This is a genomic window from Kribbella sp. NPDC051620 (assembly GCF_044453825.1).
GTDB lineage: Bacteria > Actinomycetota > Actinomycetes > Propionibacteriales > Kribbellaceae > Kribbella.
In genome coordinates this window covers 1-45,522 of the sequence record NZ_JBITDB010000013.1, presented here as the reverse complement: position 1 = coordinate 45,522, position 45,522 = coordinate 1, and the positions used below count along the sequence as shown (strand labels likewise).

Below are 45,522 nucleotides of genomic sequence, written 5' to 3'. Positions count from 1 at the left end.
TTGTTCTTTGCTCTTGTTCTTTGCTCTTGTTCTTTGCTCTTGTTCTTTGCTCTTGTTCTTTGCTCTTGTTCTTTGCTCTTGTTCTTTGCTCTTGTCCTTTGCTCTTGTCCTTTGCTCTTGTTCTTTGCTCTTTGCTCGTCAGGGGCCGGGCAGGTGGTGGGGGCCGGTGGTGTTGCGGACTACCAGTTCTGGGCGGAAGAGGAATTCTGTGTGGGGGGTGGTGTGGCCGCGGACTTCTTCCAGGAGGGCTTGTACTGCGGCTAGGCCCATGGCCTGGACGGGTTGGCGGACTGTCGTCATCGGGGGGTCGGTGAATTCCATCATGGGGGCGTCGTCGTAGCCGACTACTGAGATGTCGGTGGGGACTGACAAACCGCGTTCGCGGGCGGCTCGAATGACGCCCAGGGCCATCATGTCGGAGCCGCAGACCACAGCGGTGACGCCCACGTCGAGGAGGCGTTGGGCTGCGGCGTGGCCGCCTTCTACTCCGAACATGCTTAGTTGGACCAGGTCGGAAAGGTCTGCATCCGTCAAGCCGAGTTGGGCTTTCATGGCGGTGCGGTAGCCGGCGAGTTTGCGCTGGACGACGATGAAGCGTTCGGGGCCGGAGGCGAAGCCGATCCGGCGGTGGCCCAGGGCAACGAGGTGGGAGACGGCCAGGTCCATCGCGGCGTACTCGTCGGAGGAGACGAAGGGTGCCTCGACGCCGGGGAGCCAGCCGTTGACGAAGACGACGGGGAGGTTGCGGTCGACCAGGGACTGGTAGCGGGCGTGGTCGGCGCCGGTGTCGGCGTGCAGGCCGGAGACGAAGATGATGCCGGAGACGCCGCGTTCGAGCAGCATCTCGACGTACTCCTCCTCGGTCGCGCCCGACGGGGACTGGGTGCACAGCACCGGCGTGAAGCCGCGTTGGGACAGCGCCGACTCGATCACCTGGGCGAAGGCGGGGAAGATCGGGTTGATCAGCTCCGGCATCACCAGCCCGATCAAGCCGGCCGACCGGCGGCGGAGCCGCGTCGGGCGCTCGAAGCCGAGGACGTCGAGGGCGGTCAGTACTGCCTGTCTGGTCTCTTCCGCGACGCCTGGTTTGCCGTTCAGTACCCGGGACACCGTCGCCTCGCTGACGCCGGCCTTGACCGCGATGTCGGCCAGCCTCGCTCTACTGCTCACGGCGGCACCTTACCCACCGGTCACTGAACTTGCAGCAAGAACTTGCAAGAAATTGCAGGCAAACGGGACACGTCACACGCCGTACACCTTGTCAGGAGCCGCGGCTCAGGTGAGGATGGGCGCACCCCCGCCTGGGGGCCTTTACTCGGATCGTCCGGCACGTTCCTGCCGGTGAAGGAAGGTACACAGTCATGGCTACTGTCTCGTTCAAGGCGGCATCCCGGGTCTACCCCGGTTCTGAGAAGCCCGCCGTCGACAAGCTGAACCTCGAGATCGAGGACGGCGAGTTCATGGTCCTCGTCGGCCCGTCCGGTTGCGGCAAGTCCACCTCGCTGCGGATGCTCGCGGGCCTCGAAGAGGTCAACGAGGGCTCCATCTACATCGGCGACCGCGACGTCACCCACCGCCCGCCGAAAGAGCGGGACATCGCGATGGTGTTCCAGAACTACGCCCTGTACCCGCACATGTCGGTCGCGGACAACATGGGCTTCGCGCTGAAGATGCAGGGTGTCTCCAAGGAGGACCGCGCCAAGCGGGTCCAGGAGGCTGCCAAGCTGCTCGGCCTCGAGGAGTACCTCGACCGCAAGCCGAAGGCGCTGTCCGGTGGTCAGCGTCAGCGTGTCGCCATGGGCCGCGCCATCGTGCGTAACCCGCAGGTCTTCCTGATGGACGAGCCGCTGTCGAACCTCGACGCCAAGCTGCGTGTCCAGACCCGCACCCAGATCGCCGAGCTGCAGCAGCGCCTCGGCGTCACCACCGTCTACGTCACCCACGACCAGGTCGAGGCCATGACGATGGGCGACCGGGTCGCGGTGCTCAAGGACGGTCTGCTCCAGCAGGTCGACACCCCGCTGAACCTGTACGACAACCCGAAGAACCTCTTCGTGGCCGGCTTCATCGGCTCGCCCGCGATGAACCTGCTGACCGGCAACCTGGTCGACGGCGGCGTCCAGGTCGGCGACTACACGATCCCGGTCGAGCGCGCCATCCTGGCCAAGGCCGGCAGCGACAAGACCGTGTCGATCGGCGTCCGTCCGGAGGCCTTCAAGGTCTCCGACAACGGCCTGCCGGTGAAGGTCGCCGTGATCGAGGAGCTCGGCGCTGACGCGTTCCTCTACGGCACCGCCGAGCACGACGGCAACCACCAGCAGATCGTGGCCAAGATCGGCGCCCGGATGAACGTCGAGAAGGGCTCGCTGATCCACCTCGAGGCTCAGACTGACAAGCTGCACCTCTTCTCGTCTTCGACCGAAGAGCGTCTGACTGCCTGATCTACGACATGAGAACGGCCCTGGGGTTCCATACCCCAGGGCCGTTTTTCAGTCTTGATCGAGCCGTACCTCGTCGGTATGGCTGTGCAGCTTGTACGTCGAGGTCACAGCCCCACCCAGTACGACGCCCGGCGGAGTCAGGTTGCTCTCCTTGACCAGGTAATGCGGCCGCTGCTTGGTCTCGTAGTAGATCCGCCCGATGTACTCGCCGATCACCCCGAGCATCACCATCTGCAGCCCGCCGAGCCCGGTGATCGCCGCGATCAGCGTGACGTACCCCGGCATCTCCACGCCCTGCGTCGCCGCCACCACGATCACCCAGATCGCATAGAGCACGGCGACCGTCGTGAGCAGCATGCCGACATAGATCGCCGCCCGCAACGGCTTGTTGTTGAACGACAGCAGCCCGTCCAGCCCGTACTCGAACAGCTTGCGGAACGACCACCGGCTCCGCCCGCCACCCTCGCGCTGGACGTTCTCGTACTCGAAGATGATCGAGTCGAACCCGATCCAGGCGAACAGCCCCTTGGAGAACCGGTTGTTCTCCTCCAGCTTCAGCAGCCCGTCGACCGCGCGCCGCGAGATCAGCCGGAAGTCGCCGACGCCGTCCATCAGCTCGACGTCGGCCCAGCGATTGATCAGCCAGTAATACGTCCGGGCGAGCAGCGTCCGGGTCGCCGGGTCGCCGGCCCTGGTCCGGCGCGCGATCACCTGGTCGAAGCCCTTGGTGTGCAGCTCGAGCATCCGGCCGATCAGCTCCGGCGGATGCTGCAGATCCGCGTCCATCACGATCACCGCGTCGCCGCCGGCGTGTCGCAGACCGGCCAGCATGGCGGCCTCCTTGCCGAAGTTCCGGCTGAAGGACAGGTACCGGACGGCCGGGTCGGCGCGCGCGATCTCGATCACCGCGTCGAGCGTGCCGTCCTTGCTGCCGTCGTCGACGTAGATGATCTCGTACGGTTCGTGGGTCCCGGTCAGCTCCCGGCTGACCGCCTCGTGGAACCGGGCGATCACGTCGGCTTCGTCGAAACAGGGAACCACCAGCGTCAACCGCATTGCACTCCAGGAGAGATCCACGACCTGGCCAGGAGTGTAGCCTGGCGCGCGGTAGAGGGGAGCGCGATGCCGAAGGCAAGAATCCCGGCGCCGGAGGCCTGGGTCGCGGGAGCGGTCGCGGCTGTCGGTTTCATGGTCGCGGGGATGTTCCGCGGCACCTTCCCGTTCGGGGACGCCTCACGCAGTACCAATGACCTCGGTGTGCAGTACATTCCGTTCTTCGCGCACTTCTGGGATGTCCTGACGGGCAACGCCCAGGGCGACCTGTTGTTCAACTGGCAGAGCGGGTTCGGGGTCGGCTTCCTCGGCGACTACGGGGTCGATCTCGGCAGTCCGCTGTCGCTGCTGGTGGTGCTGTTCCCGCGGGACGACATCGACCTCGCGGTCTTCGTGATCACCACGCTCAAGCTTGCATTGGCGGCCGCTGCAATGGCGGCCCTGCTCCGGCGGATGCGGCCCGGGCCGTGGTGGCTCGCGGCGGTGCTCGGCGCGTCGTACGGGCTGTGTGGCTGGGCGATCGACGATGCGGCGTACGTGCCGATGTGGCTTGACGGACTCATCGCGCTGCCGATGCTCTGCCTGGTCGGCGAGTGGTCGCTCCAGCGCAAGCACCGGATCCTGAGCGTGCTCGTGGTCGGCGTGTTCTGGGTGTCCAACTTCTACACCGCCTACATGGCGACGATCGCGGCCAGCCTGATCCTGATCGTTCGCGTGCTGACCAGCGAGCTCGCCTGGGCCGACCGCCTGCGCGGCCTGCTCCGGCACGCCGTCACGATGGTTCTCGGCCTCGCCCTGTCGACGCCGGTCCTGATCCCGGTCTTCAAGACCAACGCGCTCGCGGCGCCCTCGCCGTCCGGCCATTTCGTCCCCGTCTCGCTGGAGAGCTTCTTCTCGCGACTCCTGCCGCTGACCGAAGGCGTCTCCCGCAGCGCCGGCCTGTACGTCGGTACTGCGGCCCTGCTGCTCGCCGCGACGCTGCCGTTCAACGGGTCCGTCCGTGCCGTCACCCGGATCGCCTGGACCCTGCTGGCTGTACTCGTCGGCGCCTCGTTCCTCTGGAAGCCGACGCACGACGTCTGGCACGGCTTCGACACCCCGAACGGAAGCCAGTACCGGGAGGGCTTCGTCCTCTGCGCGATCCTCGTCATCGCCGCCTGGCTGTCCGTCGCCGACCGCACGCCAAGCTGGATCGCGTTGCTCGGCGGCACGGCACTCGTCGTCACGCTGGCGATCTGCACGCAGCACAGCCCCTTGCTCACCAACGGCAGCATCATCGTGCTGAGCTGCTCGGGCGGCCTCCTCCTCGCCGTGCTGCTGGCAATCCGGTACTTCGGGCAGGTACGGCTGGTCGCTCCTATCGCCGCCGTGCTGGTGATCGGCGCGATCGGCGTCGAGCTGGCGTGGACGGCGATCGTGGTCGATCAAGAGCGCAACAAGGTGCTCACTGCCTCCGCGGAGCCGTGGGGAGCGCAGCAGACCGACCTGGCCGACAAGGTCAAGGCGGCGTCCGGCTGGCCGCAGTACCGGACCGATCCTGGCACGCCGCTGACACCGAACGATCCGATTCTGCTGGGTGGGCAAGGGCCTGGGTACTACAGCAGCCTGCTGCCCGCGAGCCTGAACCACACGCTGACCAACCTCGGCTTCGGCTGGCAGGGATACGGGCGCGCATCGGTGGAGCTGGACAATCCGGTCACCAACGCGATCTTCTCCATCGGCGCCCGGCTCGACGACGGCACGATCAAGCGGGCCGAGGTGCCGCCGCTCGTCACGGTCCGCCCGAAGCCGGCTGACAACGCGCCCGAGCCCGACAGCGTTTTCGCTTATCAGGAACGGCTTCTGGGCTCGAAGGTGTACGACGTGCCGAAGTATCGGGGTCGTCGGGTCGACAAGGGGCTGGTCACGTTGACCGCGACCTGCCGGCCTGGATCGACTGTGTATCTGAGCCTGCCGCGCACGGGTGGGCAGGCGCGGATCGGCGCCGACAGCGACTGGCGGAACCTTATCGCCACCAAGCGGCCGGGCAGCAACACGAGCAGCGCGGTGCTGGACGTGGGCAAGACACCGGCCAACGGGGTGGCCGTCATCGAGCTGAAGATCCTCGTCTCGCCGTACCCGCTGCCGGTGACCGGCGCGATCGGCTGCCTCGACGAGGCCAAGTTGGCCAAGGCCGTCGCGGCTCTTCGCGCGGGCGGCGCCACTGAGGTCAAGGCGGGCGGCCACTCGATCGACGCGACGCTGAAGCCCGGAAGTACAGGGCTTGCGGTGGTCGCGGTGCCGCGGACCGAAGGCTGGCGTTGCTCGGTCGACGGCGGCAAGGCTCAGGAGGCCGGGGAGTTCGGCGGGCTGGTTGCGGTGCAGCTGCCCGGCCCGAGCCAGAAGATCCACTGTGGCTTCCGGCCGCCAGGCCTCGATCTCGGCCTGGCGGCCGCCGGTGGGTCCCTCTTGATCACCGGTGGACTTGCGCTGTTCTCCCTGCTGCGAAGGCGGCGGCAGGGCGCTGGTTCAGGCCGCTAGTTGACGTCGCGGCGGCGGAAGACCAGCGCGCCGAGCGCGATCACGATGACGGCGCCGATGCTCAGGTACCAGGCGCCGTGCTCGAAGGACAGATGCTTCTCGACCGAGTTGCAGCTGTAGCTGCCGTCCTGGCCGGTGGTGCACTTCTCCACGTAGTACGACGTGCCGTGCAGCACGAAGGCGTCGAAGTTCAGCCGGATCAGCCACGGTTGCACCTGGGTCAGGAAGCCGCCGAACACGCCTTCGACCAGTACTACGTACGCCATCACAACCCCGATCGCGGCTGCCGTATGCCGCAGCAGCAGGCCGACGGCACCGCCGATCGCCGCACCGACCGCCGTCATCAGCACGACCCGGCCGGACGTCTCGGCCAGGTTGCCCCAGACCTTGCCCGTCGTGCCGGCCGTGATGCCGAGCTTGTCGATGATCAGGTACGTGCCCAGCACCAGGATGCCGGTCAGCACCACCGCCACTGGGGCCAGCCCGATCGCGGCCCCGGTCAGCTTGCTGGCGTAGACGCGCATCCGGCGGGGCTCGAAGGTGAGCCAGTTGCCGATCGCCCCGCTGCTGAACTCGGCGCCGACGAAACTGGCGCCGATCAGGAACGCCATCGCCACCAGCAGGTACGACAGGCCCTGCAACATGGTCGGCATCAGCTCGGAGAAGACGTTCTTCGGTTTGCCGTACTGCTCGATCGTCGGCGGTCCCGGGCAGAAGTCCTTCAACGCGGGCTTCGGCTCCGGCGCCGAGGCGTACGAGGCCTCGCAGTCCTTCTGGTACTGCTCGCCGTGCAGCTCCCAGTCCTTCTGCGCCTGCTCGAAGTAGACCTGGTTCTGCTGCTGCTCGGCGGCCGACAACGGCCGGGAGTCACGCCAGGTGGCGAACAGCAGGAACGCGGTGATGATCAGCACGGCGGCGACGCCGATGACGGCGAGCCGGCGCGACATCAGCCGACGGAGCTCGACTCCGGTGAGGCGGATCACTGGTCGCCTCCGAGGCCCTCGTCGGCGGTCAGTTCGAGGAAGACGGACTCCAGGTCGGCGCGGACCGGGACCAGCTCGGACACGTACAACTCCTGCTGAGCCAGTCGCCTGGTCACCTCGGCCGAGTGCTCGGCGCCGTCGACGAAGAGATAGTTGCCTTCAGCCCGTACTGTCAAGCCGGACGCGGTCAGGATCGAGGCGGCCTTGTCCAGCTGGTCGATACTGATCTTCACGGTGGACTTGCCGGTACCGCCGATCACCTCGGCCACGGTGCCGGAGGCAAGCAACCGGCCGTGGCCGATGATCGAGACGGTGTCCGCGACCTGCTCCACCTCGGCCAGGATGTGGCTGCTGACCAGGACCGTGCGACCCTGCTCCCCCAGCCCGCGCATGGTCTCGCGGATCTCCCGGATACCGGCCGGATCGAGGCCGTTGGTCGGCTCGTCGAAGATCAGCAGGTCGGGCTCCTTGAGCAACGTGGCGGCGATCGCCAGCCGCTGCTTCATCCCGAGCGAGTAGGTCTTGAACCGGTCCTTGCCGCGCTCGTTCAGCGAGGTCTCCTCCAGCACCTCGCCGACCCGCTTGCGCGGCGCGCCGATCGCGTCAGCGAGCAGCTCGAGGTTCTTCCGGCCGCTGAACGACGGGAAGAACTTCGGCGACTCGACGATCGCGCCGACCCGGCCGACGACGTCGGGCAGCCGGTCCGGTACCACCTGGTCGAACACGGTCATCGTGCCGGCGTCGGCCCGGACCAGCCCGAGCAGCATCCGGATCGAGGTCGTCTTGCCCGAGCCGTTCGGCCCGAGGAAACCGTGCACCCCGCCGATCGGCACCTCGAGATCGAGCCCCTGCACCGCGACCACCCGCTTGCCCCGCCTGGTCCGGTACGTCTTCCGCAGCGCCTGCGTGCGAATTGCCAGCTCAGGCATGCCGCCCCTCTCCCTCAGTACCCCCTCAGCGAGGGGGACGCTCATCCTTGCAGAGGATGACGTCCACCTCGCCGGGTTTGTTGCTCGGTTGCAGCTACTGCCGCTCGCCCATCCGATCGACGATCCGGATGGCGACCGAGCTGAAGCCCAGAAGCTGGCCACGGTTCTTGCCGCTGGTGATGATCTGGCGCTCACCGATGAAGTCGCCGGTGCGCGGGTCGATGATGATCTCGTGGCGTTCGTTGCCGTCGTCGCTGCCGTAGGCGATGCCGACCTTGCCGTCCAGGTTGACCGCGCGGTCCGACACCTCGAGGTGGTCGAGGTTCCCCAGCGCCCGATACAGCGCGGACCGTACGTCGGCCGGCACCTGTCCGGTCCGGAGCGCGTCCGCGGCGTACACGAGCAGCTCGGTCTCGCCACGACTGTTGCGGGGCGCGTCCTTCTTCAGCCGCTTGAACAGCGCCTTCGGGTCGGTCGGCAGGCCGGCGGCCCACTCCGGCGTCGGGTCCTGCCAACCGCCCGCCCTCGTGCAGGGCTGCTGTCCCGCGTCGAGGTAGAAGTCACCGCACCGGGCACGCAGCACCTCAGGCGGCGCTTTGTCATCGATGTTCTTGGTGACCTCGTCCATCTGCTGCTGCGTGCCCTGGGTCAGCTTCCGGTGGCCGGTCGTGCTTCTGCGCTGCATCCACTCCTGGGTACGGTCGGCCGGGATCCAGGTCTCGGTCAGCTGCTCTTCGAGGAAGGTGACGCCCTGGTTCGGGGCCGTCTCGACGAAGTTGGAGACCCAGGCGCGGCTGACCCGATAGCGGTACTTGCCGGGCGGGATCACCGGATCCTTGGCGACCACATGGTCGGCGGCGGAGTTGAGTTCGGCCTTCGCCTCGGCGCTTCCGCCGGGTGAGTTGGTGGTGACCAGGAAGCCGCCGACTACAAGGGTGGTGACGGCGGCGGCCGCTGTCAGCGCATATGCCCAGCGTCGGCGCTTGCGGCGTACGGGACGATCGATGGCCGCCAGAAACGTGGCCCGGGAGGCCTCCAGCCGGGCCTGGTCGGTCGGTATGTCCTCGTGCAGGGCACCGAGAGCACGGTCCAGCTCATCCTCGGACCACAGATCGATCAGCTTGTCGTCAGTCATGGTGAATCGCCTCCGGGGTGGCAGTCAGGTGAGCGGTGGCGGCATGCGTGCGCAGTTGCCGGCGGATGCGATGCAGGCGGGACCGTACGGTGCCAACGGGGATGTCGAGTGCTTCGGCGACCTCCACGGTGGTCAGCTGGGCCCACGAGGTCAGGAACAGGACATCGCGGTCGCCGTCGGACAGGTCCGCGATCGCTGGGGCGATCTGGCGAGCCAGCGCCTGAGCGTCCACACGGTCCGAGACGATTCCGTCGTGCGAAGGCTGGTACGGCGTACGGCCTGCATCTGCGCGGCTCGCCGCCCGGAGGCCCCGGACTTCCTGGCGGACGTGGCGCCGGGCCAGGTTGGTCGCGATGCCGTAGAGCCAACTGCGAACGGCGGCGGTGGCAGGGTCGTAGGTCTGGCGCTGTTTGAAGGCGGTGAGAAAGGTCTCGCTGACCAGGTCGTGGGCATGGTCGGGGCCGACCCGGCGGGCGAGGTACCGGTAGAGCGGCGCGGCATAGGCGTCGAAGAGCCCGCCGAACACCGCGCTCGCATCCCGGCCGTCCAGCTCGGGCCGGTCGCCGTCCGTTTCACCGCCGGTGCCGCTGCGCGGCCCGCCGCCCCCGTGTGTACCGATGTCAGCCTCCGGGCTGTCGTAACGGATCGCTTTCATGATTCTGGTTGCCCGGAGGGTCCTTGGGCGTTCACGCTGGTACAAGCTTCAATGGATACAGTCGACCACTGAGGAGAATGCTGTGAAAGCTCGACCCCCGCTGCCCCCGTTCACGGAGGAGACGGCGATCCAGAAGGTCCGGGCCGCGGAGAACGCCTGGAACAAGCAGGATCCGGCCGCCGTCTCGCTCGCGTACACGCCGGACACCTACTGGCGGAACCGGGACACCTTCGTGAACGGCCGGGACGAGGTGGTCGAGTTCCTGACCCAGAAGTGGGCGCGCGAGCTGGACTACCGGCTGATCAAGGAGCTGTGGGCGTTCACCGGCGACCGGATCGCGGTCCGGTTCGTCTACGAGAGCCATGACGCGGCCGGCCAGTGGTACCGGTCGCACGGCAACGAGAACTGGGAGTTCGACGAGAACGGGTTGATGCGGGTGCGGCGGGCCAGTATCAACGACCAGGCGATCGCCGAGAGCGAGCGGCTGTTCCACTGGGACGCGCCGGGAGTACGGCCTGACGACCACCCTGGGCTGACCGAACTGGGGCTGTAATTCCAGTTACCCCCTATGGGTATCCGCCGTGGACTTGCGCTGGATACCCACAGGGGGTACCTTTTTGCTGTCGACATACCCCGCAGGGGTAGCAGTTGGGAGAAGAGGACCGCGATGACCACCGAAGAGAACGCCGAGCACGTACACGGATACACCTCGGAGAAGTCCAGCCACCTGAAGCGGCTGCGCCGGATCGAGGGCCAGGTGCGCGGCCTGCAGCGGATGGTCGAGGAGGACAAGTACTGCATCGACATCCTCACCCAGGTCTCGGCAGCCACCAAGGCGCTGCAGTCCTTCTCCCTCGAGCTGCTCGACGAGCACCTGTCGCACTGCGTGGTCGAGGCCGCGCAGCGGGGCGGGGTGGAGGCGGAGGAGAAGGTCCGCGAGGCCTCCGACGCGATCGCCCGGCTCGTCCGCAGCTGACATCTTCTGAGAACCTCCAAGCTAGGAGCACCGCTATGACCACCACCACGTACTCCGTCAACGGGATGACCTGCGGCCACTGCAGCGCCGCCGTCACCGAGGAGCTCGGCAAGCTGCCGGGCGTCCAGGAGGTCAAGATCGACCTCAACGCGGGCGGTACCTCCGCCGTGCACGTGACGAGCGAGACCGCGCTGGACGACGCCGCCGTGCGCGAGGCGGTCGACGAGGCCGGCTACGAGCTGGCCGGCTCAGGCTCATGACGCGGGCTGTCGCGGTCCGGCTCGGCGCGTTCGCTGGTGCACTGGCGCTGGCGTTCGCCGCCGCCTTCGCGCTCGGCTCCGCGGTCGACCCGGTCGCGGCAGCCGACCCGGCACCGGCCGCAGACTCACACGACGGCGGGATGGCCGAGATGCCTGACGCCGGTCACGGCGACGCCGACGCACAGCCGCCGGGGCTCGCGGTCTCCCAGTCGGGTTACACGCTGGTACCTCAGAGCACGTTTTTCCAGCCTGGTAAGGCGCAGACACTGGCCTTCACGATCCAGGGGCCCGACGGCAAGCCGGTCACGCAATACACGCAGACGCATGAAAAGGATCTCCATCTGATCGTCGTCCGGCGGGATCTGTCCGGGTTCCATCACGTGCACCCGACGCGTTCTGCCGATGGGGTCTGGAGCATTCCGTTCACGTTCACCGCGGGTGGGCAGTGGCGGATCTTCACCGACTTCGAGCCGGCCGCGCTCGGCGAGAAGCTCACCTTGGGTGCCGACGTCAACGTTTCCGGGCCGTACGTCCCGGTGCCGATGAACAAGCCGGCGAGCGTCTACTCGGTCGACGGGTACGACATCACAATGACCGGTACGCCGGTGGCCGGCGAGGAATCCACGGTGACCTTCAGCGTCAGCAAGGGTGGCAAGCCGGTCAGCGACCTGCAGCCGTATCTGGGGGCGTTCGGCCACCTGGTCTCGTTGCGGGGCGGCGATCTCGCCTACCTGCACACACATCCGTCCACGACCGAGAGCGGCCCGGAGATCGGGTTCGGGACGACGTTCCCGACAGCCGGGACATACAGCCTGTTCCTCGACTTCCAGCACGCGGGCAAGGTACGGACCGCCGAATTCACCGTGGAGGTGCCGCGATGACCACCCCGGACAACTCCGTCGAGCTCCTCATCGGTGGCATGACGTGCGCGTCCTGCGCCAACCGGGTCGAGAAGAAGCTCAACCGGATGGAAGGTGTCACCGCGACGGTCAACTACGCCACCGAGAAGGCGAAAGTGACGTTTGCCTCGGGCATCAGTACTGACGACCTTGTTGCGACGGTCGAGGCGACCGGCTACACCGCTTCGTTGCCCACTCCCCCTGTCGCTGACGGTCCGGAGCCGGTTGATGAGCTGCGGCCGTTGCGGGAGCGGTTGATCGCGAGTATCGCGCTCGCCGTACCGGTGATTGCCTTGGGCATGATTCCGGCGCTGCAGTTCGACTTCTGGCAGTGGGCTTCGCTCACCCTGGCCGCGCCGGTGGTGACGTGGGCGGCCTGGCCGTTCCACAAGGCCGCTTGGACGAATCTGCGGCATGGGGCCGCGACGATGGACACGTTGATCTCGGTCGGCGTGCTGAGTTCTTTCATCTGGTCGCTGTATGCGTTGTTCCTGGGCGAGGCGGGGGCGCCGGGGATGAAGATGCCGTTCACGTTGATCCCGTCGCGGGGCAGCGGGGCGGAGGAGATCTATCTCGAGGTCGCGGCCGGGGTGACGACGTTCATCCTGGCTGGGCGGTACTTCGAGGCTCGCGCGAAGCGACGGTCGGGCGCTGCGCTGAAGGCCTTGCTGGAGTTGGGGGCCAAGGACGTCGCTGTCCTGCGGGATGGCGTCGAGGTCCGGATTCCGGCGGAGCAGCTTGCTGTGGGCAACGAGTTCGTGGTGCGGCCGGGTGAGAAGATCGCTACCGATGGGGTGATCGTCACCGGGTCGAGCGCGGTGGATGCTTCGATGCTGACCGGCGAGTCGGTGCCGGTCGAGGTCGGCGAGGGGGACGCTGTTGTCGGGGCGACGGTCAACGCCGGCGGGCGGCTCGTAGTACGGGCTACTCGGGTCGGGGCTGATACGCAACTGGCGCAGATGGCGCGGTTGGTGGAGGACGCTCAGAACGGGAAGGCGGCTGTTCAGCGGTTGGCCGACCGGATCTCCGGGGTGTTCGTGCCGATCGTGATCGGGCTTTCGCTGGCCACGTTGGGATTCTGGCTGGGGAACGGATCGCCGGTGGAGGTCGCGTTCACCGCGGCGGTCGCGGTACTGATCATTGCCTGCCCATGCGCGCTGGGGCTGGCGACGCCGACCGCGTTGATGGTCGGTACCGGGCGTGGGGCTCAGCTGGGCATCCTGATCAAGGGGCCTGAGGTGCTGGAGTCGACGCATCGGGTCGACACCGTCGTACTGGACAAGACGGGGACGGTGACGACCGGGCGGATGGCGCTGGTCGACGTGCTGCTGGCGGATGGTGAGGAGCGGGCGGAGGTACTGCGGTTGGCGGGGGCACTCGAGCACTCGAGTGAGCACCCGATTGCGCAGGCGATCGCGCGGGGGGCTGCCGATGAGGTGGGCAAGCTCGCGGCTGTCGAGGACTTCGGGAACGTGGAGGGGCTCGGCGTACAAGGGATCGTCGACGGGCACGCGGTGCTGGTCGGCCGGACGCGGCTGCTGGAGGAGTGGAGCCAGCACCTGCCTGAGGGTCTGGCGCATGCGAAGGAGCACGCCGAGGCCGAGGGCAGTACCGCCGTCGCGGTCGGCTGGGACGGCAAGGCACGCGCAGTCCTGGTAGTAGCCGACACCGTAAAACCGACCTCAGCCGAAGCAATCCGCCAGTTGAAAGCACTGGGCCTGCGACCAGTGCTGCTGACCGGCGACAACGAGGCAGTAGCCCAGAAGGTGGCCGCCGAGGTAGGCATCGACGAGGTCATCGCCGAGGTCCTCCCCGCCGACAAGGTCGACGCGATCAAGAAACTGCAAGCGGAAGGCCGCACGGTCGCGATGGTAGGAGACGGCGTCAACGACGCCGCCGCGCTAGCCCAGGCCGATCTCGGTCTCAGCATGGGGACTGGCACCGACGTGGCGATCGAGGCCAGCGATCTGACCTTGGTCCGAGGCGACCTGCGGTCGGCAGCCGACGCCATCCGGTTGTCTCGCACCACCCTCAGAACCATCAAAGGCAACCTCTTCTGGGCCTTCGCCTACAACATCGCCGGCCTCCCCCTGGCAGCCGCCGGCCTCCTCAACCCCATGCTCGCCGGCGCCGCCATGGCCTTCAGCTCAATCTTCGTAGTAACCAACAGCCTCCGCCTGAGGCGCTTCCAGCCGCTCACACCCTCGATCTGAGGAACCCCGCGTGAGCACCAGGTCTGTGGCCGTGGTGCTCACGCGGGGTGGGCGGCGGGTCAGCGGAGCCAGGCTGTTGTGTCTGAGGGCAATCTGCCCTCCTCTAGTGGGCTGCTTGTGAGGAGCACCTCGGTGTGAGCCGGGAGATCGATGAGGTCTGAGGTGAGGTTGGTGATGGAGGTCAGGGATTCTCGGGTGAAGGCTAGGACGCCTGAAGCCGAGTCGAGCCAGGTGAGAGTGCCGTCGCCCAGCGATTCGCGGCGGATGGCTAGGCCGTTGCGGTAGAGGGCGAGCATGGAGTTCTGGTCGGCTTGCTGGGATTCGACGGTGAGGTTTTTCCAGTCGGGGGGTTGAGGGAGCCAAGGGGTGCCTGAGCCGAAGCCGAAGGGGGGTTCTTTGCCGGACCAGGGGATGGGGACTCGGCAGCCGTCTCGGCCTCGGTCGGTGCCGTTGGAGCGGGTCCAGAGGGGGTCTTGTAGGAGGTGGTCGGGGAGGTCTTCTACCTCCGGGAGGCCTAGTTCTTCGCCTTGATAGACGTACAGGCTGCCGGGGAGGGCCATTGCCAGGAGGGCGGCGGCTCGGGCTCTGCGTTCGCCTAGGACCGGGTCGGTCTCCATGCCGTGTTTGCGGTCCTGGTGGGAGAAGGACGTGTCGGGGCGTCCGTACTTCGTGACCGGCCGCGTCACGTCGTGGTTCGAGAGCACCCAGGTGGGCGGCGCTCCGATCGGGACGTGGGTGGTCAGCGTCAGGTCGATGGAGGCGCGCAGTTCGGCCGCGTCCCAGGGGCGGGAGAGGAAGTCGAAGTTGAAGGCGGTCTGCATCTCGTCGGGGCGCAGGTACAGGGCGAAGCGTTCCTGGTCCGGCATCCACATCTCGCCGACCAGGAAGCGGCCCTCGTACTCGTCGGTGATCTGCCGCCAGCCGCGGTACACGTCGTGCACCTCGTCGTGATCGGTGTACGACTCCTCGACGCTGTCCAGGTCCTTGAAGAGCACCGCCGCGCTGTCGATCCGGATCCCGTCCACGCCACGGTCCAGCCAGAACCGCAGGATCGAGTGGAACTCCTCCACCACCTCCGGGTTGCGCCAGTTGAAGTCCGGCTGCTCGGGCGCGAAGAGATGCAGGTACCACTGGCCGTCGGGGACCTGGGTCCAGGCCGGGCCGTTGAAGATCGACTGCCAGTTGTTGGGCGGTACGCCGTCGGAAGCGCCGTCGCGGAACAGGAAGCGCTCCCGCTCCACCGACCCCGGCCCGGCCGCCAGTGCCTGGACGAACCAGTCCTGCTGGTCCGAGCCGTGGTTCGGCACGATGTCGATGATGGTCCGGATCCCCAGCGCGTGCGCCTCGTCGATGTACGCCTCGGCCTCCGCCAGCGTGCCGAAGCTCGGATCGATCGCGCGGTAGTCGGCGACGTCGTAGCCGCCGTCGGCCATCGGCGACGGGTACCACGGGTTCAGCCAGATCGCATCGACACCGAGCTCCGCCAGGTACGGCAGCCTGGCCCGCAGCCCGGCCAGATCGCCGATCCCGTCACCGTTGCCGTCGGCAAAGCTGCGCAGATAGACCTGGTAGATCGCTGCTCCGCGCCACCATGTGCCGTCATCTGTTAGAGGCATTGCTTCTCCTTGGGGGTTGGAGGGGATCAGCCTTTGAGGCTTCCGGCGGTGAGACCCGCCATGATGCTGCGCTGGAACACGAAGAAGACCAGGATCGTCGGCAGCGACGCGATCACCAGCGACGCGATCAGCACGTTCTGCGGCATCTGCGCGGACAGCGACGCGATCCCGACGCTGATCGACATCTTGTCCGTCTCCGGCAGGACCAGCAGTGGCCAGACGAAGTCCTTCCAGACCGTCACCACCGACAGGATCGAGACGACTCCGAGGATCGGCCGCGACACCGGCAGCACGATCGACCACAGGATCCGCATCGGCGACGCGCCGTCGATCTCGGCCGCCTCCAGCAGCTCGCGCGGGATCGAGTCGAAGAACCGCTTGAGCAGGAAGATGAAGAACCCGTTCGCTGCCGCCGGCAACCAGATCGCCCACGGGGTGTTGAGCAGGTTGAAGTGGAACAGCGGCACGTCCTTCGCGACCAGGTACGTCGGCAGCAGCAGCACCATCGGCGGGATCATCAACGTGGCCAGCATGAGCGCCAGGATCAGCTTGCCGAAGAAGGGTCGCAGCTTCGACAACGCGTACGCCGCGGTGACGTCGACCGCCAGCGTGAACAGCCAGGCGCCACCGGCGTACAGGGCGGTGTTCTTGAGGAAGATGCCGAGCTGGAGCTGGTTCCAGGCGTCCGCGTAGACGCCGAAGTCGAAGTGTTTGGGGAAGAAGCTCGGCGGGATCTGGGCGATCTCCTCCGGCGACTTCAGCGCACCGGTCACCATCCAGTAGAGCGGGAAGACGAAGGCGAGCGTGAAGCCGATCACGACGACGACCAGCACGGTCCAGTACGTCGCCTTGCCACGCACCGATCGCAATGCCAGCGGCGACACGAGACTCCGGGTCTCGTACCCGTGCCCCTTGTCCTTCTTCTTCCTGGTACGCCGGGGAGCCGGCGCCGGTGTGGTTGCCTCCAGCACCTGTCGTGGTTGCAGCGTGGTCGTCATCGGCCCCCCTCGTTGTCGCGTGAGACGCGCAGGTAGATCGTCGAGAAGACGATCAGCACCACCATCAGCATCAGGCCGAGCGCGCCGCCGCCGCCGAAGTCGCCGAAGTTGAAGGCGTACTGGTACATCAGGTAGGCCACCGTCACGGTCGCGTTCTCGGGGCCGCCACCGGTCAGCAGGTACGGCTCGATGAAGACCTGCATGGTCGCCACCACCTGGAGCAGCAGCATCACCAGCAGGATGAGTTTGGTCTGCGGGATCGTCACGTGCCAGACCCGCTTGAACAGCCCGGCGCCGTCGAGCTCCGCGGATTCGTACAGCTCACCGGGAATGCTCTGCAGCGCGGCGAGGTAGATCAGCGTGCCGGTGCCGAGGTTCATCCAGGTCGAGACCAGGACGAGTGAGATGAGCGCGGTACTGGAGGAGTCGAGCCAGCTCAGCGGCGGGATGCCGAAGACGTCGAGGATCTGGTTGAACAGACCCGCGCCCGGATCGTAGAACCACTTGAACAGCAGCACCCCGACCGCCGGCGGCAACATCACCGGCAGGTAGACGACGAACCGCAGGTAGGCCCGCGCGTGCTTGAGCTCGTTCAGCACCACCGCGAGCACGAAGGGGATCGCGTACCCGACGATCAGCGCGAGACCGCTGAAGGCGGCCGTGTTCAGCCACGCGGACCGGAAGGCCGGGTCCTCGATCACGGTCCGGAAGTTGTCGAAGCCGACCCACTTGGCGGGATCGACGAAGTTGTTCTCCTGGAAGCTCAGGACGACCTCGCGGATCATCGGGTACCAGGAGAAGAAGGCGAAACAGATCAGTGCCCCGCAGAGGAACCCGTACGCCGTGAGGTTCCTGCCCACCGCGCGGCGCGCCGCTCCCTGGGGAAGGGAACGGCGCACCGGCGGCTTCGCGGTCAGTACCGCCATCAGGTGTTCTTGGCGAGGATCTTGTTGGCCTTGCCCTCGGCGTCCGAGAGCAGCTTGCTGATGTCGGCGTCCTTACGAGTCAGCACCGCGGACATCGCGACGTCGAGTACCGCGTACAGCTCCTGCGCCTTCGGCGGCTCGAGCTTGTTGGTGATGTTCGCCTGCGCGTCGACGTACGGGGTGAAGTGGTCGACCGGCACGGTGGCGAACTGCTTGCGCAGAGCAACGATTTCCTTGCCCGGCGCGCTGTTGCCGTACAGGTCCGGGATCGGCAGCCCGACCGGGCGGCCCTGGGCCTTGGCCCGCTCGTAGTTGAACTGGCCCTGGCCCGGCGTCAGCTCGTGGAACTGCAGCCAGAGCAGGCCGGCCTTGATCTTCTCCGGCGTCGCCTTCGGGTTGAACATGTACCCGTCGCCACCGCTCAGCGACGAGTGACCCTCGGACTCCGGTACCGCCGTCACGCCGTAGTCGTCGAACTTGCCCTGGAAGTCGTTGTTGACCGACTGGACCACGTCCGGCGCGCCGATCATCATGCCGAGCTTGCCCGAGCCCATCATCCGCATCAGGTCTTCCCACTGCAGCAACTGCTTGGTGCCCATGCTGTTGTCGTCCCAGCGCATCTTCTTCAGGTTCTCCAGCACGGCCTTGCCCTCGTCGCTGTTGAACGCGGCGGTCTTGCCGTCGTCGCTCACCATCGATCCGCCACGGGCGTACAGCGAGGCGGCGAAGTGCCAACCGCCGGTGTTGCCCGCGCTGTACTCACCAAAGCCCGTGTAGCCCGCGCCGAGGCCGGCGATCTTCTTGGCCGCCTCCTGCACCTCGGACCAGGTCTTCGGCGGCGAGTCCGGGTTCAGGCCGGCCTGGGTGAAGAGCTTGCGGTTGTAGACCAGGCCCATGTTGTAGTTGTTGCGCGGCAGGCCGTAGCTCTTGTCGCCGTCCTTGAAGACGCTCTGGACATCGGGGCGGATGTCCTTGAGTTCCTTCACGTCACCGATGTACTGGCTGATGTCCGCGGCCTGCTTGGCCTTGATGATCTTCTGGACATCGGTGTAGTAGACGTAGAACACGTCCTCCTGGGTGCCGCCGGCCAGCTTCGCCTGGAAGGTGTCCGGGTTGATGCAGGGGAACGCGTCCTTGCTCTGGATGGTGATGTTCGGGTGCAGCTTCTGGAAGGCCGCCACGTCCTCGTCCCACCCGGCGCGTTCCTTCGGGTTGCTCTTCGGCGGCTGGCATCCCACGGTGATGGTCACGGGAGCGTTCGCGTCGCCCGATCCCTGGGCGGCCGGCTTGTTGTCGTCCCCGGATCCACAGGACGCGGCGGCTAGGCCGAGCCCTGCCACGAGCAACAGGCTGAGCGCCTTGCGGTGGCTCGTTGTCCTCATCGATGTGCCCTTCTACTGGCGAGGGCGTTTTCCGTCCCGCCCCTCGGATGTGGTCCGTACCGTAGGCAACACGACTGGATGTGCGCAATAGTTCGATCGCAAGTTGCAAAAACGTGACTCCTGGCCGGAACAACGCAAAACGGGGGCCTTGAGCAGGAATTCTGCTCAAGACCCCCGCAGGGTGTCTGTCGTTGTCAGACCTTGGCTGGCGCCCGCACCCGAGCCGTCGAGGCGCGTACCACCAGCTCGGGCTCGAACAGCAGCTCATCGGCCGGTACTGCGGCGCGCTCGATCAGCGCGACCAGCATGTCGACCGCGGCCCGGCCCATCGCGTCGATCGGCTGCCGGACCGTCGTCAGTGGCGGGTCGGTGCAGTTCATCATCGCGGAGTCGTCGTACCCGATCACCGAGACGTCGTCAGGTACGGACAGGCCGGCCCGGCGGACGGCCCGGATCGCACCGAGCGCCAGGATGTCGCTCGCGCAGACGATCCCGGTGACGCCCTGCTTCACCAGCCTGGTCGCGGCCGCGTGACCGCCCTCGAGCGAGAACATCGTGTGCTCGACCAACTCCGGATCAGCCTCCGGAGACTTCAGGAAAGCGTCCAGCTTGCGGCGCGAGGGGATGTGGTCGCGCGGGCCGAGCACCATCCCGATCTTCGTGTGCCCGAGCGCGCGCAGGTGCCCGATCGCCATCTCCGCGGCCACCACGTCATCCGATGACACCTGCGGGAAGCCGAGGTGGTCTACGGCGGCGTTGACCAGTACGGTCGGCAGCCGGCGCTCCTGGATCAGCTCGTAGTGTGCGTGCGGCGCATCCGCCTGGGCGTAGAAACCGCCGGCGAAGACGACGCCCGAGACCTGCTGCTGCAGGAGCAGGTCCACGTAGTCCGCCTCGGAGACGCCACCGACTGTCCTCGTGCACAGCAACGACGTGAACCCCTGCTGCGCCAGCGCCCCGCCGACCACCTCGGCGAAGGCCGGGAAGATCGGGTTCTGCAGCTCCGGCAGCACGAGGCCGACCAGGCGGGCCCGATCCCCCCGGAGCTGGGTCGGGCGCTCGTAGCCGAGCACGTCGAGCGCGGTCAGCACCGCCTCGCGGGTCGCCTCGGAGACCCCCGGTTTGCCGTTGAGTACCCGGCTCACGGTCGCCTCGCTGACCCCGACCTTCTTCGCCACCTCAGCAAGTCGTCGCGTCATAGCGCAAACACTACGCCACATTCCGCAAATTCTTGCGGCCACTTGCGTTCGTTACCCGATCCGTCAGGAACTGCCACACTGGTCGCGTGCCTCGTTTCGTAGCCACCCGCCCGGACACCGGCCTGCTCTCGCTCCCCTGGGACATCCCGCTGGAGGACTGGCCGGAGGACCAGCTGGTCGCGCTCCCCCGCGGTATCTCGCGTCACGTCGTCCGGTTCGTCCGGGTCAGCGGCACGGTCTACGCGATCAAAGAGGTGATGGAACACCTCGCGATGCACGAGTACCGGCTGCTGCGCGACCTCGAGCGGCTGGACTCACCCTCGGTCGAGCCCGTCGGCGTCATCACCGACCGGCTGGACAAGGACGGCGAGCCGCTCGACTCGATCCTGGTCACCAAGCATCTGCAGTTCTCGCTGCCGTACCGGGCACTGTTCTCCAGCACGCTGCGGCCGGACACCGTCAACCGGCTGATCGACGCACTGGTCGCGCTGATCGTCCGGCTCCATCTGCTGGGGTTCTTCTGGGGCGACTGTTCGCTGTCGAACACCCTGTTCCGGCGTGATGCCGGTGCGTTCGCGGCGTACCTGGTGGACGCGGAGACCGGCGAGCTGCACCAGGAGATCTCCGACGGGCAGCGCGCACACGACCTGTACACGGCCGAGATCAACCTGTTCGGCGAGCTGTCCGACCTGGAGGAGGGCGGTCTGCTCGACGAGTCGATCGACCCGCTGGAGACGATCCACTCGATCACCGCGCGGTACGAGGCGCTCTGGAAGGAACTGACCGCGCCGGAGGAGTTCCGCACCGACGAGATGCACCGGCTGGACTCGCGGATCCGGCGGCTGAACGAGCTCGGCTTCGACGTCGCCGAGATCGACATCATCACCGACTGGGACGGCAGCCAGGTCCGGATCCAGCCGAAGGTCGTGGACGCCGGCCACCACTCACGCCGGCTGCTGCGGCTGACCGGGCTGGACGTCGAGGAGAACCAGGCGCGCCGGCTGCTGAACGACCTCGACTCCTACGCGGCCTCGACCGACCAGCAGAACGAGGACGAGGAGATCGTCGCGCACGAGTGGCTGACCGACGTGTTCGAGCCGGTCGTCCGGTCGGTACCGCGGAACCTGAAGCGCAAGCTGGAGCCTGCCGAGGTGTTCCACGAGGTACTGGAGCACCGCTGGTTCCTGTCCGAGCAGGCCGGCCACGAGGTCGACACGATGGAAGCGGCCCGCTCGTACGTCGACGACGTCCTGGCCGCCAAGCCCGACGAGAAGCTCACCCTCCCCCCGGCCCCGCTGCCCGGCGCGACGCTGGATCCCGATCTCGACTGAATGCAACGTCTGACCTCCTGCCGGCGTGGTACGGGGTAGGAGGTGGGAGATGGCCGACGGGGAATCGCCGGATTTCGACGAGTGGGTCCGGTTGCGCGGGGCCGCACTGCTGCGGTTCGCGTACCTGATGACGCGCGACCACTCGCGGGCTGAGGAGGCGGTTCAGGACGCCCTCGTCTCGGCGTACTCGCGGTGGGCCCGGATCCAGCGCGTGGGTGATCCGGAGGCGTATCTGCGCCGGTCGGTCATCAACGCGGACATCGCCCGCTGGCGCAAGTTCTTCCGCCGCGAGACGCCGGTCGGCGAGGCGACGACCTTCGACACGGCGACCGCCGATCATGCCGGCCCGCACGCCGAGCAGGACGCGGTCTGGACGCTGTGCGCCGCCCTTCCGACCAAGCAACGCGCCGCCGTCGTCCTCCGGTACTACGAAGGCCTCCCGGACAGCGAGATCGCCGAGATCCTCGACTGCACCCCCGGCACGGTCCGCTCCCAGATCCACCGCGCCCTGGCGTCGCTCCGTACGACCCTGAGCACAACCGAGGAGGTCACGCAGTGACGACCGAAGACCCCACCGAGACCCTGCTGACCGAATCCCTGGACCGTCACGCCGCCGACGCCCCCGACGACCACGCCCTGCTGGCGACCGTCCACAGCCGCCTACGCCGCCGGCGTACCGGCCGAACCATCAGCGCCGCGATGCTGGCGGTCGTCGCGGTCGCCGCGACCATCACCGTGACCCAGTCCCTGAACCACAACGCCGGCCCAGCCGCGATCACGGAGGGTTTCCGCTGGGAGTCGTACAAGACGGTCCAGGTCCAGGTGCCGGAGAGCTGGACGCATTTCACCTCGAGCCCAGCCCCGTGCGGGTCCTCGACAGCGCCGACAGTCGGCAGACTCTCACCTTGGATCACCCCCAAGTGGTCCGGGTGCGCCGTCGCGGTCCTGCCGCTGAAGGAACGGCACGAGTACGTCTGGTTCGGCGACGTCCAGAAGCCCGGCGTGAAGAAGTACGACGGCGGCTGGACCGAGGAGACCCGCGAGGTCGGCGGCGTCCACGTCAGCGTGCTCACCAGCAACGACGCCCTCCGCGAGCGCATCCTCGACTCGGCGGCCCCGCTCATCAACGGCCCAGACGCGTACGGCTGCGGGCAGGACGGCTATCTCCCGAACGACGACGATTCGACCGAGCCGTTCGTGCTGGGCAAGATCGAGTCCGTCGACATCTGCGACTACTGGGGCGCACGCGATTCCAAGCAGTCGTCCCTGATCGCCGGCTCACGCCTCGTCGGCAAGGAGGCAACCCAGCTCGCTCAGCGGATCACCGATGAACTCAAGACCGCACCCACGACAACCGGCCAGAGCCCCTTGTTTTGCCTGCCCCTCGGCCGGAAAACCATCCGGCTGACCCTTCACGGTCCCGACGGCGACTGGTCCCTGCTCTTCCGCCCACTCGACTGCACCAACCAGTACTTCGCGAAGGTCGGGCCCGACCTCCGCCTGTTCTCCGCCGACCTCGCCGACCTGATCATCACCGGCGTCCACAATCCGGAACAGCCCAGCGACGTCATCCAGATCCCGGCCGGCTCCACGCCGCCGGCCCGCTGACCCCGCGGACAAGGCGGTGATCAGGGGGCAGGTGCAGCGACTGGGAGCCCCAGGTCGTCCGCGGCGGCGAGCAGGCGGCGGTCGTACGTGACGAAGGCCGTCAGGTCGTCAGCCAGAACTGCGTCTGCCGTGGCGAGGTGGATCGCGTCGAGCGAACGGATGGCGGCACCGTCGTAGGCAGCGGCGGTGGAGCGGACCAACTCGTCGATCTCGTAGATCGCGATCCGTCCGAGCACCCCAGGCACTGCCGGAAGCAGGGCCGGCTCGGTCCGCCGCAGGGCGCGCGGCAGCTCGACCTCGGCGAGCGCCGACGAGACCAGGAGCTCGTCCGGTCGGCTCGCGATCCAGTCGACGAGCGCGTCCGACTCCACCTCGCGACGGACGAGTTTCACCAGGGCCGCCGTGTCGAGGTAGATCATCAGTACCTCTCCTCGCCACGCAGTTCCTCGAGCAACTCGCCTGCTTGCCGGTCCGTGCGGATCTCGCCCCGCGGGTGCGGCATCGGGCCGGTACTACGCGGCAGTCTGAGCTTGCCGGTCTCCAGCAGGCGCGCGACTGGTGACGGTTTGGCGGGCACCAGTCGGGCGATCACCGCGCCTCGCTCGGTGATCTCGATCTCCTCGCCCTGCTTGACCCGAGCCAGCACCTTCGCCGTCTCCTGATTCAGCATCCGCACCGGGATCTCAGCCATGACAACACTGTAGTACATATTTGTCAGACACCTCCTCCGCAACGAATCGCCAAGTCGATTCAGCAGGGAAGGTATCCGGGCAGCCCCCCAGATCAGGGACTGTCCACAGGGCGATCAGCGCGGAGGCATCCTCAGGGCGCCGTCCAGGCGGATGACCTCGCCGTTCAGCAGTTGGTTGCTGACGATGTGGTCCACCAGGGCGGCGTACTCCGACGGGCGGCCTAGGCGGGCCGGGTGCGGGACCTGCTGTTCGAGGACCTTGCGGGCGTCTTCGGGGAGGCCGGCGAGCATGGGGGTTTCCATGGTGCCGGGGGCGATGGTGACGACGCGAATGCCCTTGTCTGCCAGGTCTCGGGCGGCGGTGAGGGTCAGGGAGACGATCGCGCCTTTGCTGGAGGCGTACGCCGCCTGGCCGATCTGGCCGTCATAGGCCGCGATCGAGGCGGTCATCACCACGACGCCGCGGTCACCGTCTTCGTCGGGCTCGAGGGCGGCGATCCGCTCGGCGGCCAGCCGGAGGACGTTGAAGGTGCCGATCAGGTTGACCTCGATCACCTGCCGGAAGGTTGCTAGAGGCAACGGGCCCTTGCGGCCGACGACGCGCCCGGGGGTGGCGATGCCGGCGCACGTGACGACGAGGCGCAACGGGCCCAGCGAGGCGGCAGCGTCGAGGGCGGTGGTGACGGCGGCCTCGTCGGTGACGTCGGTGGGAACGAAGACGACGCGGTCGCCCAGTTCGTCGGCGATCGCCTTGCCGGCCGAGGACGGCAGGTCGCAGATCACCACGCCGGACCCGGCCGCGGCGTACCGGCGTACGGTCGCCTCACCGAGCCCGGAACCACCGCCGGTGACGAGCACGACGTCGGACGGGGCAAGCTTCATCGAACACTCCTAGGTGGTGTCGGTCGCCGGTTACTCGAGTGCCGGCGGTGTCCAGGCGGGTGCAGCGCAAGGCAGAGGAAGCGCCTCGATGCGGGGTTCATCGTGGCGTTTCCTCTAACGCCGCGATGTGCCCGCCTGGGCGCCGCCGGTGCCGAGTAACCGGCGACCGACACCACCCAAGAGGTCGCGGGCAATCACCAGACGCTGGATCTGGTTGGTGCCTTCGAAGATCTGGGTCACCTTGGCCTCGCGCATGTAGCGCTCGGCCGGGAACTCGCGGGTGTAACCGTAGCCACCGAGCACCTGGACCGCGTCGGTGGTCACCTTCATCGCGGCGTCGGTGCAGACCAGCTTGGCGATCGCCGCCTGCTGGGTGAACGGCCGGCCGAGGTCGCGCCGGCGCGCAGCCTGGATGTACGTCGCACGCGCCGACTCGGTCGCCGCGGCCATGTCGGCCAGCAGGAACTGCATGCCCTGGAAGTCAGAGATCGGATGACCGAACTGCTCGCGGCCCTGCGAGTACGACGCGGCCAGGTCGAGCGCGGCTTGCGCAAGGCCGACCGCACACGCCGCGATACCGAGCCGGCCGGAGTCGAGCGCCGAGAGCGCGATCCGCATCCCGTCGCCCTCGTTGCCGATCAGATTGGCGGCCGGCACCCGGACGCCGTCGTAGTTGACCAGCGTGGTGGTCGATCCGGTCAGGCCCATCTTGCGCTCGGGAGCACCAAAGCTGAGGCCATCGGCCGGCGCGGGCACATGGAAGGCCGAGATGCCGCGCTTCGGGTCCGGCGACGTCCGCGCGAAGGTGGTGTAGAAGTCGGCGTGCGAACCATGCGTGATCCACGACTTGGTGCCGGTCAGCACGTAGTGGTCGCCGTCGCGGACTGCCTTCGTTGTCATCCCGCTGATGTCGGACCCGGCCTGCGGCTCCGACAGCGCATAGGCGCCGAGCAGTTCGCCGCCGACCATGTCGGGCAGCAGGAGCTCGCGCTGGTCCGCGGTACCGAAGGTGGCGATCGCGTAGCTGGTCATCGTGTGCACGGACAGTCCGACGCCGACCGACATCCAGGCCGCGGCGATCTCCTCGAGCATCTGCAGATAGACCTCGTACGGCTGCTCGGCGCCGCCGTACTGTTCCGGATAGGGCAGGCCCAGCAACCCGGCCTTGCCGAGCGCGTGGAACGCCTCCCGCGGGAAGGTCTCGGTCTCCTCGGCCTTGGCGGCGTACGGCGCGAGTTCGTGCTCGCAGAGGTCCCGGACCAGCCCCAGCAGCTCACCGGCCTCCTCGGTCGGGAGCAAGCGATCGACAGCCATCACGCACCCCTCTCAGTGGCTACCGAAATGATACTCCTATCGATACTGAAGACCAAAGTTCCGTATCGTTCTATGCTGTCTCGATATGACAACAGTCGTCCCGGGCCGTCGAACCCGCAGGCAGTCCGAACTGCTCGACCGGCTCCTGTCCCTGTTCCTCACCCAAGGCTTCAGCCGGTTCACCCTGGACGACCTGGCGGCCGAGCTGCGGTGCAGCAAGACGACCCTGTACGCGCTGGCGCCGAGCAAGGAGCAGCTTGCCGTCGAGGTGGTCAAGCACTACTTCAAGAATGCCACTGCCGAGGTCGAGTCCGCGGTGGCCAAGCAGACCCGCCCGGACCGCCGGATCGCCGCGTACCTGAACGCGGTCGCCGACGCGCTGCGGCCGGCCAGCCGGACCTTCCTGGACGACGTCGCGACGTTCGCGCCGGCCCGGTCGGTGTACGAGCGCAACACCCGGATCGCGGCCGACCGGGTCCGGTCGCTGATCGAGGACGGGATCGAGAACCGGGCCTTCCGGCAGGTCGACATCGGCTTCGCGGCCGAGATGGTCGCGCACACGATGCAGGCGATCCAGCGCGGCGACATCGCCCGGCGTACCGGCCTGAGCGACGCCGAGGCGTACCGCGAGCTCTCCTCGTTCGTCCTGCACTCGCTGCGGCACGACTGACGACAGGTTGATGCCAACGCCCCCGGCTGAACCGGTCACAGTGGAAAGCTGTCTTCCATGACATCGCTTTCCCTCCGCCGCGCCGTGGCGACGCTGGTCACCGGCGCACTCGCCCTGACCGCCGTCCCAGCCGCCAACGCCGTCTCCACCGCCCCCCAGCAGACGCCGCCCGGACCCCGTACCGCCGCCGCGATCTCCGCCGCCCTGACCAAGGACGCCGCCGTCCCCGGAACCGCCTGGATGACCAGGCCGGACGGCAAGGTCGTCGTCTCCTACGACTCGACCGTGATCGGCGGCAAGTACCAGTCGCTGACCAAGGTCACCCAGCGGTTCGGGGACCAGGTCGTGATGGAGAAGCTGCCCGGCAAGCTCCGCAAGTACGTCAACGGCGGTGGCGGGATCTACGGCGGTGACTGGACCTGCTCGGCCGGCTTCAACGTCCAGCGCAACGGCAAGTACTACCTGCTCACCGCCGGCCACTGCGGCAAGGACGCCGCCACCTGGTACAGCGACGAGGCTCAGCGCAACCTGGTCGGCACGGTCTACCGGCCCAGCTTCCCGGGCAACGACTACGCCGTGATCACCTACCGGGCCGGCCTCAAGCCCGGTGGCAGCGTGAGCCTCTACAACGGCCACTCCCAGGACATCGTCAGGGCGGCCAACCCAGGCCTCGGCCAGACGGTCTACCGCTCAGGTGTCACCAGCGGCCTGCACGGCGGCAAGGTCACCGGACTGAACGCCACAGTGATCTACGACGAGGGCGCGGTGGGCAACCTGATCCGCACCAACGTCTGCGCCGAGCCCGGCGACTCCGGCGGCCCGCTGTTCTACCGTACGTACGCCTACGGACTCACGTCCGGTGGTACCGGCGACTGCAGCTCGGGTGGCGTCACCTACTTCCAGCCGGTCATCGAGGCGATGAACGCGTACGGCGTGACCATCTACTGACTTCAGCGCTTGGCATCTTGGCTGCAGCCGGTAGCGTCGTTTGAATGCAACTGAAGCTGGGCCCGCTGCTCCGGTACGTCGACGAGACGCGCGCAACCGTCTGGGTGGAGACCACCTCGGCGGGCGAGGTCGAGGTACTGGGGCACCGGGCCCGGACCTGGTCGGTGCACGGGCATCACTACGCGCTGGTGCTGATCGAGGGGCTGGAGCCGGCCAGCTCTACGCCGTACGAGGTGCACCTTGACGGTGTGAAGGCGTGGCCGCTGGAGGAGAGTCCGTACGGGCCGAGCGTGATTCGCACACCGCGGGCAGACGGGACTTTCCGGCTGACCTTCGGGTCGTGCCGGCGGTCGGCGCCGTTCGACGAGCAGGGATTGAAGGATTTCGGGCCGGACGCGTTGGTCGCGCTGGCCGAGCGGATGTCCTCGGGGGATGCCGACTGGCCCGATGCAGTGCTGTTGCTCGGTGATCAGGTGTATGCCGATGACCCGTCGGACGCCGTACTGGCGAAGTTGCGGGCGGCGCACGGTGGCCGGCAGGGGTCCGAGGTGGCCGACGAGATCGGCAACTTCGAGGAGTACACCTGGCTGTACGACGACGCCTGGCTGAATCCGGTCGTCCGGTGGCTGTTCTCGACCGTGCCGTTGTGCATGCTGCTCGACGACCACGATCTGCGCGACGACTGGAACACCTCGCTGACTTGGCGGCGCTGGGTCACCGCGCAACCGTGGTGGCACGACCGGGTGATCGGCGCCTACGCGTCGTACTGGGTCTACCAGCACCTCGGCAACCTGTCGCCGGAGCAGCTCGAGAAGGATCCGACGTACGCCGCGATGCGTGGGCTGGACGACGAGGACGAACGCAGCTCCTACCTCGACGCGTTCGCCTGGGAAGCGGACGAGGACCCGGCCTCGACCCGCTGGAGCTTCTACCGCGACTTCGGCGCGCGCTCTCGTGGGGTCCGACTGGTCGCCGTCGATTCTCGTTGCTCAAGGCAACTGGAACCCGGTGAGCGGGCGATGGTCGACGCGCACGAGTGGGAGTGGGTCCGGCGGCACACGATCGGCGCGACGCAGCCGATCAACCATCTCCTGCTGGCGTCCACGCTGCCGTTCCTGCTCACGCCCGGCCTGCATCATCTGGAGGGCTGGGACGAGGCGATCTCGTCGGGCGCCTGGGGCCCGCTCGGCTCGCGGCTCGGCGAGAAGATCCGGCAGGGGATGGATCTGGAGCACTGGGCGTCGTTCCGGAACTCGTTCGACGACCTGACCGATCTGCTCGGGGAGCTGGTGCAGTCGGAGAATCCGCCCAACTCGGTGCTGATGCTGTCCGGTGACGTGCACTGCAGTTATCTGGCCGAGGCGTCGCTGACGGAGGTCGAACACCCCGGCACGGCGATTCGCCAGCTCACCATGTCGCCGTTCCGCAACCCGGTCGGTTGGCATATCAGGCTGGCCAACAAGTTGCTCGACAGCCGTGGCCTGACGCGGGTCCTGCACGGACTGTCGCGATCGGCCGGGGTCCGCGACGTCGCGGCCAGTTGGCGGACGGCGTACGGGCCGTGGTTCGAAAACGGCGTCATGACGGTGACCGTCTACGGCGAGGACGCGGCTGTCGACGTGGACCATGCGCGACTGGTGGACGGCCGCCAGTCGCTGACGAGCACGCTGCGTTACCGGATCGCGCCTGAGGGTATGCACGGGGTGCCGCGCAGGTAAACCCTTACGCTCCGAGTTGACGCGGGCACTTTATGACAGTTTCGGGTAGAACAGATCACGGTTGGATCAAGGACGCTCCCGCCCCGAGCGCGTCCTCACCCCACGAGGAGGCTGACCGTGAAGTTCGCCCGTATCACCGCAGTACTCGGCTCCGTAGGTCTGGCAGCGGCAGGATTGCTCGCCACCCAGGCGTCGGCAGCGCCCACCCCCGTCTCGACCTTGTCGGCGAGCGCCATCACCGCGACGCTGAGCAAGGACGCATCCATCCCCGGCACCGCCTGGAGCACCCAGCCGGACGGCCGGATCATCGTCTCGTACGACGACACCGTGACCGGCTCGAAGTTCGCGTCGCTGACCGGCGTCACCAAGCAGTTCGGCAGCCGGGTCACCCTGGAGAAGCTGCCCGGCAAGCTGACGAAGTACATCAGCGGTGGTGACGCGATCTACGGCGGCCAGTACCGCTGTTCGCTCGGCTTCAACGTCCGCAGCGGCAGCACGTACTACTTCCTGACCGCCGGCCACTGCGGCAACATCGCGTCCTCCTGGTACGCGAACTCCGCCAAGACGACGCTGCTCGGCACGACCTACGGGTCGAGCTTCCCGGGCAACGACTACGCGATCGTCAAGTACTCCACCTCGTACACCAACCACCCTGGCAACGTGAACCTCTACAACGGTTCGTACCAGGACATCACCACGGCCGGGAACGCCACGGTCGGCCAGGCGGTCAAGCGCAGCGGTAGCACCACGCACGTGCACAGCGGCTCCGTCACCGCGACCAACGCCACGGTGAACTACGCCGAGGGCACGGTCACCGGCCTGATCCGCACGAACGTCTGCGCTGAAGGCGGCGACTCCGGCGGCGCGCTGTTCGCCGGCACCACCGCCCTGGGCCTGACCTCCGGCGGCAGCGGCAACTGCTCCTCCGGCGGCACAACCTTCTTCCAGCCGGTCACCGAGGTCCTCAGCCGCTACGGCGTCAGCGTCTACTGAGCCACGGCTACAGCAAAGCCCCGGACCGCTGCGGTCCGGGGCTTTGTGGTGTCGTGGATCAGCCGCGGCGGCGGGAGATTTCGTAGAGGGCTACGCCGGTGGCTATGCCGGCGTTGAGGGACTCGGTGGCTGATGTCATGGGGATGGAGACGATCAGGTCGCAGTTTTCGCGGACGAGGCGGGCCAGGCCTTTGCCCTCGCTGCCGACTACCAGGACGATCGGTTCGGTGGCTGCCTCCAGGTCGGGGAGTTCTACCTCGCCGCCCATGTCCAGTCCGATGATCAGCAGGCCGGCGTCCTTGTAGGACTTGAGGGCCCGGTTGAGGTTGGTGGCTCTCGCTACCGGGATGCGGGCCGCGGCGCCGGCGGAGGTTTTCCAGGCGGAGGCAGTCATCGAGGCGGTACGACGCTCGGGAACCAGTACGCCGTGCGCGCCGAAGGCTGCTGCCGAGCGGGTGATGGCGCCCAGGTTGCGGGGGTCCGTGACGCCGTCGAGGGCGACGATCAGCGGGACCTGGCCGGCGTCGTACGCCCGGGACAGCAGGTCGTCGGGGTGGGCGTACTCGTACGGCGGGATCTGGACCGCGAGGCCCTGGTGGGCGCCGTGGCTGGTCAGCCGGTCCATCTCGATCCGCGGTACTTCGAGCAGCGAGATGCCGTGCTCGGTCGCGATCAGCAGAGCCTCCCGCAGCCGGGCGTCGCGTTCAGTGCCCTCGGCAACGTACAGCGCGTTGATCGGGACGCCCGCGCGGAGCGCCTCGACCACCGGGTTGCGGCCGTAGACCCACTCGACGGTCGCCTCGGTGTCCTTGCGATCGGTACGCCGGCCGCCGGTGCGCTTCTCGAGGCGCTCCTTGGCCTTCGCCCGCTTGTGCGCTGGGTGCTTGGTGCGGTCGACCGCCTTCGGCGTCGGGCCTCTGCCTTCGAGCCCCTGCCGGACCCGGCCGCCCGACCCGGCGGTCGGGTTGCCGCGCTTCTTGCGGATCGCACCCTTGCGTTGACTACTGCCTGGCACTTCAGTTTCCTTCGGTTGATTCGGGCTCGGCGATCGTCCAGCGAGCACCCTGTGGGGTGTCCTCGACGATGACGCCGAGCGCCTTGAGCCCGTCGCGGATGTCGTCCGACGCGGCATAGTCCTTACGTTCGCGGGCGGCCTGCCGCTGGTCCAGCAGCGCCTTCACCAAGCCGTCCACCACCTCGGTGAGCTCCTCGGTACCACCGGCCCGCGAGGCCCACGGCTCGGCCAGCGGGTCCAGGCCCAGCACGCCGAGCATGGCCCGCACCGCGGCGAGATTCTCTTGCAGGGCAGGGGAATCGCCGTCGGCGACCAGCTTGTTGCCGTCCCGCACGGTGTTGTGCAGCACCGCGACCGCGGCCGGCGTCCCGAGGTCGTCGTCCATCGCGTCGGCGAACGCCTGCGGCACGCCGGCGGCCGGCGAGACCCCACCGGTCACCTCGGTCGCGCGAGCGACGTACCCCTCGACCCGCTGGAAGCTCGTCGCGGACTCCTCCAGCGCGGCCATCGAGAACTCGACCACCGAGCGGTAGTGCGAGCTGACCAGGTAGTAGCGCAGCTCGATCGGCCGGACCTGCTCGACCACGTTGCGCACGATCGCGCCGTTGCCGAGCGACTTGGACATCTTCTCGCCGGCCGCGGTGACGAGCGCGCTGTGCATCCAGAACCGGGCGAACTTCTGCCCGACCGCCTTGGACTGGGCCAGCTCGTTCTCGTGGTGCGGGAAGCGCAGGTCGAGGCCGCCGCCGTGGATGTCGAACTCGTCGCCCAGGTACTTCCCGGCCATCGCCGAGCACTCCAGGTGCCAGCCCGGCCGGCCGTCGCCCCACGGAGTCGGCCAGGAGGCCGTCTTCGGGGTGCCCTCGGTGTAGCCCTTCCAGAGGGCGAAGTCGCGGGGGTCGCGCTTGCCGCGCGGGTCCGCGTCCTCGGCGGCCTCCATGTCGTCGATCCGCTGGTGCGACAGCTCGCCGTACGACGGCCAGGACTTCACGTCGAAGTACACGTCGCCGGAGCCGTCGGTCGCGGCGTACGCGTGCCCGCGCCTGATCAGCTCGTCGATCATCACGACCATCTCCGGGATGTGCCCGGTGGCCCGCGGCTCGTACGTCGGCGGACGGCAGCCCAGTACGTCGTACGCCCAGTGCAGTTCGCGCTCGAACTCGTAGGCGTGCGCCCACCACGGCACGTCGCGCTCGGCCGACTTGGCCAGGATCTTGTCGTCGATGTCGGTGACGTTCGCGATCACGGTGACGTCGTAGCCGGAGCGCTCCAGCCAGCGCCGGAGCACGTCGAACACGATCTCCTTGTAGATGTGCCCGACGTGCGGGGCACCCTGCACCGTCAGCCCACAGTGGTAGATCCCGACCTTGCCCGGCTGGACCGGCTCGAAATCCCTCACTGCTGCTGTCGCGGTGTCGTACAAGCGAAGTGTCACCGATCAAGGGTAACGGTGATCGGGGAGTGCTCTTGACAATTCTCCACAGGCAGTCCTTTCGATCGTCGTCAAATAGCCACAACTGATTCTCCGAAGTAGTTACTTTCCGCCGAGCAGCGGCGTAGCGTCGGCAAGTGAGCGCTCTGTTCCGCCCTCATCGCTCTCCGTGGAGGTTCCTCGTGAAATCCCTCATCACGGGTGCCGCCGCCACCCTCGGCCTGCTCTTGGCCCCGCTTGGCGCCGCCGCCCAACCCGCTGCTCACCAGCCCACACCCACTGCCCGCCAGCACGGCATCACCAAAGCCGGTGACGCCTACATGGGCTGGCTCGCACCCACTGCCCCCAGCCGATCCACTCAGGCCGCACCTGCGGCGGTAGTGGAGGGCATCGACGTCTCCAGCCACCAGGGCAACGTCGACTGGGCCGGTTGGTGGAACAACGGCAAGCGGTTCGCCTACAGCAAGGCCACCGAAGGCAACTACTACTCCAACCCGTACTTCGCCCAGCAGTACAACGGGTCCTACAACGTCGGGATGATCCGCGGCGCCTACCACTTCGCCACCCCGAACGACTCCAGCGGAGCCAACCAGGCCAACTATTTCGTCGACCGCGGCGGCGCCTGGTCGCGCGACGGCCGGACCCTGCCCGGTGCGCTCGACATCGAGTACAACCCGTACGGCGCCACTTGCTACGGGCTGAGCCAGGCCTCGATGGTCAGCTGGATCCGCGACTTCCTCAACACCTACAAGTCCCGTACCGGTCGCGACGCGGTCATCTACACCAACCTGGACTGGTGGACCCAGTGCACCGGCAACAGCACCGCCTTCAGCTCCACCAACCCGCTTTGGGTGGCGCGGTACAACACCTCCCCCGGCACCCTGCCGGGCGGCTGGCCGTATTACACCTTCTGGCAGTGGACCTCGTCCCCGCTCGACCAGGACCACTTCAACGGTGACCAGTCCCGCCTGGTCGCACTCGCCAACGGCTAAATCGAGTTGCAGCGGTCTTTTAGTCTCGATCGGTGAGCTATTCGCTGCCGATCGAGACAGACCGCCTGACCCTTCGCCGCTACCTCGAGACCGACTACGACGACCTGCTGAAGCTGCAGTCCAGCCCGGACGTCACCAGGTTCCTGCTGTACGACCCGAAGACGCCGGAGCAGGTCAGGCAATCCCTCGCCGGCCGGCTGGCCGACGTACCGCTGGACGCCGACGGACAAGCGCTCACCGTCGCGGTGATCCTGCGGGAGACCGGCCAGCATGTCGGCGAGGTGACGCTGTTCGTCCATCAGGCCGAGCAGCGGACCGGTGAGCTCGGATTCGTCTTCCACCCTGACTTCCACGGCCAGGGGTATGCCCGCGAGGCGTCGGCCGAGTTGCTCCGGCTCGGCTTCGAGGAGCTCGGCTGGCACCGGATCATCGGCCGGCTCGACTACCGCAACACCGGCTCGGCCAAGCTGCTCGAGCGGCTCGGGATGCGGCTGGAGGCGCACTTCGTGCGGAACGAGTTCCTCAAGGGCGAGTGGACCGACGAGCTGGTCTACGCCGTTCTGGCCGACGAATGGGCTGCCGGTAATTAAATAACCGAATGGCGACACATCGCGGCACGCGTTCACCGCGACAGGGCGGCGGAGCGGGTCTACCGTCGAAATCATGACCGCCGCCCGCCCTGTCGCCACGCTGATCACCGCCGTGGTCACGCTCAGTCTGACCGCCGGACCGAGCCTGGCCGCGCCACCCCAGCACCGCGAGATCACCTACCGCACGTGGACGTCGTCCGCCGACTTCCTCTCCGGCACCCGCTCCGGGACCACCGTCGTCAACGGCTCCCTGCGATTCGGCTCCGCCACCGGCACCACGTCGTACGTCGATCCGTTCGGCGACGGCACTGCCAAGGCCTACGAGCAAGCCACTTGGGTCTCCCCAGAAGTGCGGACCCGCTACGGCCTGACCGAGCTGGTCGCCTCCTGGAACGCGACCACCCCAGCCGGGACTTGGCTCGAGGTCGCCATGTCGGGCCGCTCCGACGAGGGCACCACCACCAAGTGGTACATACTCGGCCGCTGGAACCGTGGCGACGACACCGCCGCCGGGGACATCCACCGCACCTCGGTGAACGGCCAGAAGGACACCACCGGCACAGTCTCGGTCGACACCTTCGTAGCCGGCGCAGGCCGCTCCCTGGACCGCTGGCGCCTCAAGGTCACCCTCTACCGCCTAGCCGGTACTACGAAAGTCCCCGTACTCCAGTCAGTAGGGGCCATGGCCTCCCGCCTACCCGCGGACGAGACGGTCCCCGTCAGCCGGGGTGGCGGCGCCTGGGGTCGCGTGCTCGACGTACCGACGTACTCGCAAGAGACACACATCGGCCACTACCCGCAGTGGGACAACGGTGGCGAGGCCTGGTGCTCGGCGACGTCCACTGCGATGGTGCTCGACTACTACCGCCGTGGACCGACTAGGGCCGAGACAGCGTGGGTAGATCCGGCCGATCCCGATCCACAGGTCGATCACTCGGCCAGGTCGGTCTTCGACTACAAGTACGACGGCGCCGGCAACTGGCCCTTCAACACTGCGTATGCCGGGACGCGCGGGCTCGACGCCTTCGTCACCAGGTTGCGCTCGCTGACCGAGGCCGAGCAGTTCATCAAGGCCGGCATTCCCCTGGTCGCGTCGCTGTCCTTCGAGAAGGACGAACTGCCGGGCGCGGGCTACGGCACCAACGGGCATCTGATGGTGATCGTCGGGTTCGCGAAGAACGGCGACGTGGTCGTGAACGACCCGGCCTCGCACCTGATCAAGAGCAATGACGAGGTCCGGACTGTTTACAACCGGGCAGCCTTCGAGAACGCTTGGATCCCGCACTCGGGCGGAATCGTCTACGTGATCCACCCGGCCGGCAAGCGACTGCCACCGCGGACCCATCAAGCCAACTGGTAACACCCACGAACAGGAACCGCCCGTATGCCGGGGGCGGCGTACGGGCGGTTCCGAAGTTCCCTCGACAGCTCAGCGCGTGAAGAGCGCCCCGGTCAGGTTCGTGGTGAGGTTGCGGAGCGAGTCGGGCAGGTACTGCAGGTGCCAGCCCCGCGGCCCCCGGTACCAGTGGAAGCCCTCGTCTTCGTCCTCGTCCGAGTCCGTGGCGACCAGGGCGTCGATCCAGCGCTCGGAGCCGCCCAGGACGACGGCGTACGGGAGAGCGCGGGAGCAGAGCTCGGCGTGCTGGTCGGACGGCAGTTCGCTGACGTCCATCTCCAGCAGCTCGCCACGGATGGCGGCGACCTGGCCGAGGACGCGGCCGGCGGCAGGCGCCTTCGCCGGCATGTGCCGGCCGATCACGAGCAGGCCGACGCCGACCGCGGTGATGGCGATGCCCACCAGGCCCCACGTCGAGGTGAGGGCGAGTACGACGGTGAGCACGACGCCGATCGCGGTCGTGACGATGCCAATGGTCGCCCAGAGCGAGCGGGTCCGGTCCGGGCGCTCGGTGAACCAGCCGCGCTTCACCACCCCGTCGTACAGGGCGTCCTGGACCTGGCCGAGGTTGGCGCGGACCTGGCGGCCGAGCTCGGAGACGAGCACCGAGTCGTTGTCGCCGAAGATCGCGCGGACCAGGACGTTCTCGTACCGCTGCAGCTCCTCGGCGGGCGCGTTCTTGACCCGGCGCAGTTCCCAGTCCGGCCGGGAGAACTCGGTCTCGTGCTCCAGCTCGGTGATCGTGAGGTGCCCGCGGACGGCCAGATCGATGATGGTCGCGGTCACGTCGACCGGGTCGATCCGCTCGTCGATCAGGGTGCCGACCTCACCGGGCCGCAGATCGGCCGGCGGGGTGAAGTCGATCCGGGTGTCCTGGCCGAGGCTGAACAACGACGCCGGTACCACCCGCCGCGGGTCCACCTGGTCACGACCGCGCAGCCGGTACAGCAGCAGCAACGCGAGCGCGCCGAGCAGCAGTACCGCGAGCGCGGTGATCAGCTGGGCCGTGTCGGTCGAGAACGCCCGCTTGAACGTCTTGCGGTACTCCACGATCGAGTTGGCCGCGATCTGGCCCTTGGGGAAACCGACCGTCATCCGGATCGTGTTGCCCGGCGGCAGCCCGGTCTGCTTGAAGGTCGGGCCGGAGGTCTCGCCGAGCTGTGCCAGCGTGCACGGGAAGTTGCTGTCGATCGCGCCGGCGAAGCAGGAGACGTGGCTGACCTCGGGGGCGCTGTAGACGATGTTCGCGTCCTGCACGGTCATCGCCAGCCCGGTCAGCGGGGAGAACCGCACCTCGGTGCCGTTCAGCGTCTCCGCGACCGCGCCCTTGACGGTGTAGTCGAACTCGAGCTCGGTGTCACCGCCGGACAGGTCGGCGACGGCGATCGAGCTGATGTCGCCGTTGGTGGTCAGCTCCTTGTTCTTCTCCGCGCCACCCGACTTGACCTGCAGATCCTCGATCTTCTGCACGTGGTCGACGTCGTCGGCGAGGTGCTCACGGGTGACCACGAACCGGGTGAAGGTCCCGGTCACGTTGCTCAGCTTCCAGACCTCGACGACCTTCAGCGTGCCGTCCCGCTCGACCCTGATGGTGCTGTTGAAACTGGTGACGACCGGGTCGGCGGTAGTCGTCGCGCCGGCTGGTACGCCGGTCAGAGCCAGGAAACCGAGGGCACACAGAGGTACCCCGAGCAGACGTCTACGCATCGCCCAATCACACCGTATCGAGAGGGTCAGAGCCTTGCGGCCGGCCGGCCGGGGCGGAAGTTCACTGGTTGCAGACCGCACCATACCGGGTCTGAGCTGGGGCTCCGATAGCGTCAGCCTCCGTGTCCTACCAGCCGCCTCCTGGGCAGTACCCGCCGTACCCGCAGCAGCCGCCGTCACCGCAGTACGGGTGGGGGCCTGGCGCTCTGCCGCCCAAGAAGAAGGGTGGGGCGGGCAAAGCGCTGCTGATCATCCTGGGCCTCGCAGTACTCGGTACTGCCGGGATCGCGGCGCTGTCGGGTGCTCTGAAGCACCACGACCCTTCCTATACCGGTACTCCGTACCCGACGACGACCTACAGTCCATCGGTCGAGCCGACCGAGGTGCCCTCGGCTCAGCCGCCCAGCGTGAGGCCGACGGTGGCCAAACCGACCCTCGCCAAGCCAACTGTGACCAGGCCGACCGCGCCGCGGGTGAAGCCCAAGCCCGAGCCGAGCGATCTGGACATCGTTGCCCGCAACAAGCTCTACAAGGCCGGCACGATGGGCTCGGTCAACTGCAAGGAGTCCAAGGCCCGCCAGTCGACCGTCGCGGGCGCCCGGGCGAACTACGCGAACCTGGCCAGATGCCTCAACCGCGCCTGGCCGGCCCTGGTCGTCCAGGCCGGCGCCGAGTTCCGGCCGCCGACGGTGCTGTCGTTCTCCGGTACGGTCTACTCGCCCTGCGGCACCATGTACGACACCGGGCCGCCGTTCTACTGCCCGAGCAACCAGACCATCTACATGAACTTGTCTCAAGACCTCGGCTACTACAACCAGGACCGGTCGGTCTACAACCGGGTCTGGGCCCGGATGTGGATGCTGCATCAGTTCGCCCACGAGTACGGCCACCATGTGCAGACCCTGACCGGCATCTTCCAGGCCAACGTCAACCTGCGCTACGAGGCGCCGAACCAGGCCCTGGAGCTGCAGGGCAGCCGCCGGCTCGAGCTGCAGGCGTCCTGCTTCAGCGACATCTTCATCTCGGCCAACAAGCGCAGCTACCCGCTCACGGGCGAGTCCCTGCGGCAGTGGAGGTGGCTGATCGGGGACACCATCGACCGGGCGCACGACCACGGCAGTACGGCGAATCACAAGTACTGGGCGCTCAAGGGCTACAACGGCCGCAAGCCGGCCGTGTGCAACACGTTCACCGCGTCGGGCGCGAAGGTGTCATAGAGAACTCCGGTGTACCGATATGGAGACGGATAGCGGTCTTGATGGTTAGCCTGGTCCCCCGGATCACGCGATGTGTGTCCCGGGGGGATGAGGAACGACCGTGTCTGACCAGGTTTGGAGCGAGCCACCAGGGCCGCACCCGCCGCCGGCTGCGCTGCCCGACGGCTCGATACCGCTTTACCGCAGCGCAGCGTTCGGCGAAGACCAGCCGCCGGTCGGATGGGGACCCGACCTCGGCGGCGACCAGCACTTCCGGCATGGGGGGCCACAGCCGCGAAGACGCCCGACCGGGCTGCTCCTCAGCATGCTCATGCTGGGTGGCGTGGCGGTGTTCGTGGTGACGGTCGCTCTCGCACTCCGCGAGAGCGACTCGTCTGCTGCCGCCCCGGAGCCCGGCGCGGGCCGGGCGGCACCGCTCGGTACGCCCGACGACAGCAAGGCCGGTACTCCGCAGTCACAGGCTGCAACCAGAACCGTGACGGCCGACGCGCTCTACGCGACCGGGCCGCAGAAGACGGTGGGCTGCCAGGAGGCGCCGGTCCCGTTGAGCAAGCAGGCGAACGTCAAGCTGTACTACTCGAACGTCGTCGCCTGTCTGAGCAAGGCCTGGGCACCGAAGGTCCAGGCGGCCAAAGACGCCTTCGCGCCGCCGCGGCTGGTCTACTGGGCCGGTGTCGCCCAGACGCCGTGCGCGGCCGGTGCGACTGTTTCGTTCTACTGTGGGACGAGCCAGACGCTCTACCTGAAGTACACGGACGACATCAAGCTCTGGAGCCGCTCGCCGGACGCCGCGAACCGGGCGTTCACGCGGATGTGGGCGACGTACACGGCCGGGCACGAGTACGCGCACCACGTGCAGCAGCTCACCGGCATCCTGACGGCCGCCCGGCAGCTCCAGTACGACGCTCCGGACGAGGACGCGCGGCTGGAACTGAGCCGGCGACTCGAACTCCAGGCATCCTGTCTGAGTGCGGTCTTCGCCGGAGCGAACCAGAGCAGTTACGGGATCACCGGTCTGGACATGACGATCTACCAGAAGTACGTCCAAGGGCAGACCGGGGACGAGAACAACCGCGGCGGGCCGCGGGACCACGGCGCGCGGGCCAGTCACCAGTACTGGACCGGGCGCGGCTTCACCACGCTGGACAGCGTCAGCTGCAACACGTTCACGGCTACGGCCGGCAAGGTTTCGTGAGGAGTATCGATGTCGGACAACTGGACTCCACCCCCTGGGCGGAACCCGAACGAGCCGGAACCGGAGGGCGAACAGCCCACCGAACCGGCCAAGGGGCCTGCCCGCGCGGATGGCCAGTCGCCCCTGTGGTGGACCGAGTCCACCGAGAAGCAGAAGGAGTACCTCCAGCCCGCACCACCCGGCGAGCAGACCCCGTTGGTGGGCCCACCCGGCTCACGCCAGAACAACCTCACCTGGAACCTCCCGCCCTACTCCCAACCAGGTGCCACCCCACCCCCCGGCACCCGCCGACCCGCCAGCTCCCGCCCACCCGCCGGCCCAGGCCAAGCGGCTCCAGGCCAAGCGGGCCCAGGCCAAGCAGGCCCAGGGCAAGCAGGCCCAGGGCAAGCGGGAGTGGGCCAGAGCGGACCCCAAGCTCACAGCCCGGGCCAGCGCGGTAGCGGCCAGTCCTTCTCCGCCTCCGGTCCGACCGGATCCCCGCCCCGCGCTGCCGACCCGAGCGGACGCCGCGCCCGGCACGCTGGACCGCCCTCGGGCGGCGTACCGACTGACGGTGGACTCCAGGGATTTGGTCAGCCGGTGCAGCAGCCGCAGACTTGGCAGTACCCGCCGATCCCGATCCCGCAGCCGCCGGGTCCGGGCCGCCGCCGGAAGCCTCGTCGCGCTTCCAAGGGTCTGCTGATCGGTCTCGTGGCGCTCGCTGTGCTCATCGTCGGCTCAGGCGTCACCCTGGCGCTCCGCAACACCGGCGACGACAACACCCCCGTCGTGGCCGACACACCCGCGCCCACTCCCTCCGAGACCCCCTCGGTGACTCCATCCCCCACCCCGACCGCCTCCGCCACCCCAGGCGCACCGCCGACGGTCGACCAGATCGTCACCACCAGCAGGCTCTACAAGGTCGGCGTGCTCACCCCCACGCAGTGCCTGGAGCCGAAGGTGCTCCCGAACACCTTCGCCGGCGCCAAGGCGTACTACAACCTGATCGTGCCGTGCATGAACCGCACCTGGTGGCTGGCGATGAAGAAGGCGAGCCTGCCGTACCGCGCGCCGAAGCTGGTCGTCTTCGTCGGCCCGATGAAGACCGTCTGCGGTGCGGAGAAGGGCACCCGTGCCTTCTACTGCGGCACCAACGAGACCATCTACATGCCGTACGCCGTCGGGCTGAACTACTACAAGCGCAACCCGGTCTCGGGTCGCGTGTGGATGATGACCACGGTCGCCCACGAGTACGGCCACCACGTGCAGAAGCTGGCCGGCATCTACGCGGCCTCGCTCTCCCGGCAGGTCAACGCGCCCACTCCGGCCGCCAAGTTGGCCGAGAGCCGCCGCCGTGAGTTGCAGGCGTCCTGCTTCGGCTCGGCGTACCTGGGCGCGGCAGGCGCGTACATCCCGCTCCGCGGTCCGCTGCTCGCCACCTGGAAGGTACTGGTCGCCAACACCGGCGACGAGTTCTCCCGGCCGCGCATCCGCGACCACGGTGGCAAGGTGAACAACAACTACTGGTCTGTGCGCGGCTTCAACACCAAGAGCCCGAACGTGTGCAACACCTTCGTCGGCAAGGCAGCGTTCACCAACTGAGTACTGCGGCGGTGCGCCGGCTGCTCAGAACAGCCGGCGTGCCGTCGACAGGTGGCCGCCGAACGCGGTGACGAAGTTCGACAGTGACTCACCGATGTCGGACAGGTGCCAGTTCTCCGGACCGGAGTACCAGCCGATACCGGCATCCGGGTCGTCGTCATCGTCCGTCGCGGCGATCTCCAGCGCCCACTTCTCGGTCAGGCCGAGCACAGCGGCGTACGGCAGGCAGCGCGAGGCAAACTCCAGCCGGTGGCTCTGCGGCAGGTCCGCGGACGTCTCGTTGGTCAGGTATTGCTGCAGCCCGGCAACCCGGCCCAGTACCGCGGCACCGCGAGCAGTGCGGGCCGGAGCGACCTGCCCGACCAGTGTGAGCGCCAAGCCGGCCAGCATCACCGCAGAGCCGACCAGCCCGTACTTCGTCACTATGGCGAGCACGATGGTCAGCACCACACCGGCGCCCAACAGGACTAGTCCAGCTGTGGTCCACCGGTTGCGCACGGCGTCCGGCCGGCTCGCGAACCAGCCCTGCGTGACGACATCGGCGTACAGCTGCTCGCGGACCAGGTTGAGGCGCGAGCGCAGTCCGTGTCCGAGCTCGGACACCTGGACGGTCTCCCCTTCGGCGAAAACCGCGTCCAGCAAGGCCTTCTCGTACGGCAGGAGCTCCGGGCCGCCCGCGTTGAGCCGCCGCAGCTCCCAGTCCAGCTTTCCGAAGTGCGTCTCGCGCGGCAGCTCCACGATCGTCAAGTAGTTGCGCACGGCAAGGTCCAGCAGCGTCGCGGTGATGTCGACGACGTCGGCCGTCTCGTCCACCACAGTGCCGACCTGGCCGGGCCGGATCCCGTCCGGCGCCGCGAACTGCGGTCCATCGGCACCGTCGAGCACCGGCCGCTCGGGCGCACCCGGGCCGACCTTGCCCGCGTCACGGCCGCGGAGGAACCACAGCGCCGCCGCACCCAGTACGCCGAGGCCGAGCAGCAGCGCGCTCAGGCCGATCGTCGACGAGTCGAGCGTGAACGCGTTGCCCAGGCTCCACCGGGTCTTGAACTCCGCGTTGGGCTTCACCGTCGCCTGGTCGCTCAGGCCGGTGAGGAAGGTCAGGTGGCCACCCGCCGGTACGCCGTTCTGCTCGATCTCCAGTGCGGCCGACTCGGCGAGCTGGGACGAGGTACAGGGCATGCTCGAGCCGACCCGGCCGGCGATGCAGGTCACCCAGCTCGCGAACGGGATGCTGACCGAGATGGTGGCCTTCGGGATGCTGGTGCCGAAGCCCTGGACGATCGGCCAGCTCACCTCGCGGCCCTCGATCGAGTCGGCCACCACGTTGCCGACCTCGTAGCTGTAGACGATCTTGGCCTGGCCGGACACCTTGAGGCTGATCCGGCGGCCGTCGTCGACGCTCTTGTCCTCGAAGCCCTGCGCTGGCTGACCGTTCACCGTGGCCGAGACGTTGCGCAGCTCGTAGGTGCGGTCCTCGGTGGCGTTCGCGCGGACCCGGGTGGTCAGGGTCCGGGCGAAGGTGTCGCCACCGGCGGTCAGATCGACCGTCTCCTTGACCTTCAGTACGCCGTCACCGGTCAGCGACGCCTCCGCGGCGTACCCGGTGATCTGGTCGTCAGCGGCCTGGGCGGGCAACGTGCCGAGGGCAACCATGGGCACTGTCAAAGACACGAGCAGGGCGGCCGGCCAGAGGCGGCTCTTCAGTGACATGGGTCGAGAGTAGTCTCGTGCCGGTTCGGCCAGCGAACTCCCACATCGAGCTGAAGGGGAACGACACGTGAGCACCCCGTACGGGTACGGCGGCCGCCCCCAGGACCGGGTGGGGCCGCCTCCGGGTGTACTGCCTCCGCCGGTCGCGCAGTACCCGCAGCAGGGCGTCCCGCAGTACGGGGGCCAGCAGTACGGTCAGCCTTACTACGGGCCTGGGCCGAACCAGTTCAATGGGTTCCAGCCGCCGCGGCGGCGGGGCAGCGCTATCCGGCTGGTGCTGATCGGGTTCTTCAGTGTCGCGTTCCTGGGGATCGCGCTGAGTGTGGTCGGGGTATTGCTGACGAGTGGCAACAGTTCGTCTGCCAGTAGTGGCGGTCCGCAGATCAGCAGTGGGCCTTCGGTGGTACCGACTGCCAAGAGCAACGCGCCCAAGGGCTCTGCTGAGGACTATCTGCTGAACGCGCCCATCTACAAGGTCGGTGGGCTCGGCGAGCTGGACTGCAAGGCCGAGGATCTCGGCGACGGCAGCCTGGCGGCGCAGAAGGTCTACTACGAGAAGCTCTTCAAGTGCCTGAACGACGCCTGGCGCCCGGCCTTCGCCAAGATGGGCAAGCACGAGCCCGACCCCGGCCTGATCGTCTTCGACCAGCCGGTCGACGGTCCGTGCGGCCACTTCGCGCCGCTGTCCGGGCGGGTGCTGGCGTTCTACTGTTTCGGCAACCACGTGATGTACACCGACGTACAGCAGATGAACAAGGCGTTCGGCCCCAAAGAGGATCTCGCCTACCTGATGACGATCGCCCACGAGTACGGCCATCACGTGCAGAGCGTCTCCGACCTCTTCTACGCCCGCCAGGCCTACCTGGCCGACCACCCCGACGAAAAACTCGAAAGCTCCCGCCGCAACGAACTCCAGGCCTCCTGCTTCGCCGGCGTCTTCAGCCGCGCGATCGAGAAGTCCTACCCCTTCACGGCCCGCCTGAAAGAATTCGAGTTCCAGGCCAGCAACAGCTTCGGCGAAACCCCCAAAACCCCACCCAGCGAACGAACCCACGGCCTCGCCACCAGCCAGGGCTACTGGATAGTCAACGGCCTCAACGTAGGCGAAACCAAAGCCTGCAACACCTACGCCGCCACCCAATCCCAAATCAAGTAACTCCAAGGCAACTCCCCCACGCAACCTCCCCGCTCGCTCCTCCGTCGCTCCCCGGTCGGCAGCTCCCACCCACCCCTCCGCCCCACCCCGTCGCCCGCACGCCAAGCCCACCCGGCTCGCCTCAGCTCCCGGCGTTGCCAGCTCTGCAGCCCGCGCCCCGCTGGCCCTCGCGCAGAATCGCGGACAAGGGACATGGGAGGAATCCAGAGCGTGATCGCGGTCAGAGGTGCGAGGTGACGGCCGGCGGGGACTGGACGAGGACGAATCTCAACTACCGGCGGCCGGATATCTGCGACGAGCTTGGAGCCGACGACGGCGTGGTCGAAGCGATCGGCAGGATCCGGGCGGCGTTCGGTGGTGAGATCCGGTCGGTGCTAGATCTTGGTTGCGGGACCGGACGCCATGCGGCGGGGCTGTCGGAGCTGTTCGGATGCTCGGCTGTTGGTGTGGATATCCAGGACGGTCTGGTCGACTACGGCCGCAGCAGCTATCCGGGCGTCGAGCTACAGGTAGGTGATCTGCGCAGTGTCCGCCTCGGACGGACATTCGACCTCGTCACCTGTCTCGGCAACAGCCTGGCCTACCTCCGGACGGACCAGGAGCTTGGCCAGGCAGCAGAGACGTTCGCCGCCCATGTCCGCCCTGGCGGGGTTCTGGTCGTCATGACTCTTATGAGTCACGGCCCTGTCGGCGTCCGTTGCACTGGGTTGGAAACAGATTTGGTGGCGGCGACCGTCGAGATCCACACGGAGTGGGACCCGGAGTTGCGGCTGCAGACGACACGGCGCACCTGGCGTCACCGCGACGGCGGGGTGGATCAGGACGTGATGGAGCGCCGGGTCATTCCGCTGCTCGAGCTCGAACACCTCCTTCGCCGAGCCGGATTCTGCGACGTGCAAGCATTCGACAGCGCGGGCCGGCGGGCCGCTTCCGCTGGGTCCGAGGCGTACGTCGTCGCGACCCGCTGCCCCGTCCATCCGGCCGGGCACCCTGACGGCGGAGTTCGCGCGTCGCAACCAGCAGTTCGTTGGTGTCTACCCAGTGCGGCTGGGCGTCGGTGCTTTCGCGGAGCGCGCGACGGAGGAGCGTTCAACACCGGGTGTGCCCCTATGGGTTTGGTCAAGGTGTGTGGGGTGTGGGTGGGTGGTAGTGGGTATTGGTGCGGAGCATGGCGAACAGGACGTCGCAGCG

General features: G+C 67.7%; 41 protein-coding genes. 22 read left to right on the top strand and 19 right to left on the bottom strand.

What is annotated here, in order from left to right; translation table 11 throughout:
* Nucleotides 1-138: 138 nt before the first annotated feature.
* Nucleotides 139-1,170 carry a LacI family DNA-binding transcriptional regulator gene (locus tag ACIA12_RS40465; RefSeq protein ID WP_396372780.1) on the bottom strand — a complete coding sequence of 344 codons (1,032 nt, stop codon included), beginning with the start codon at nt 1,168-1,170 and terminating at the stop codon, nt 139-141.
* Between the two features lie 191 nt (nt 1,171-1,361).
* Between ACIA12_RS40465 and ACIA12_RS40460 the strand changes: the two genes are divergently transcribed.
* Nucleotides 1,362-2,441 carry an ABC transporter ATP-binding protein gene (locus ACIA12_RS40460; RefSeq protein ID WP_396372779.1) on the top strand — a complete coding sequence of 360 codons (1,080 nt, stop codon included), beginning with the start codon at nt 1,362-1,364 and terminating at the stop codon, nt 2,439-2,441.
* A gap of 48 nt (nt 2,442-2,489) precedes the next feature.
* Here ACIA12_RS40460 and ACIA12_RS40455 read toward each other — a convergent pair whose 3' ends face one another.
* Nucleotides 2,490-3,497 (bottom strand): glycosyltransferase family 2 protein, encoded by a 1,008-nt coding sequence (locus ACIA12_RS40455; protein WP_396372778.1) that lies wholly within the window; start codon nt 3,495-3,497, stop codon nt 2,490-2,492.
* Nucleotides 3,498-3,563: 66 nt separating this feature from the next.
* Between ACIA12_RS40455 and ACIA12_RS40450 the strand changes: the two genes are divergently transcribed.
* A complete protein-coding gene (locus ACIA12_RS40450; RefSeq protein ID WP_396372777.1) occupies nt 3,564-6,014 on the top strand; it encodes a YfhO family protein in 2,451 nt (816 codons plus the stop codon).
* On the opposite strand, the gene ACIA12_RS40445 is transcribed toward ACIA12_RS40450, so the two are convergent.
* The 4 genes from ACIA12_RS40445 to ACIA12_RS40430 all read right to left on the bottom strand — a co-directional run bounded on the left by ACIA12_RS40445 (nt 6,011) and on the right by ACIA12_RS40430 (nt 9,716).
* Nucleotides 6,011-6,997, bottom strand: a complete 987-nt coding sequence (locus ACIA12_RS40445) for an ABC transporter permease subunit (RefSeq protein WP_396372776.1) — start codon at nt 6,995-6,997, stop codon at nt 6,011-6,013. The two genes, ACIA12_RS40450 and ACIA12_RS40445, sit on opposite strands and share 4 nt — an antisense overlap.
* Nucleotides 6,994-7,926 (bottom strand): ABC transporter ATP-binding protein, encoded by a 933-nt coding sequence (locus ACIA12_RS40440; protein ID WP_396372775.1) that lies wholly within the window; start codon nt 7,924-7,926, stop codon nt 6,994-6,996. Before ACIA12_RS40440 ends, ACIA12_RS40445 begins: the two co-directional genes overlap by 4 nt.
* A gap of 94 nt (nt 7,927-8,020) precedes the next feature.
* Nucleotides 8,021-9,061, bottom strand: coding sequence for a CU044_5270 family protein (locus ACIA12_RS40435; RefSeq protein ID WP_396372774.1), 1,041 nt, complete (start codon nt 9,059-9,061; stop codon nt 8,021-8,023).
* Nucleotides 9,054-9,716, bottom strand: coding sequence for an RNA polymerase sigma factor (locus ACIA12_RS40430; protein WP_396372773.1), 663 nt, complete (start codon nt 9,714-9,716; stop codon nt 9,054-9,056). The genes ACIA12_RS40435 and ACIA12_RS40430 overlap by 8 nt, the downstream gene beginning before the upstream one ends.
* Nucleotides 9,717-9,798: 82 nt before the next feature.
* On the opposite strand from ACIA12_RS40430, the gene ACIA12_RS40425 reads away from it, so the two are divergent.
* The 5 genes from ACIA12_RS40425 to ACIA12_RS40405 all read left to right on the top strand — a co-directional run bounded on the left by ACIA12_RS40425 (nt 9,799) and on the right by ACIA12_RS40405 (nt 14,064).
* Complete coding sequence (locus tag ACIA12_RS40425) at nt 9,799-10,269, top strand: DUF1348 family protein (RefSeq protein ID WP_396372772.1); 471 nt, start codon at nt 9,799-9,801, stop codon at nt 10,267-10,269.
* A 114-nt stretch (nt 10,270-10,383) separates the two neighbouring features.
* Nucleotides 10,384-10,692: a metal-sensitive transcriptional regulator gene (locus tag ACIA12_RS40420; RefSeq protein ID WP_396372771.1), complete on the top strand. Its 309-nt coding sequence runs from the start codon at nt 10,384-10,386 to the stop codon at nt 10,690-10,692.
* A 35-nt stretch (nt 10,693-10,727) separates the two neighbouring features.
* A complete protein-coding gene (locus ACIA12_RS40415) occupies nt 10,728-10,952 on the top strand; it encodes a heavy-metal-associated domain-containing protein (RefSeq protein ID WP_396372770.1) in 225 nt (74 codons plus the stop codon).
* On the top strand, nt 10,949-11,833 hold the full coding sequence (locus ACIA12_RS40410; protein WP_396372769.1) for a hypothetical protein: 885 nt from the start codon (nt 10,949-10,951) through the stop codon (nt 11,831-11,833). Before ACIA12_RS40415 ends, ACIA12_RS40410 begins: the two co-directional genes overlap by 4 nt.
* Complete coding sequence (locus tag ACIA12_RS40405; protein ID WP_396372768.1) at nt 11,830-14,064, top strand: heavy metal translocating P-type ATPase; 2,235 nt, start codon at nt 11,830-11,832, stop codon at nt 14,062-14,064. Before ACIA12_RS40410 ends, ACIA12_RS40405 begins: the two co-directional genes overlap by 4 nt.
* Before the next feature lie 59 nt (nt 14,065-14,123).
* On the opposite strand, the gene ACIA12_RS40400 is transcribed toward ACIA12_RS40405, so the two are convergent.
* The 5 genes from ACIA12_RS40400 to ACIA12_RS40380 form a co-directional block, all read right to left on the bottom strand.
* Entirely contained in the window at nt 14,124-15,680 is a 1,557-nt protein-coding gene (locus ACIA12_RS40400) for a glycoside hydrolase family 13 protein (protein ID WP_396372767.1), read from the bottom strand.
* 26 nt (nt 15,681-15,706) lie between these two features.
* Nucleotides 15,707-16,678 (bottom strand): carbohydrate ABC transporter permease, encoded by a 972-nt coding sequence (locus ACIA12_RS40395; protein WP_396372766.1) that lies wholly within the window; start codon nt 16,676-16,678, stop codon nt 15,707-15,709.
* The gene (locus ACIA12_RS40390) at nt 16,675-17,604 is read right to left on the bottom strand and encodes a carbohydrate ABC transporter permease (RefSeq protein ID WP_396372765.1); all 930 of its coding nucleotides are present in this window, start codon (nt 17,602-17,604) and stop codon (nt 16,675-16,677) included. Before ACIA12_RS40390 ends, ACIA12_RS40395 begins: the two co-directional genes overlap by 4 nt.
* A complete protein-coding gene (locus ACIA12_RS40385; RefSeq protein WP_396372764.1) occupies nt 17,604-18,986 on the bottom strand; it encodes an ABC transporter substrate-binding protein in 1,383 nt (460 codons plus the stop codon). The genes ACIA12_RS40390 and ACIA12_RS40385 overlap by 1 nt, the downstream gene beginning before the upstream one ends.
* Nucleotides 18,987-19,180: 194 nt before the next feature.
* A complete protein-coding gene (locus ACIA12_RS40380) occupies nt 19,181-20,185 on the bottom strand; it encodes a LacI family DNA-binding transcriptional regulator (protein ID WP_396372763.1) in 1,005 nt (334 codons plus the stop codon).
* An 86-nt stretch (nt 20,186-20,271) separates the two neighbouring features.
* Here ACIA12_RS40380 and ACIA12_RS40375 point away from each other — a divergent pair, with 86 nt between their 5' ends.
* The 3 genes from ACIA12_RS40375 to ACIA12_RS40365 are packed head-to-tail and all read left to right on the top strand — an operon-like array spanning nt 20,272 to nt 23,124.
* On the top strand, nt 20,272-21,516 hold the full coding sequence (locus tag ACIA12_RS40375; protein ID WP_396372762.1) for a DUF4032 domain-containing protein: 1,245 nt from the start codon (nt 20,272-20,274) through the stop codon (nt 21,514-21,516).
* A 49-nt stretch (nt 21,517-21,565) separates the two neighbouring features.
* Nucleotides 21,566-22,075, top strand: a complete 510-nt coding sequence (locus tag ACIA12_RS40370) for a SigE family RNA polymerase sigma factor (protein WP_396372761.1) — start codon at nt 21,566-21,568, stop codon at nt 22,073-22,075.
* Entirely contained in the window at nt 22,072-23,124 is a 1,053-nt protein-coding gene (locus tag ACIA12_RS40365; protein ID WP_396372760.1) for a hypothetical protein, read from the top strand. The genes ACIA12_RS40370 and ACIA12_RS40365 overlap by 4 nt, the downstream gene beginning before the upstream one ends.
* Nucleotides 23,125-23,144: 20 nt before the next feature.
* On the opposite strand, the gene ACIA12_RS40360 is transcribed toward ACIA12_RS40365, so the two are convergent.
* The 4 genes from ACIA12_RS40360 to ACIA12_RS40345 form a co-directional block, all read right to left on the bottom strand.
* On the bottom strand, nt 23,145-23,543 hold the full coding sequence (locus tag ACIA12_RS40360) for a type II toxin-antitoxin system VapC family toxin (RefSeq protein ID WP_396372759.1): 399 nt from the start codon (nt 23,541-23,543) through the stop codon (nt 23,145-23,147).
* Complete coding sequence (locus ACIA12_RS40355; RefSeq protein WP_396372758.1) at nt 23,543-23,815, bottom strand: type II toxin-antitoxin system Phd/YefM family antitoxin; 273 nt, start codon at nt 23,813-23,815, stop codon at nt 23,543-23,545. Before ACIA12_RS40355 ends, ACIA12_RS40360 begins: the two co-directional genes overlap by 1 nt.
* 114 nt (nt 23,816-23,929) lie before the next feature.
* Nucleotides 23,930-24,697 carry an SDR family NAD(P)-dependent oxidoreductase gene (locus ACIA12_RS40350; protein ID WP_396372757.1) on the bottom strand — a complete coding sequence of 256 codons (768 nt, stop codon included), beginning with the start codon at nt 24,695-24,697 and terminating at the stop codon, nt 23,930-23,932.
* A 114-nt stretch (nt 24,698-24,811) separates the two neighbouring features.
* Nucleotides 24,812-26,011 carry an acyl-CoA dehydrogenase family protein gene (locus tag ACIA12_RS40345; RefSeq protein ID WP_396372756.1) on the bottom strand — a complete coding sequence of 400 codons (1,200 nt, stop codon included), beginning with the start codon at nt 26,009-26,011 and terminating at the stop codon, nt 24,812-24,814.
* 85 nt (nt 26,012-26,096) lie between these two features.
* Between ACIA12_RS40345 and ACIA12_RS40340 the strand changes: the two genes are divergently transcribed.
* From ACIA12_RS40340 to ACIA12_RS40325, 4 genes are all read left to right on the top strand, one after another.
* Entirely contained in the window at nt 26,097-26,681 is a 585-nt protein-coding gene (locus ACIA12_RS40340) for a TetR/AcrR family transcriptional regulator (protein ID WP_396372755.1), read from the top strand.
* Between the two features lie 57 nt (nt 26,682-26,738).
* Nucleotides 26,739-27,629 carry a S1 family peptidase gene (locus ACIA12_RS40335; protein WP_396372754.1) on the top strand — a complete coding sequence of 297 codons (891 nt, stop codon included), beginning with the start codon at nt 26,739-26,741 and terminating at the stop codon, nt 27,627-27,629.
* 44 nt (nt 27,630-27,673) lie between these two features.
* Nucleotides 27,674-29,347, top strand: coding sequence for an alkaline phosphatase D family protein (locus ACIA12_RS40330; RefSeq protein ID WP_396372753.1), 1,674 nt, complete (start codon nt 27,674-27,676; stop codon nt 29,345-29,347).
* Nucleotides 29,348-29,464: 117 nt separating this feature from the next.
* Complete coding sequence (locus ACIA12_RS40325) at nt 29,465-30,340, top strand: S1 family peptidase (RefSeq protein WP_396372752.1); 876 nt, start codon at nt 29,465-29,467, stop codon at nt 30,338-30,340.
* A 58-nt stretch (nt 30,341-30,398) separates the two neighbouring features.
* On the opposite strand, the gene rlmB is transcribed toward ACIA12_RS40325, so the two are convergent.
* Nucleotides 30,399-31,355 carry a 23S rRNA (guanosine(2251)-2'-O)-methyltransferase RlmB gene (gene rlmB / locus ACIA12_RS40320; protein WP_396372751.1) on the bottom strand — a complete coding sequence of 319 codons (957 nt, stop codon included), beginning with the start codon at nt 31,353-31,355 and terminating at the stop codon, nt 30,399-30,401.
* Nucleotide 31,356: 1 nt separating this feature from the next.
* The gene (cysS, locus tag ACIA12_RS40315) at nt 31,357-32,790 is read right to left on the bottom strand and encodes a cysteine--tRNA ligase (RefSeq protein WP_396372750.1); all 1,434 of its coding nucleotides are present in this window, start codon (nt 32,788-32,790) and stop codon (nt 31,357-31,359) included.
* A 179-nt stretch (nt 32,791-32,969) separates the two neighbouring features.
* Here cysS and ACIA12_RS40310 point away from each other — a divergent pair, with 179 nt between their 5' ends.
* From ACIA12_RS40310 to ACIA12_RS40300, 3 genes are all read left to right on the top strand, one after another.
* Nucleotides 32,970-33,779, top strand: a complete 810-nt coding sequence (locus tag ACIA12_RS40310; protein WP_396372749.1) for a lysozyme — start codon at nt 32,970-32,972, stop codon at nt 33,777-33,779.
* Between the two features lie 32 nt (nt 33,780-33,811).
* Nucleotides 33,812-34,369 (top strand): GNAT family N-acetyltransferase, encoded by a 558-nt coding sequence (locus tag ACIA12_RS40305; RefSeq protein ID WP_396372748.1) that lies wholly within the window; start codon nt 33,812-33,814, stop codon nt 34,367-34,369.
* Nucleotides 34,370-34,442: 73 nt separating this feature from the next.
* Nucleotides 34,443-35,729, top strand: coding sequence for a C39 family peptidase (locus tag ACIA12_RS40300; protein ID WP_396372747.1), 1,287 nt, complete (start codon nt 34,443-34,445; stop codon nt 35,727-35,729).
* Nucleotides 35,730-35,798: 69 nt separating this feature from the next.
* On the opposite strand, the gene ACIA12_RS40295 is transcribed toward ACIA12_RS40300, so the two are convergent.
* Nucleotides 35,799-37,472: a DUF2207 domain-containing protein gene (locus ACIA12_RS40295; RefSeq protein ID WP_396372746.1), complete on the bottom strand. Its 1,674-nt coding sequence runs from the start codon at nt 37,470-37,472 to the stop codon at nt 35,799-35,801.
* 122 nt (nt 37,473-37,594) lie between these two features.
* On the opposite strand from ACIA12_RS40295, the gene ACIA12_RS40290 reads away from it, so the two are divergent.
* The 3 genes from ACIA12_RS40290 (at nt 37,595) to ACIA12_RS40280 (ending at nt 41,465) form a co-directional block, all read left to right on the top strand.
* Entirely contained in the window at nt 37,595-38,689 is a 1,095-nt protein-coding gene (locus tag ACIA12_RS40290) for a neutral zinc metallopeptidase (RefSeq protein WP_396372745.1), read from the top strand.
* A gap of 100 nt (nt 38,690-38,789) precedes the next feature.
* Nucleotides 38,790-39,884, top strand: a complete 1,095-nt coding sequence (locus ACIA12_RS40285) for a neutral zinc metallopeptidase (protein ID WP_396372744.1) — start codon at nt 38,790-38,792, stop codon at nt 39,882-39,884.
* Nucleotides 39,885-40,463: 579 nt separating this feature from the next.
* Nucleotides 40,464-41,465 (top strand): neutral zinc metallopeptidase, encoded by a 1,002-nt coding sequence (locus ACIA12_RS40280; protein ID WP_396372743.1) that lies wholly within the window; start codon nt 40,464-40,466, stop codon nt 41,463-41,465.
* 24 nt (nt 41,466-41,489) lie between these two features.
* On the opposite strand, the gene ACIA12_RS40275 is transcribed toward ACIA12_RS40280, so the two are convergent.
* Entirely contained in the window at nt 41,490-43,175 is a 1,686-nt protein-coding gene (locus ACIA12_RS40275) for a DUF2207 domain-containing protein (RefSeq protein ID WP_396372742.1), read from the bottom strand.
* Between the two features lie 67 nt (nt 43,176-43,242).
* Here ACIA12_RS40275 and ACIA12_RS40270 point away from each other — a divergent pair, with 67 nt between their 5' ends.
* Together ACIA12_RS40270 and ACIA12_RS40265 are read left to right on the top strand one after the other, a co-directional pair.
* The gene (locus ACIA12_RS40270) at nt 43,243-44,331 is read left to right on the top strand and encodes a neutral zinc metallopeptidase (protein WP_396372741.1); all 1,089 of its coding nucleotides are present in this window, start codon (nt 43,243-43,245) and stop codon (nt 44,329-44,331) included.
* A 233-nt stretch (nt 44,332-44,564) separates the two neighbouring features.
* On the top strand, nt 44,565-45,522 hold a 958-nt coding region (locus ACIA12_RS40265; protein WP_396372740.1), incomplete at its 3' end, for a class I SAM-dependent methyltransferase.

Coding starts and splice junctions, on each gene's coding strand:
- ACIA12_RS40330 (WP_396372753.1), top strand. CDS start 27,674: ATGCAACTGAAGCTGGGCCCGCTGCTCCGGTACGTCGACGAGACGCGC.
- ACIA12_RS40275 (WP_396372742.1), bottom strand. CDS start 43,175: ATGTCACTGAAGAGCCGCCTCTGGCCGGCCGCCCTGCTCGTGTCTTTG.
- ACIA12_RS40345 (WP_396372756.1), bottom strand. CDS start 26,011: ATGGCTGTCGATCGCTTGCTCCCGACCGAGGAGGCCGGTGAGCTGCTG.
- ACIA12_RS40415 (WP_396372770.1), top strand. CDS start 10,728: ATGACCACCACCACGTACTCCGTCAACGGGATGACCTGCGGCCACTGC.
- ACIA12_RS40400 (WP_396372767.1), bottom strand. CDS start 15,680: ATGCCTCTAACAGATGACGGCACATGGTGGCGCGGAGCAGCGATCTAC.
- ACIA12_RS40300 (WP_396372747.1), top strand. CDS start 34,443: ATGACCGCCGCCCGCCCTGTCGCCACGCTGATCACCGCCGTGGTCACG.
- ACIA12_RS40390 (WP_396372765.1), bottom strand. CDS start 17,604: ATGGCGGTACTGACCGCGAAGCCGCCGGTGCGCCGTTCCCTTCCCCAG.
- ACIA12_RS40460 (WP_396372779.1), top strand. CDS start 1,362: ATGGCTACTGTCTCGTTCAAGGCGGCATCCCGGGTCTACCCCGGTTCT.
- ACIA12_RS40440 (WP_396372775.1), bottom strand. CDS start 7,926: ATGCCTGAGCTGGCAATTCGCACGCAGGCGCTGCGGAAGACGTACCGG.
- ACIA12_RS40355 (WP_396372758.1), bottom strand. CDS start 23,815: ATGGCTGAGATCCCGGTGCGGATGCTGAATCAGGAGACGGCGAAGGTG.
- ACIA12_RS40350 (WP_396372757.1), bottom strand. CDS start 24,697: ATGAAGCTTGCCCCGTCCGACGTCGTGCTCGTCACCGGCGGTGGTTCC.
- ACIA12_RS40420 (WP_396372771.1), top strand. CDS start 10,384: ATGACCACCGAAGAGAACGCCGAGCACGTACACGGATACACCTCGGAG.
- ACIA12_RS40340 (WP_396372755.1), top strand. CDS start 26,097: ATGACAACAGTCGTCCCGGGCCGTCGAACCCGCAGGCAGTCCGAACTG.
- ACIA12_RS40335 (WP_396372754.1), top strand. CDS start 26,739: ATGACATCGCTTTCCCTCCGCCGCGCCGTGGCGACGCTGGTCACCGGC.
- ACIA12_RS40405 (WP_396372768.1), top strand. CDS start 11,830: ATGACCACCCCGGACAACTCCGTCGAGCTCCTCATCGGTGGCATGACG.
- ACIA12_RS40450 (WP_396372777.1), top strand. CDS start 3,564: ATGCCGAAGGCAAGAATCCCGGCGCCGGAGGCCTGGGTCGCGGGAGCG.
- ACIA12_RS40395 (WP_396372766.1), bottom strand. CDS start 16,678: ATGACGACCACGCTGCAACCACGACAGGTGCTGGAGGCAACCACACCG.
- ACIA12_RS40455 (WP_396372778.1), bottom strand. CDS start 3,497: ATGCGGTTGACGCTGGTGGTTCCCTGTTTCGACGAAGCCGACGTGATC.
- ACIA12_RS40360 (WP_396372759.1), bottom strand. CDS start 23,543: ATGATCTACCTCGACACGGCGGCCCTGGTGAAACTCGTCCGTCGCGAG.
- ACIA12_RS40430 (WP_396372773.1), bottom strand. CDS start 9,716: ATGAAAGCGATCCGTTACGACAGCCCGGAGGCTGACATCGGTACACAC.
- ACIA12_RS40370 (WP_396372761.1), top strand. CDS start 21,566: ATGGCCGACGGGGAATCGCCGGATTTCGACGAGTGGGTCCGGTTGCGC.
- ACIA12_RS40410 (WP_396372769.1), top strand. CDS start 10,949: ATGACGCGGGCTGTCGCGGTCCGGCTCGGCGCGTTCGCTGGTGCACTG.
- ACIA12_RS40295 (WP_396372746.1), bottom strand. CDS start 37,472: ATGCGTAGACGTCTGCTCGGGGTACCTCTGTGTGCCCTCGGTTTCCTG.
- ACIA12_RS40380 (WP_396372763.1), bottom strand. CDS start 20,185: ATGACGCGACGACTTGCTGAGGTGGCGAAGAAGGTCGGGGTCAGCGAG.
- ACIA12_RS40385 (WP_396372764.1), bottom strand. CDS start 18,986: ATGAGGACAACGAGCCACCGCAAGGCGCTCAGCCTGTTGCTCGTGGCA.
- ACIA12_RS40435 (WP_396372774.1), bottom strand. CDS start 9,061: ATGACTGACGACAAGCTGATCGATCTGTGGTCCGAGGATGAGCTGGAC.